Here is a 54,450-nt window from a genome sequence, read left to right as displayed (position 1 = left end):
ATCGCGATCTGCTCGACCACGTCGACGTGCTCGCAGCCGCCGTAGTAGCGGCGGCCCGGGTAGCCCTCGGCGTACTTGTTGGTGAGGACCGAGCCCTGCGCCTCCATGACCGCGACCGGCGCGAAGTTCTCCGAGGCGATCATCTCCAGCGTGGACTGCTGGCGGTGCAGCTCGGCGTCGACCGCGGCGGCGACCGCCGGGTCGAGCTCGTGCAGGGGTGTGTTCAGGACGGACATACGACTCCCTCAGCCCGCGGAGAACGCGGTGTACTCGTCGGCGGAGAGCAGGTCGCCCGGCTCGTCCGCGACCCGCACCTTGAACAGCCAGCCGCCCTCGAAGGGGGCCGAGTTCACCAGCGACGGGTCGTTCACGACGTCCTCGTTGACCTCGGTGACCTCACCGGAGACGGGGGAGTACAGGTCCGACACCGACTTGGTCGACTCCAGCTCGCCGCAGGTCTCGCCGGCGGACACGGAGTCACCGACCTCGGGAAGCTGGACGAACACGACATCGCCGAGCGCGTTGGCCGCGTGCTCCGTGATGCCGACCGTCGAGACGCCGTCCTCGGCGGCCGACAGCCACTCGTGCTCCTTGCTGTAACGCAGCTCGTTGGGGTTGCTCATGGCCTGGATTCTCCTGTACGCGCGGGAGTGCTGTGGAAGGGGGGGGACTACTGGTGAGCTGGGACGACGGGCACGAGGCGGTGCCGCGGCCCTCCGGCCAGTGTCTACTTCTGACGCTTGTAGAACGGCAGCGCCACGACCTCGTACGGCTCGTGACTGCCCCGGATGTCCACACCGACACCGGCCGTGCCCGGCGTGGAGTACATGGCGTCGACGTAGGCCATCGCGATCGGCTTGCCCAGCGTGGGGGAGGGGGCCCCGGAGGTGACCTCGCCGATCACCTTGCCCTCGGCGACGACGGCGTACCCGGCGCGGGGGACCCGGCGGCCTTCGGCGATCAGGCCGACCAGGACGCGCGGCGGCTCGTGGTTCGCGTGCTCCGCGGCCTCACGCAGGGCCGCGCGGCCCACGAAGTCGCCCTCCTTCTCGAACTTCACCACCCGTCCGAGGCCCGCGTCGAAGGGGGTGAGGGAGGTCGACAGCTCGTGCCCGTACAGCGGCATGCCCGCCTCCAGCCGCAGCGTGTCGCGGCAGGACAGCCCGCAGGGGACCAGCCCGACGCCCTCGCCCGCCTTGGTCAGTGCCTGCCACAGCTCGACCGCGTGCTCCGGCTTCACGAACAGCTCGAAGCCGTCCTCGCCGGTGTAGCCGGTCCGGGCGATCAGGGCCGGTACGCCCGCGACCGTGCCGGGCAGCCCGGCGTAGTACTTCAGGCCGTCGAGGTCGGCGTCGGTCAGGGACTTCAGGATCCCGGGCGACTCCGGTCCCTGGACGGCGATCAGCGCGTAGGCGTCCCGGTCGTCACGCACCTCGGCGTCGAAGCCGGCGGCGCGCTCGGTCAGCGCGTCCAGCACCACCTGGGCGTTGGAGGCGTTGGCGACCACCATGTACTCGGTCTCGCCCAGCCGGTAGACGATCAGGTCGTCCAGGATGCCGCCGTCGGCCCGGCAGATCATGGTGTAGCGGGCCCGGCCCGGCTTCACACCGCCGATGTTGCCCACCAGGGCGAAGTCCAGCAGGGCGGCGGCCTGCGGGCCGGTGACGGTGATCTCGCCCATGTGGGAGAGGTCGAAGAGCCCGGCCTTCGTGCGCACGGCGGTGTGCTCGTCGCGCTCGGAGCCGTAGCGCAGGGGCATGTCCCAGCCGGCGAAGTCGGTCATCGTCGCGCCGAGCGAACGATGCAGGGCATCGAGCGCGGTGTGACGGAGTTCTCCTGTACTGCTCACAGTCGGTCGTCTCCCAGGGCAATGACGGGCGAGGTCGTTCCTCCCCATCTGTCATCGGAACCTGAGAGGTTCGCCATGACCGCACGGGTCGTGACTTGCACCTTGGGTGGGGCCACCCCTGTCATACGCCAGGGGCGACCCGCTTTTCAGATGTGCCTCGCCCGCGCGGTAACGGGGCCTGAGAGATTCAAGGGAGGGACTTGCTCCTTCGGCGCCCCAGCGACAGCTGCTGCTGGGGACTCTCCCGCGCGGATTCAAACGGCCGGTATGCAGTTGGCGCGCACATCATTGCACGCATCCTTCCGGCGCGGCAGGGGGACCTTTCCCAGGGAGTGCACGAGTCCCGCCCGCCGGACATGGCGACCTGTAGCAGCCCTGTTGCAGGACAAGAACGTAAATGAGAGGCCTGCGGCATTACCTTCTCTTTACACTCGGCGGGGATGGGACTCCGTACCTGGCCCCAGGGGAGGACGATCACGGTGAACAGGACCACCGCGTACGCGACGACGGGCATCGCGCTGCCCGAGCAGCCGGCCGCACCGGCCCGGGCGGTCCGCGCTCCGGCGCCGGTCGTCCGCGACCTGCGCGACCGGGCCGGCCGGAGCCCGCACGCGCTGCTGTTCGGCCCCCGCGACCTGGTCGTGGTCACGGGCCTGCCGGGCAGCGGCAAGTCCACGCTGATGCGGCGCACCGTGCCGGACCGGCGCATCGACTCCCAGGACACCCGCGACCGCTGGGCCCGCCGCATGCCGCGCGCCCTGCCGTATGCGCTCTACCGCCCGCTCGTCCGCCTCGCCCACTACGCCGGGCTGCGGCGCGCCCTGCGCACGGGCGAGGGCGTCGTCGTGCACGACTGCGGCACGCAGGCCTGGGTCCGCCGCTGGCTCGCCCGCGAGGCCCGCCGCCGGGGCGGCGCCCTGCACCTCCTCCTCCTCGACGTCAGTCCCGAACAGGCCCTGGCCGGCCAGCGCGACCGGGGCCGCGGCGTCTCGCGGTACGCGTTCCTGCGCCACCGCGCGGCAAGCACCCGCCTCCTGCGCGCGGTGGAGCGCGGCGACCTCCCCACCGGCTGCGCCTCGGCCGTGCTGGCCGACCGGGACGCGGCGAACGGCCTCCGCAGAATCGGCTTCACGGGCTGAGCCCGCGCGGTCGTCCCCAAGCCGGCCTTCCTCCTGCCGCCCGGCGTCCGTCAGCCGTTAGCCTTTTCAGCTACAGCAGTGGTTCCAGGCAGGCGGTAGGCAGATGGACATCCCGGCGGACTTCTCCGCGGACTTCCCGGCGCAGACGCAGACCCACCCGCACGGCGGTTGGCCCGGCAACGAGCTGGAGGAGGTGCTCTCGGCCTCCCTCGGCGCGGGACCGGCGGCCGGCGGGCGGATCGTCGAGGTGCTCGGCCGGAGCTTCGTGTGGATCCCGCTGCCCAACGGCGGCGGCCCGCACAGCGGCCCCCTCGACCTGCCCGGCATCGAGATCGACGGCCAGGCGTTCGTGCCGGTGTTCAGCTCCGAGGAGCAGTTCCGCCAGGTCACCGGCGCGCACATGTCGTACACCATCGCGCCCGCCGTGGAGTTCGCCCGGGGCCTGCCGCCGCACGCGGGGATAGCCGTCAACCCGGGCGGTGTGGTGGGCATCCCCCTGCCGCCTGCCGCCGTGGCCGAGCTGTGCCGGGCCGGCCGGACTCCGCTCGACGGCCCCGCGAGCGGCGGACGGGTCCGGCTCTTCGAGCCCGACTGGCAGGACGACCCGGTGGACTTCCTGGCCGCCGCTGCCTCCGAGTTCGAGGCGACCGGCGTCGTCGTCTCTGCCCGCCGCTGCCTCGCCGTGATCGAGACGGCCGACCCCGTGATGTTCGTCGGCGTCGAACTCTCCCAGTGGGAAGGCGACCTGCGCGTCCTCCCCCTTGACGCCCTCACCCGCGCCGTCACCGCCGCCCCGGCCCCCTGGCCGGTCAACCTGGTGCTCCTCGACGTGACGGAGGACCCGGTGGGCAACTGGATGCGAGACCGGGTCCGGCCCTTTTTCCAGCGGTAGGCCGGTACCCCAGGGGCGCGGGGAACTGCGCGAGAACCCCCCACGGCCCGAGGCCGCGATACGACCCCAAGCTCCGACCTCTCGCGCGGGCTTAAGCTAGGGCACCGTCGAGGCGTTGTACGAAGGGGCGGTAAAGGTGAGCGCGAGCGGCACGGCCGCGGCCGGACAGGTCGAGCACATGCTGCGCCAGGTCACGCCCGGGCGTTACGACGCCTACGAGGCACTCCTGCGCGCGCTCGCGACCCCGCACAGCGGCCAGATCTGGATGCTCCTGTGGCACGGCCAGGCCGGCTCCCCCGACGCCCAGTACGGGAACATGGACGTCGACGGCCACGGCTACGCCCCCTGCGTGACGTCCGCCCAGGAGCTCTCCGCCAGCGGCTGGAACCGCTCGTACGAGGTGATCGACGGACTCGACGTCGCCCGCGCCCTCTACCCCGACCACTACGGCCTCTGGCTCAACCCGCACGCCCCCGGCGGCGGTGTCGGCATCCCGTGGCTCGACCTGCGCCGGATCGCCACGGGCCTGGACCGCCAGCCCGCCGGACCCCTGCGCCTGTCCGAACCCGCCATCGAGATCCCGCAGTTCTACGCCCTGCTCGCGCAGAACGCCCACCGCACCCCGGCCGTCCGCTCGCTGCGCCGCGCCTGGGTGCAGCCCGCGCTCGGGGCGCCGTACCTCGCCATCGGGCTGGACGTGTACGACACCTCGCCGCCGGCCGTGGACTCCGTGCGCGCGATGATGCAGCAGTCCCTCGGCGCCGTACCGGACGGGCTGCCCGTGTCGACCGTCGCCATGTCCGACGAGCACGACCCGGTCGCGATGTGGCTGCGCGAGAAGGCACGCCCCTTCTACGACCGCGAGGCCCACGCCACGGCGCCCGTCCAGGCCCCGGCTTCCGGCTACGGCTACCCGCCGGCCCAAGGCCGGTACTGAGAGCTTCGCCCGCCCGCATCTACCGGGCGGGACAGAGGGCGCGTCTTCGCGCGTAGATGGCGGCGAAATAATCTAGCCTGCGTCAGATGTCCAGGTCTGTCTGCGACCGATCCCCGTCGCCCCTTGTCCGGATAACGGAATCCCGCAGACAGCATCACGTTTGCGCATCCTTTCATCGTCAAGTCTGGCAGCGAAACGCTGAAGCGTTGAAGACTCCCCGCACCAGGGGAGTTTCGCCCCTGCGTACGACGGACTGATCACGCCGCTACAGCGGAATGCGCGGGCCGGCCACCGCCGGTTGAGAAGAGGGGTCCCTGCCTGATGACGGCACCATTGCACGAGCCGACCGCGGAAGCGGCTCCGAGTGCGGCCGAGGAAGCGGCAGTTGTCGGCGCCGGTGTGAAAGCCGTGCAGGGCCGTTCTCTGGGCCGGATCGCCTGGGAGCGCCTGAAACGGGACAAACTTGCCCTGGCGGGTGGCGTCATGGTGCTCGTGCTCATCGCGATCGCCCTCCTCGCACCGGTCATCACGAGCCTCGTGGGTCAGGACCCCGAGGCACACCACGAGGACCTGATCGACCCGCTGTTCGGCACCCCCACGGGAGCGCTGGGCGGCATCAGCGGTGATCACCTGCTGGGTGTCGAGCCGGTGAGCGGCCGTGACATCTTCGCCCGCATCGTCTACGGCGCCCGGATCTCACTCCTCGTGGGATTCCTGTCCGCGATCGTCGCCGTCGTGATCGGTACCGTCCTGGGCGTCCTGGCGGGCTTCTTCGGCGGCTGGGTCGACGCCGTCGTCAGCCGTGTGATGGACGGCTTGCTGGCCTTCCCGCAGCTGCTGTTCATCATCGCCCTGGTCTCCGTCATGCCGAACGAGATGCTGGGGCTGACCGGCACCGGCGTGCGTCTGTTCGTGATGATCCTGGTCATCGGCTTCTTCGGCTGGCCCTACATCGGACGCGTGGTGCGCGGCCAGACGCTCTCGCTGCGCGAGCGGGAGTACGTCGAGGCGGCCCGATCGCTCGGTGCCGGGCGGTTCTACATCCTTTTCAAGGAGCTGCTGCCCAACCTCGTCGCACCCATCATCGTGTACACGACGATGATGATCCCCACCAACATCCTCACCGAGGCGGCACTCAGCTTCCTGGGTGTGGGTGTCAAGCCCCCCACGGCCTCCTGGGGGCAGATGCTGTCGAGCGCGATCGACTACTACGACTCGGACCCCATGTACATGGTGGTCCCGGGCATGGCGATCTTCATCACCGTCCTTGCCTTCAATCTCTTCGGTGACGGCGTGCGTGACGCGCTCGACCCGAAGGGTTCCCGCTGAACTGCCGTACAAACAGCGACCCGTGACACCTGGCACGGGGTCTCTCATCTATCCGGAGGATCCGAGATCGTGACTACCCAACGCACCTCAGGGCGGCGCAAGCAGGCCATGGCCGCTGCTGCCGTGGTCGCCGCACTGCTGACCACGGCGGCGTGCGGCGGCGGCAACGACAACGAGGGGTCGAAGGACGGGGCGGCGGGCTTCGATGCCGCGAACAACAAGGTCGCCCAGGCCTCGCTCGCCAAGAAGGGCGGCACCCTGAAGTTCGCCGGTGCCCAGGACGCCGACTCGTGGGACACCACGCGCGGCTACTACGGCTTCATGTGGAACTTCTCCCGCTACTACAGCCGTCAGCTCGTCACGAGCAAGACGGAGCCGGGCAAGGCCGGCACCGAGCTGACCCCGGACCTCGCCACCGGGCTCGCCAAGATCTCGGACGACGGCAAGACCTACACGTACACCCTGCGTGACGGGGTCACGTGGGAGGACGGCAAGCCGATCACGTCCAAGGACATCAAGTACGGCATCGAGCGCGTCTGGGCGCAGGACGTGCTGTCCGGCGGCCCGGTCTACCTGAAGGACGTGCTCGACCCCAAGGGCGAGTACCAGGGCCCGTACAAGGACAAGTCCGCGGACAAGCTGGGCCTGAAGGCGATCGAGACGCCCGACGACCGGACCATCGTCTTCAAGCTGCCGCGGGCCAACTCCGACTTCGAGGAGATGCTGGCCCTGACCTCGGCGTCCCCGGTCCGCCAGGACAAGGACACCAAGTCCAAGTACGGCCTGCACCCGTTCTCCTCGGGCCCGTACAAGTTCCAGTCGTACAACCCGGGCAAGGACCTGACGCTGGTCCGCAACACCGAGTGGAAGCAGGCCTCGGACCCGATCCGCAAGGCCAACCCGGACAAGATCACGGTCAAGTTCTTCTCCAACGCCAACGACATGGACGCGCGCCTGATCGCGGGCGACTACGACCTGGACATCAACCAGACCGGTATGTCCCCGCAGGGCCGCACCACCGCCCTGAAGCAGCACAAGGGCAACCTGGACAACCCGGTCTCCGGCTACATCCGTTACGCGGTCTTCCCGCAGAGCGTGAAGCCGTTCGACAACATCGAGTGCCGCAAGGCCGTGATCTACGGCGCCGACCACGTGTCGCTGCAGACCGCCCGCGGCGGCCCCATCGCCGGTGGTGACATCGGCACCAACATGCTGCCGCCGGCCGTCCCGGGCGCCGAGGGCCAGAAGTACGACCCGTACGAGCTCGCGGGCGCCAACAAGAAGGGCAACGCGGCCAAGGCCAAGGAAGCCCTGAAGGCCTGCGGCAAGCCGAACGGCTTCAAGACCACCATCGCGGTCCGCAACAACAAGCCGGCCGAGGTGGCCACCGCCGAGTCCCTCCAGGCCTCGCTGAAGAAGGTCGGCATCACCGCCGACATCGACCAGTACGACGGCTCGCAGAGCTCCGGCATCATCGGCAGCCCCTCGAACGTGAAGAAGAAGGGCTACGGCATCATCATCATGGGCTGGGGCCCGGACTTCCCGTCCGTGCAGGGCTACGGTCTGCCGCTGTGGGACAGCAGCTACATCCTGGAGAGCGGCAACAACAACTTCGCCCTGATCAAGGACAAGACCATCGACGGTCTGTTCGACAAGTACGTCACCACGCTGGACGACGCGGGCAAGACCAAGATCGCCACGGAGATCAACCACAAGGTCATGGAGGGCGGCTACTACCTGCCCTTCGTCTTCGAGAAGTTCATCAACTGGCGTTCCAGCCGCCTGGCCAACGTCTACACGACGGACGCGTACAGCGGCATGTACGACTTCGTCAACCTCGGCCTGAAGTCCGCGAAGTAACCGGCACACCCGCCGTACGGCACGAAAGGCAGGTGAAGGCCGGCGCGGCGTGACCCAGGGCCACCGGAAGAACTCCGGTGGCCCGAGGTCCGCAGCGGGCCGAGATCTGTGCTCGCTTACCTGATCAGGCGGCTGTTCGCCGCCGTAGTGATGCTCGCGGTCATCATCATGGTGGTCTTCGGCATCTTCTTCCTCGTCCCCAAGTGGGCGGGCGTCGACATCGCCAGCAGCTTCGTGGGCAAGCAGGCCGACCCGGCGGCCGTCGAGGCCGTGCGCCAGAAGCTGGGTCTGGGCGAACCGATCTTCGTCCAGGTCTGGGAGTTCTTCAAAGGCATCTTCGTGGGCCGCACCTACGCGGCCGGCGGCGACGTCACCCACTGCGCCGCACCGTGCTTCGGTTACTCATTCCGCAGTGAACAGGCCATCTGGCCGGTACTTACCGACCGCTTCCCGGTGACCCTGGGACTCGCGCTCGGTGCGGCCGTGCTGTGGCTGCTGTTCGGTGTTGCGGCGGGTGTCCTCTCCGCGCTCAAGCGGGGCAGCATGTGGGACCGCGGTGCGATGGTGATCGCCCTCGCGGGTGTCTCCCTCCCCATCTACTTCACCGGGCTGCTCAGCCTGGCGATCTTCTCCTACGGGCTGGGCTGGATCAACGCCGAGTACGTGCCCCTCGAGGAGAGCTTCACCGGCTGGCTCGGCGGCATGATCCTCCCGTGGGTCACCCTGGCGTTCCTGTACGCCGCGATGTACGCCCGGATCACCCGCGCCACCATGCTGGAGATCCTCGGCGAGGACTACATCCGTACCGCCCGTGCCAAGGGCATGCGCGAACAGGTCGTCATCCGCAAGCACGCCATGCGCTCGACGATGACACCCATCCTGACCATGCTCGGCATGGACCTCGGCGCCCTCATCGGCGGCGCCATCCTGACCGAGACCACGTTCAGCCTGCCCGGCCTGGGCCAGGCCGTGCTCAACGCGATCAAGAACCAGGACCTGCCCATCATCCTGGGCGTCACCCTGATCACCTCCGTCGCGGTGCTCATCGCCAACCTCGTGGTGGACGTCCTGTACGCCGTGATCGACCCCCGAGTGAGGCTCGCATGACCGAACTCAGCAAGACCGGAGCGGCCGTGGGCGAGCCCACGAGTGACTCCACGGCACCGACCGCCTTCCTGGAAGTGCGCGACCTGAAGGTGCACTTCCCGACCGACGACGGCCTGGTCAAGTCCGTCGACGGGCTCAGCTTCCAGCTGGAGAAGGGCAAGACCCTCGGCATCGTGGGCGAGTCGGGCTCCGGCAAGTCGGTGACCTCGCTGGGCATCATGGGTCTGCACACCGCCGGCCAGTACGGCAAGCGCAAGGCGCGGCTCTCGGGCGAGATCTGGCTGGACGGCACCGAGCTGCTGTCCGCCGACCCCGACCACGTGCGCAAGCTGCGCGGTCGTCAGATGGCGATGATCTTCCAGGACCCGCTGTCCGCGCTGCACCCGTACTACACGATCGGCCAGCAGATCGTGGAGGCGTACCGGATCCACCACGACGTCAGCAAGAAGGTCGCCCGTCGCCGGGCGGTCGAGATGCTCGACCGCGTGGGGATCCCGCAGCCGGACAAGCGCGTCGACAGCTACCCGCACGAGTTCTCCGGCGGAATGCGCCAGCGTGCGATGATCGCGATGTCGCTCGTCAACAATCCCGAGCTGCTCATCGCGGACGAGCCGACGACCGCCCTCGACGTGACCGTCCAGGCGCAGATCCTCGACCTGATCCGGGACCTGCAGAAGGAGTTCGGCTCCGCGGTCATCATCATCACCCACGACTTGGGGGTCGTCGCCGAGCTCGCCGACGATCTCCTCGTGATGTACGGCGGACGCTGCGTCGAACGGGGCCCGGCCGAGCAGGTGTTCTACGAGCCCCGTCACCCCTACACGTGGGGTCTGCTCGGCTCGATGCCGCGCCTCGACCGTGAGCAGCAGGAGCGCCTTATCCCGGTCAAGGGTTCCCCGCCCTCCCTGATCAACGTCCCGTCCGGCTGCGCCTTCAACCCGCGCTGCCCGTACGCCGACGTCCCGAAGGACAACATCACCCGCACGGTCCGCCCCGAGCTGACCGAAGCCGGAAGCCAGCACTGGGCCGCCTGCCACATGAGCAGGGAGCAGCGGGAGCGGATCTGGATCGAAGAGATTGCGCCGAAGCTGTGAGCGAGAACTCCAAGGACACCGTTGTGACCACTCCCGCCAAGAGCGACGGCACGGAGGCGAACGCATCCGGCGCGGCGACCCTCACCAAGAACGCGGCGTCGGGCGACATCCTGCTGAAGGTCACCGGGCTGCAGAAGCACTTCCCGATCCGCAAGGGGCTGCTTCAGCGGCAGGTCGGTGCGGTGCGCGCGGTCGACGGCATAGATTTCGAGGTCAGGGCCGGTGAAACCCTCGGTGTCGTGGGCGAGTCGGGCTGCGGCAAGTCGACGATGGGCCGGTTGATCACGCGGCTGCTCGAACCCACCGCGGGAAAGGTCGAGTTCGAGGGCCAGGACATCACGCACCTCGGTGTCGGCGGCATGCGTCCGCTCCGCCGGGACGTGCAGATGATCTTCCAGGACCCGTACTCCTCGCTGAACCCGCGCCACACCATCGGCACGATCGTCGGCGCCCCCTTCAAGCTCCAGGGCGTCACGCCCGAGGGCGGCATCAAGAAGGAAGTGCAGCGGCTGCTCGAGGTCGTGGGCCTCAACCCCGAGCACTACAACCGCTACCCGCACGAGTTCTCCGGCGGTCAGCGCCAGCGCATCGGCATCGCCCGCGCGCTCGCGCTCAATCCGAAGCTCGTCGTGGCCGACGAACCGGTCTCCGCGCTCGACGTGTCGATCCAGGCCCAGGTCGTCAACCTGCTCGACGACCTCCAGCAGGAACTCGGCCTGACGTATGTGATCATCGCGCACGACCTGTCGGTCGTCCGGCACGTCTCGGACCGTATCGCGGTGATGTACCTCGGCAAGATCGTCGAGTTGGCCGACCGGGACCAGCTCTACCGGTCGCCGATGCACCCGTACACCAAGGCCCTGCTGTCGGCGGTGCCGATCCCGGACCCGCGGCGCAAGTCGGCCAAGAGCGAGCGCATCCTGCTCAAGGGCGACGTACCGTCGCCGATCTCGCCGCCGAGCGGCTGCCGCTTCCACACCCGGTGCTGGAAGGCCACGGAGATCTGCAAGACGACCGAACCGGCGCTCGTCGAGCTGACGCCCGGCCAGCGGGTCGCCTGTCATCACCCGGAGAACTTCGAGGACCAGGCCCCGCAGGACACCGTGCTGCTCACCGCGGCGAAGGAAGCCGCTGAGCTCGTTCCGGACGAGGTGCTGGAGGAGTCCGCCCAGACGTCCGCGGCCGTGGCCGAGGCCTCTTCCGAGGAGGGCACCTCCGCTGCCGATAACGGCGACGCCACCGGCTCCAAGGCCTGAGCTCCCGGCTCTCCAGCCTGTCGCCGCGCCGCGACCACGACGACCGAAGGGCCGGCAGATACTCTGCCGGCCCTTCGGTGTTCACCGGCCTTCGGGCAGATCAGCCGCACAGTCGCTTCCCGGCCGGAACCGGGACGTGCCTCCGGGATGGGGCGTAGCCCGACCGCAGGGGAAGATGTCCGGGTGCTCCAGCAACTCTTCAGCCCGTCCGTCCAGCACACGCTCGACCTCATCGGCATCTTCGTCTTCGCGATCTCCGGCGCCCTGCTGGCCGTGCGCAAGAACTTCGACGTGTTCGGCATGGCCGTCCTCGCCGAGGTCACCGCACTGGGCGGGGGGCTGTTCCGCGACCTGGTCATCGGAGCCGTACCGCCGGCCGCCTTCACGGACCTGGGGTACTTCCTCACCCCGCTGCTCGCCACGCTGCTCGTCTTCTTCCTGCACCCCCAGGTGGAGCGCATCCAGACCGCGGTGAACGTCTTCGACGCGGCCGGCCTCGGCCTGTTCTGCGTCGCCGGCACGATCAAGGCGTACGAGTACGGGCTCGGCCTGACCGCCTCCGCCGGTCTGGGGCTGACCACCGCCGTGGGCGGCGGTGTGCTGCGCGACGTCCTCGCCAACGAGGTCCCCTCCCTGCTGCGCTGGGACCGCGACCTGTACGCGGTCCCGGCGATCGTGGGCTCAGCCCTGGCGGCCCTGTGCATCCGCTACGACGCCCTGAACCCGCTCACCAGCGGTGTCGCGGTGATCACCGCCTTCGTACTGCGCCTGCTCGCGATGCGGTATCACTGGCGAGCTCCGCGGGCCTGGCACCGGCGGTCGACGGTGAGCGAGGAGGAGCAGCCCGTCCTGCCGTGACCCGGCCGATGCCCATCTGCTGGGTGAGCCAGCGGAACGCCGGGACCACCTGCGGCCGCCACAGCGCCATGTTGTGGCCGCCCGCGCTCTTCGGGATGTACACGACGTGCACGGTCGTCGGGGCCTTCGCGGCCTGCCGCATGGCCACGGCGTCCTCGTAGCCGTCGTGCGGCTGGCCGGAGAGGTACAGCGCGATCCGCGGCGGGACGGACGCCCTGCGCAGCATCAGCAGTGGGTTGTTCTCGGAGCGCAGGGCGGGGCTCTGCGCGGTCAGCGAATCGCGTTCGCCGCTCGGGTCGTTGTAGCCGGACATGCTGACGGCGGCCCGGTAGCGGTCGGGATGGGCGACGGCGAGCCTCGTCGCGCAGTGCGCCCCGGCCGAGTAGCCGGCGACGGCCCAGCCCTGCGGCGCGGACTGGGCGCGGAAGTTGTCCATGACCATCTTGGGCACGTCGACGCTCAGCCAGGTGTCGGCGTCGACCGTGCCCGTGACGTTGGCGCAGCCGGTGTCCACGGCGGCCAGCAGGTTGGTGCGGGGCGCGACCAGGATGAACGGGGCCACCCGGCCGTCGCGCATCAGCGGTTCCAGCTGCTCGTGCGCGTCCAGCGAGCCGAACCACGCCTTCGCCGAGCCGGGGTAGCCGGGCAGCAGCTCCACGACCGGGAACCGGTGGTGCCGGTAGGCCGGTTCGCCGTACTGCGGCGGCAGCCAGACGTAGACCTCGGCGTTCACCCCCGACACCCGGCCCGCGAGCTGGGTCACCCGCACCCCGCCGGCCGCGCCCATCCCGGGTCCGCCGGCGGGCTCGAAGGTCTGGTGCACCTTGGGCAGCCGTGTGAGCGCGATGCCGCCGGTGCCGTCGGCGCCCAGATCGGCCGCCTGCTCCACATGGTCGCCGGTGCCGAGCAGGTCGCCCCAGTTGTCGTACAGGTTGTCGGCGTTGTTGACCAGGGTGAAGACCAGGGCCACGGCCGTCCCCTGTGCGAACAGCAGCATCAGCGCCCGGGCCGCGAGACGCAGGACCCGGTGCCCGCGGATGCGCGACCAGAGGACCAGCGGCAGGACCAGGGCGGCGACGGACAGGACGAGCAGGGTGCAGAGGAACGGCGTTCCGGTGAGGCTCATGCCCCTACAGAGGACGGACGACGTGCGTGGGTTTACGGATGAGTCGGACACTTACCGAGAAATTGCCCGTGTCTCACCAAGGCGTGACCGGGTCGGCAGGGAAGGCGTACGACCCGGCTCGGCGACAGAAAGCTACCGCTTAGTAGTTAGTTCTTGTACTGTTCAGCCATGCCAGAAGCAGCCACCGCCCCGGCCGCCCGGGCCACGATCGGCGACAGCGAGTTCGACCGCGACACCGCGCTCACCCGCCGCGCGCCGGGCGTCTACGACATCGACCTCTCCGCCGGCTGGACGATCATCAGCGCCGTCAACGGCGGCTACCTGCTGGCCGTCCTGGGCCGCGCCCTCGCGGACGCCCTGCCGCACGCCGACCCCTTCACGATCTCGGCGCACTACCTGACCGCGTCCCAGCCCGGCCCCGCGGTCGTCCGCACGGACGTCGTCCGCACCGGCCGCACCCTGTCGACCGGCCAGGCCTCCCTCTTCCAGTACGACGACGAGGGCCGCGAGGTCGAACGCATCCGGGTGCTCGCCTCCTACGGCGACCTGGACACCCTGCCCGACGACGTCCGCACCACGGCCCGGCCGCCCGCGATCCCGCCGCTGGAGCACTGCTTCGGCCCGGAGGACGGACCCGCCCCCGTCGACGGCAGCTCGGCGATCACCGAGCGCCTGATGCTCAAGCTCGACCCGTCCACCCTCGGCTGGGCCCTCGGACAGCCCTCCGGCAAGGGTGAGATGCGGGCCTGGTTCGGACTCAAGGACGGGCGCGATCACGACCCGCTCTCCCTGCTGCTCGCGGTCGACGCCCTGCCGCCCACCGCGTTCGAGCTCGGCCTGAAGGGCTGGGTGCCGACCGTCGAGCTGACCGTGCACGTCCGGTGCCGCCCGGCGCCGGGTCCGCTGCGGGTGTCGATCACCACGCGCAACCTCGCCGGCGGCTTCCTGGAGGAGGACGCCGAGGTGTGGGACAGCGCGGACCGGCTGGTCGCGCAGTCCCGGCAGCTGGCGCGGGCCCGGCTGGGCTGAACTGCGCCTCGCTGACAGGCGGATCACAGGGCGATCCCAAGAGGGGCCCAGACGGCGTTGGTTGAGTTCGTCGCCTCGGAACTCCCTCCTCTGCCCTGGAGCTGTCTCTCATGAAGCGTGCGCGTCTCGTTCCCGCCGTGGCCCTGCTGGTGCTGTCCCCCCTGGCTCTGGCGGCCTGCGGGTCGGGTGACTCCTCGTCGTCCTCGGGCAGCGGGGGAGGGTCGGGGCAGCAGGCCTGCGGGGCGCCGTCGGGGGAGGCTTCGGGGGCTCCTTCCGGGGTGCCCCCGACGGCGCCTTCCGGTGCTCCCGAGGGGGTTCCTTCGGGTGCCCCGTCGGGCGCCGCCTCAGCGGGCGCCAAGCCCACGGGTGTGCCGTCCGGGACCCCTTCGGGGATGCCCGGCGGCGCGCCGGGAGGCGGGCGGAGCGGCCAGGGCGGTCCCGGCGGGGGCCAGGGCGGCGGCTGTGGCGGCCCGGGTGGCGGCGGACAGGCCGCGGACGGGCGGGGACAGAGTCCGCAGCCTCAGCAGCCTCAGCAGTCGCAGAAGGCGGAGAAGGAGCAGTAGGCGCTCCGAGTCGGCACAGGCGGGCCGGCCCGGGCTCACCCGGGGCACGGCGAGGGCGGCGCGTCCGGCGAACGGGCGTGCCGCCCCCGTGCGTCGTGCGAGGTGTCAATCCAGCCAATGATGGCGGCCGAGGCCGATCAGCCGCATCTGGCGGGTCGCCAGCTGCGCGACCCGCCGGGTCCGGTCCGGGCGCTCCTCCTCCGGCCCTTCCAGAGCCTCCAGGAACAGCGACGCCGTGCTCAGCATCTGGTCGACGTAGAGATGGGCGAGCATCAGCAGGTCGTCCTCGCTCCAGCCCTCCGAGACCGGGTCCTTGGCCAGTTCGTCCTTGACCTCCTGGGCGAACCGGGCCAGTTGGCCCCTTATCGCCTCCCGAACCGGCTGAACTCCGCCATGTCGTTCACGAGCGATGAAGCGGACATGGGCGGGGTACCCGTCGACGTGACGGGCGATCAAGTCGATGGTGCGCGTGATGCGTTCCTCGTGGTCGCCCGTCGTGGACACCGTCGTCCGGATCATCGGGTGCAGGCTGCCCAGCGCCTCCTCGACCAGGGCCACGCCCAGATCCGCCGTGGAGCGGAAGTGGCGGTAGAAGGCGGTCGGGGCGACACCGACGGCGCGGGTGACCTCACGCAGTCCCAGGCTGCTCAGGCTCTGCTCCTCCAGCAGCCCGAGGGCCGCGTCGAGGAGTGCCTGACGGGTCTTCTGCTTCTGGGCCTGCCGGATGCCGAGGGTGTGACTCATACCATGCAGTTAACAACTGTTCTCTGGAATTGGAAAGTCATGGGAGGCGTTAGACTGGGAAGTCAGTGAACAACTGTAACTACAACCGTTCACCGAACCCTGGGGGTTGTTTCCCGTGCTGTTCATCGTCGCCGCACTCCTGCTGCTGGGTGTCGTCCTGGGCACCGTGGCCCACGCGCCGCTCACCTTCTCCCTCGCCGTCGGCGCCGTCATCGCCGTCTGGCTCGGCATCTTCGCGCTCCGCGAGCGCGGCCGCCGGCGCCACACGCAGGTTCACTGACACCGCCCACCACCCTTTCGATCCGACTTCGGGAGTCGTGCATCATGCAGCTCACCGCTCCGGCCTCGCGCCGCACCGGTATCCGTGACACCGACGGCATGGCCGTCGCGTCCTTCATCCTCGGCCTGCTCGGCCTGCTCGTGCTCAATCTCTTCCTCGGCCCGATCGCCATCGTGCTGGCGAGTGTCGCCCTGTGGCGCGGCACCGAGCGCCGTGGCCGCGCGTTGCTGGGTCTGGGCCTGGGTGTCGCCGACCTGCTGGTCCTCGCTGCCTTCATGGAGTTCGACAGCACGATCTCGTGGAGCTTCTGAGCCGCCGTCGGACAGCCGTCCGCCGGTACGCCGCGGCCGGGCCCGGGGGCGACGGGCCGTCGCCGCGCCGGAAAGCGGTTCACGATCGGCCGGGCTTGCTCTGAGGCCGGTCCGAGGGGAGCCGTAGAATCGGGCTCACCATGGCTTACCTCGACCACGCCGCGACCACCCCGATGCTCCCGGAGGCGGCAGAGGCGCTCACCGCCCAGCTGGGTGCCACCGGCAACGCGTCGTCCCTCCACGCATCCGGCAGGCAGGCCCGCCGCACCGTCGAGGAGGCCCGCGAGACCCTCGCCGAAGCCCTCGGCGCCCGCCCCAGCGAGGTCGTCTTCACCTCGGGCGGCACGGAGGCCGACAACCTCGCCGTCAAGGGCCTCTACTGGTCACGCCGCGACGCCGACCCGGCCCGCACCCGCGTCCTCGCCAGCCCCGTCGAGCACCACGCGGTCCTCGACGCCGTGCACTGGCTCGGCGAACACGAGGGCGCCACCGTCGAGTACCTGCCGGTCGACCCCCACGGCCGCGTCCATCCCGACGCCCTGCGCGAGGCGATCGCCCGCAGCCCCGACGACGTGGCCCTCGCCACCGTCATGTGGGCGAACAACGAGATCGGGACGATCCTGCCCGTCCGTGAACTCGCCGACGCGGCAGCCGAGTTCGGGGTCCCGCTGCACTCGGACGCCGTCCAGGCCTTCGGCCAGATCCCCGTCGACTTCGCCGCCTCCGGCCTCGCCGCGATGACCGTCTCGGGCCACAAGATCGGCGGCCCCTACGGCATCGGCGCGCTGATCCTCGGCCGCGAACACACCCCCGTACCCGTCCTGCACGGCGGCGGTCAGGAGCGGCATGTGCGCTCCGGCACCCTCGACGTGCCCGCCGTCGCCTCCTTCGCCGTCGCCGGACGGCTCGCCGCCGAGCAGCGCGAGTGGTTCGCCCGTGAGATCGGCGCCCTGCGCGACGCCCTGGTCACCGCGGTCCGCTCGGCCGTGCCGGACGCGATCCTCGGCGGCGACCCGGACCCCGAGGGCCGCCTCCCGGCCAACGCGCACTTCACCTTCCCCGGCTGCGAGGGCGACTCCCTGCTGCTCCTGCTCGACGCCCAGGGCATCGAGTGCTCCACCGGCTCCGCCTGCACCGCCGGCGTCGCCCAGCCCAGCCACGTCCTCCTCGCCACCGGCACCGACCCGGACCTCGCCCGCGGCACCCTGCGCTTCTCCCTCGGCCACACCTCCACCGAGGCCGATGTCGAGGCCCTGGCGAAGGCCATCGGCCCGGCGGTGGAACGGGCCAGGGCGGCGGGACTCACTTAGGGACCCGGCGCCGACGAGCCCCGGGGCTCAGGCCGGGCTCGTACGCGCCCTGCGTATCAGGCGCATGTACTTCTCCCAGTCCCAGTGCCGCCCCGGGTCCGTGTGGTCCGTGCCCGGGACCTCCACGTGGCCGATGATGTGCTCGCGGTCGACGGGTATGTCGTAGCGGGCGCAGATCCGGGCCGTGAGCCGGGCCGAGGCCTCGTACATCTCGTCCGTGAGGTCCTGCGGGCGGTCGACGAAGCCCTCGTGCTCGATGCCGACACTGCGTTCGTTGTAGTCGCGGTTGCCCGCGTGGTACGCCACGTCAAGCTCGCGGATCATCTGCGTGACGCGCCCGTCCTGGCGGACGATGTAGTGCGTGGCGGCCTTGTGCCCCGGGTCCCGGAAGGCCTTCACCGCGCTGTCGTAGCTGCCCTGCGTGACATGGATGATCACCATGTCTATGCCGAAGTCGTCGGGTCGGTCCGCGCGGCGCCAGTTCGCGTCCGACGCCGCCACCCAGCGCGCGCCCGTGTAGTCGACCGCGCCCTCCTCGCGCGGCTTCTCGACGCCCGGAGTCCGCCACCACAGACGCGCCAGCTCGTCACGGGCGAGCACGGCGGAGCCCGCCGCGGCCACCGTGCCACCGATCAGCAGCGCGCGGCGGCCGACCTTCCGGTCGCCGTCCCTCGAAGCCTTCCGCTGTCCCATGTGATCGTCAACGGATACCCGGCGGTCCTGGTTCCCGCGCCCCCGTACCCTGGAAGGGTTATGACTGAGACCCCGCAGCGCCCCCGCCCCCTCCGCGTCCTGGCCGCCATGTCCGGCGGAGTCGACTCCGCCGTCGCCGCCGCCCGCGCGGCCGAAGCGGGCCACGACGTGACCGGCGTCCACCTCGCGCTCTCCGCCAACCCCCAATCCTTCCGGACCGGCGCGCGGGGCTGCTGCACCATCGAGGACTCCCGCGACGCCCGCCGCGCCGCCGACGTCATCGGCATCCCGTTCTACGTGTGGGACCTCGCCGACCGCTTCCGCGAGGACGTCGTCGAGGACTTCGTCGCCGAGTACGAGGCCGGCCGCACCCCCAACCCCTGCCTGCGCTGCAACGAGAAGATCAAGTTCGCCGCCCTGCTCGACAAGGCGCTCGCGCTGGGCTTCGACGCGGTCTGCACGGGCCACTACGCCCAGGTGATCGTGCGCGAGGACGGCACCCGCGAGCTGCACCGCGCCTCCGACATGGCCAAGGACCAGTCCTACGTCCTCGGCGTGCTGGACGACCGGCAGCTCGCCCACGCCCTGTTCCCGCTCGGCGACACCGTCACCACCAAGGACGAGATCCGCGCGGAGGCCGAGCGCAGGGGCCTGGCCGTGGCCAAGAAGCCCGACTCGCACGACATCTGCTTCATCGCCGACGGCGACACCCAGGGCTTCCTCGCGAACCGGCTCGGCCGCTCCGAGGGCGACATCGTCGACGAGTCCGGCGCCAAGCTCGGCACGCACGAGGGCGCGTACGGCTTCACCATCGGCCAGCGCAAGGGCCTGCGGATCGGCACCCCGGCCCCCGACGGCAAGCCGCGCTACGTCCTCGACATCTCGCCCGTGGACAACACGGTGACCGTCGGCCCGGCGTCCGCCCTGGACGTCAGCGCCCTCACCGCGATCAAGCCCCGCTGGTGCGGCGCCGCCCCCACCGGCCCCGGCAGCTACACGGCCCAGCTGCGCGCCCACGGCGGCGAGACCGAGGTGACGGCCGAGGTCGTCGACGGCTCCCTGGAGGTCACGTTCACCGAGCCCGTCCGCGGCGTCGCCCCCGGCCAGGCGATCGTGCTGTACGACGGCACGCGCGTGGTGGGCTCGGCGACGATCGCGGCGACGACCCGGGCGACGGCGGGCGTGGCCTGACCCGGTTCGCGGGGCCCGGGGCGTGCTCCACGCGCGTGTGCCCTGTGCCCCTGTGACGGGCGCCTGCCCCGTGCCCCCGTGACGCGCGACGTGCCCTCATGCCGCCCGGCTCAGTCCCGGCTGAAGAACTCCGTGAGCACCGGCGCCAGGACGTTCGGCTCGACCATGTGCGTCTGCCCCTGGAGCGTGCGGTAGGTGCCGTCGGGGACGGAGTCCGCGATCGCCCGGGCCGCCTCGCGCAGCCACTCGGGGCTCGCGTCGCCCGCCACCGCCAGGACGGGGACGCCGACCGAGCCCAGCCGGGAGCGGGGGACGGTGCCGTCGCCCATCACGGCGTCGTCGTAGGCGAGGCTCGGGGCCATCGCCTCCATCCCGGCCCACATGGGGGACTGGCGGGCGCCCTGGATCATGCCCTCGGCGAGACCCGTCAGCCGCAGGAACAGTTCGACCGCGTCCCCGCGCCGCCCCTCGCCGAGCGCCTCCGTCAGCCGCTCGGTGTACTGCGCACGTTCCCTGGCGCCCTCCTCGGACATCGCGAACGGCGTCTCGTAGACGGCCACGCGCCGCACCGGCAGCCCGCTCGCCGCCGCCTCCAGTGCCAGGGCCCCGCCCGAGGAGATGCCGTACAGCAGCGCCTCGCCGCCCACCGCCTCGATCACCGCGGCCAGGTCCTCGACCTCACGCTCCACGGCGTACGGCGCGGTGTCACCGCTGGCGCCGCGGCCCCGGCGGTCGTACACCACGGCCTGGAAACGCTCCGAGAGCGACACGGCCAGCGGCGCCAGAGTGCCGCCCGTCGACATCGCGCCGCTCACCAGGACGACCGCGGGGCCGCGTCCGGTGCTCTCGTAGGCGATGCGGGTGCCGTCGCGCGAAAGGATCTTCTTGTCCATGCTCATGCAGACTGCCGCACGGCGCGGTGTTCATGGGTGAAGCGGGCGGCGCGTCAGCCGATCAGAACACTTCCACTTCGTAGAAGCACAGGTGGTCCCTGATCTCGGCGACGTCCGGCTTGGGGTCCGGATACGCCCAGACGAGGTCCGCCGCGTCCGGCAGCGACCAGTAGGAGGCGGTGCCCTTGAACGGGCAGTACGTCTGTGTGCCGGACGGTGTCAGCAGGTCCAGGCGCACGTCCTCGGCCGGGATGTAGTACCGCTCGGGACAGCCCGTCTCGCGCAGCACCAGCGACCGGTCGCTCTCGGCCAGCACCTGCCCGCCGTGCACCACGCGCACGTGCCCGCCGCTCCGCTCGATGGTGATGCGATGTCCTCTGGTCACGATCGCCCCTCCTCGGGTAGCCGACTCCACCGGTACAGCGCAGGCTGAAGCGGAGTTCTTCCCTCGCCGCAGGAGGCCCCCATGCCCGCCACGGAACCGGCCGGAAACCGCTCCCGCCTGCTCCACCAGGTCCGGTACGCCGTGCGCCACCCGGAGCGCGTGCCCGCGCACGCCCGGCGCGCGGTGCGGGACGCCTGGCTGCGGCTGCGCCACCCCGACCACATCGCGTACTACCGGGCCGTCATGGCCTCGGACGCGGCCCGCAGCACCGAGGCGGCGGTGGGGCACAACCCCTCGCGCGAACAGTGGGCGCGGATCGGCCGCATGCAGTTCGACTACCTGGTGGGCCACGGCCTGCGGCCGCACCACCGGATGCTGGAGATCGGCTGCGGCAACCTGCGCGCCGGACGGCTGTTCATCGACCACCTCGACACCGGGCACTACTACGGCATCGACATCTCGCCGCACATCCTGCTCGCCGCCCAGGACACCCTCGTGGCCGACAAGCTCCAGCCCAAACTGCCCTACCTGGCGCTCGCCGACGACCTCACCTTCGCCTTCCTGCCGGACGGCCACTTCGACGTCGTGCACGCGCACAGCGTCTTCTCGCACTCGCCGCTGCACGTCATCGAGGAGTGCTTCGCCCACGTCGGCCGGATCCTCGCACCCGGCGGCTTCTTCGACTTCACCTTCGACCGCACCGAGGGCGAGGAGCACCAGGTCCTGCACGAGGACTTCTACTACCGGACGCGGACCCTCACCGACCTCGCAGCGAAGCACGGCCTGGACGCCCGGTTCATGGACGACTGGGAACGCCTGCCGCACCGGCAGTCCAAAATGCGGCTCACCGCGACGGCGGACCGGGCCCGTACGGTGGGTTCATGAACATCTGTGTCTTCCTGTCCGCCGCCGACCTCGACGAGCGTTACACCCGCCCGGCGCGGGAGTTCGCCACGCTGCTGGGCAAGGGCGGCCACACGCTCGTCTGGGGCGGCTCCGACGTCGGCCTCATGAAGGTGGTCGCCGACGGGGTGCAGGAGGCGGGCGGCCGGCTGGCCGGCGTCTCCGTGCAGTTCCTCGCGGCCAAGGCCCGCCCGGGCGTCGACGAGATGGTCGTCGCCAAGGACCTCGCCGAGCGCAAGAAACTGCTCCTGGAGCGGGCCGACGCCGTGGTGATCATGGTCGGCGGCACGGGCACGCTCGACGAGGCGACCGAGATCCTGGAGCTGAAGAAGCACGGGCACACCGACAAGCCGGTGGTCCTGCTCAACACCGCGGGCTTCTACGACGGCCTGAAGGAGCAGTTCCGCCGCATGGACGCCGAGGGCTTCCTGCCCCGGCCGCTCACCGACCTGGTGTTCTTCGCCGAGGAGCCGGTGGGGGCGCTGGCGTATCTGGAGGAGAGCCGGGGCATCGAGTGACCTAGCGGCCCTGTGATGGACCTCCGCAGCATCGCGACGCGGCCCTGATGCGAGCATGGCGGCATGGCTACTCATGTGATCACCGGAGCCGGCTCGGGCATCGGCGCGGCCGTGGCCCGCCGCCTGCACGCGCGCGGGGACGAGCTCGTGCTGCACGCGCGCGACGCGGGCCGCGCCAAGGAGCTGGCGGCCCAGTTCCCCGGGGCGGGGACCCTGGTCGGCGACCTCGCCGACCCGGACCGGCTCTCCTGGGCCTTCTCCCACCAGTCGCTGCCGGACCGGGTGGACTCGCTGCTGCACATCGCCGGCGTCGTCGACCTCGGCCCGGTCGGCGAGCTCACCCCGAAGACCTGGCGCCACCAGCTCAACGTCAACCTGATCGCCCCCGCCGAGCTGACCCGCCACTTCCTGCCCCAACTGCGCGCCTCCCGCGGCCATGTGCTCTTCGTCAACTCCGGGGCCGGCCTCAACGCCCACGCCGACTGGTCCGCGTACGCCGCCTCCAAGCACGGCCTGAAGGCCCTCGCCGACTCCCTGCGCCACGAGGAGCACGCGGGCGGGATCCGCGTCACCTCGGTCTACCCCGGCCGCACGGCCAGCCCCATGCAGGCCAAGGTCCACCAGCAGGAGGGCAAGGAGTACGACGCCTCGAAGTGGATCGACCCGGAGTCGGTCGCCACGACGATCGTCATGGCCCTGGATCTGCCGCGCGACGCGGAGGTCAACGACCTCACGGTGCGCCCGGGAGGCTGACCCCGGGGGAGGCGCTGCGTAGGCTTCTCCGGTGAGTGAAAACAGCCAGTTCAGGTTCGGCGCCGCCACCGGTGTGGGCTCCATGCCGGGCGGCGACGCCCGTGAGGCCGCCAAGACCGTCACCGGCACCTTCGAGGACTTCCCCTTCCTGCCCGAACTGCCCGGCCGGGGACCCGGCGCGGACATGATCGGACGGACCGCCGGGATGCTCGTCGAGCTGTACGCGCGCGTGGAGCCCAGCGGCTGGCGGCTCGGGGACCGGCCGGGGCGGGACACCAAGCGGGCCCGCTCCTGGCTCGGCGAGGACCTCGACGCCCTGGAGGAGTTCACGCAGGAGTACGAGGGGCCGCTGAAGGTCCAGGCCGTCGGCCCCTGGACCCTCGCGGGCGCCCTGGAGCTGCGCAACGGCGAGGTCGCCCTCTCCGACCCCGGAGCCTGCCGCGACCTCGCCGCCTCCCTCGCCGAGGGGCTGCGACTGCACCTCGACGAGGTGCGGCGGCGGATCCCGGGCGCGCAGCTCGTCCTCCAGCTCGACGAGCCGTCCCTCACCGCCGTGCTGCGCGGCCAGGTGAAGACCGCCAGCGGCTACCGCACCCACCGGGCCGTCGACCGGCAGCTCGTCGAGCAGACGCTGCGCGACCTCGTCGGGGTGCACGAGGCGGGGCCGGTCGTGGTCCACTCCTGCGCCCCGGACGTGCCGTTCGCCCTGCTGCGCCGGGCCGGAGCGGCCGCCGTCTCCTTCGACTTCTCGCTGCTCACCGAGCGTGACGACGACGCGATCGGGGAGGCCGTGGAGGCCGGGACCCGGCTCTTCACCGGTGTCGTCCCGGGCACCGAGGGTCCATTGTCAGACCCTGCCGGTAGCGTCATGGGTGTCAGGACGCTGTGGCGCAGGCTGGGGCTGTCTCCGGGGCTTCTCGCGGAGGCGGTCACGGTCACCCCGGCGTGCGGACTCGCGGGGGCCTCCCCGGGGTACGCGCGCACGGCCCTCGCGCACTGCGCCCGGGCGGCGAGATCCCTCGCGGACAACCCAGAGTAACGGGAGGACGACACGGTGGCCGGCGATAAGCAAGCGGAGACGACTACGGTGCCCGCCGAGGCACGGGAGAAGCACGCGCGCCTCGCGGAGCAGATCGAGGAGCACCGCTTCCGCTACTACGTGAAGGACGCTCCCGTCGTCAGCGACGCGGAGTTCGACCAGCTGCTGCGTTCCCTGGAGGCGCTGGAGGAGGAGCACCCGGAGCTGCGCACGCCGGACTCGCCGACCCAGAAGGTCTCCGGGTCCTACGAGACGGAGTTCACGGCGGTCGAGCACCGCCAGCGCATGCTCTCCCTCGACAACACGTTCAACGACGAGGAGATGGCCGCCTGGACGGAGCGCATCGCCAGGGAGCTGGGCGAGCAGGAGTACCACTTCCTGTGCGAGCTGAAGGTCGACGGCCTCGCGGTGAACCTCACCTACGAGCACGGCCGCCTCACCCGCGCGGCCACCCGCGGCGACGGCCGCACCGGCGAGGACATCACCCCGAACGTGCGGACGATCGCGGAGATCCCCGACCGCCTCAAGGGCGACCACGTCCCCGACCTCGTGGAGATCCGCGGCGAGGTCTACTTCCCGATGGAGAAGTTCCAGGAGCTCAACGCCCGCCTCGTCGAGGCCGGTGACAAGCCCTTCGCCAACCCGCGCAACGCGGCGGCGGGTTCACTGCGCCAGAAGGACCCGCGCGTCACCGCCACCCGCCCCCTGCACATGGTGGTGCACGGCATCGGCGCCCTGGAGGGCTTCACCGGCCTGACCCGCCTCTCCCAGGCCTACGACCTGCTCAAGACCTGGGGCCTGCCCACCTCCCGGCACAACAAGGTGGTCGACGGCCTGGAAGGCGTCCGGGAGTTCATCGCCTACTTCGGCGAGAACCGCCACTCCGTGGAGCACGAGATCGACGGCGTGGTCGTCAAGCTCGACCAGATCCCCCTGCAGGGCCGCCTCGGCTCCACCTCGCGCGCCCCGCGCTGGGCGATCGCCTACAAGTACGCGCCGGAGGAGGTCAACACCAAGCTCGTCAACATCCGCGTGGGCGTGGGCCGCACCGGCCGCGTCACCCCGTACGCCCAGGTCGAGCCCGTCACGGTCGCGGGCTCCGAGGTCGAGTTCGCCACGCTGCACAACCAGGACGTGGTCAAGGCCAAGGGCGTCCTCATCGGGGACACGGTCGTGCTGCGCAAGGCCGGTGACGTCATCCCGGAGATCCTCGGCCCCGTCGCCGACCTGCGCGACGGCACCGAGCGCGAGTTCGTGATGCCGAGCGAGTGCCCCGAGTGCGGCACGGCGCTGCGGCCCATGAAGGAGGGCGACGTCGACCTGCGCTGCCCCAACGCCCGTACCTGCCCGGCCCAGTTGCGCGAGCGCCTGTTCTACCTCGCCGGCCGCAAGGCCCTCGACATCGAGCACTTCGGCTACGTCGCCGCCGCCGCCCTCACCGCCCCGCTGGAGCCGGAGACGCCGCCGCTGGTCGACGAGGGCGACCTCTTCGACCTCACCATCGAGCAGCTGCTGCCCATCAAGGCGTACGTCCTCGACCCGGACAGCGGCCTGCCCAAGCGTGACCCGAAGACCGGCGAGGAGAAGATCGCCACGATCTTCGCGAACCAGCAGGGCGAGCCCCGCAAGAACGCGGTCGCCATGCTGGAGAACATCGCGGCGGCCAAGGAGCGCCCCCTGGCCCGCGTCATCACCAGCCTGTCGATCCGTCACGTCGGACCCGTCGCCGCCGAGGCACTGGCCCGCGAGTTCCGCTCGATCGAGCGGATCGACCAGGCCACGGAGGAGGAGCTGGCGGTCACCGAGGGCGTCGGCCCGACCATCGCCGCCTCCCTCAAGCAGTGGTTCGCCGAGGACTGGCACCGCGACATCATCCGCAAGTGGAAGGCCGCGGGCGTCCGCATGGAGGCCGAGAGCACCGGCGAGGACGAGGGGCCGCGCCCGCTCGAAGGCCTCACCGTCGTCGTCACCGGCACGCTCGAACACTTCACGCGGGACGGCGCCAAGGAGGCGCTGCAGAGCCGCGGAGCGAAGGTGACCGGCTCGGTTTCGAAGAAGACGTCGTTCGTCGTGGTGGGCGACAGCCCCGGATCGAAGTACGACAAGGCGATGCAGCTGAAGGTTCCGGTCCTGAACGAGGAGGGGTTCGGCGTCCTGCTGGAGCAGGGACCGGACGCGGCGGCCGAAGTCGCCCTTTCGGCCGAGGAGTAGCGGTTGAAGGCCACCCGTTCGGCGCATACCAGATGCATACGGGTGGCCGGGGCGCATTCGGGCAACCGTCTGCGACCGCTGCCCGTGGAAGCCTTCTGCGGCCTACTGTTGAGATGTGCGCCTGCCGTGCCCAGCTGCGGTCGGGGCATCTTCGTGCTCGCACAGAGCGCGGGGAAGGGTTTTCCGACGCGGGCCGCCCAGGGGTTGTCGGGCACCGGGCCGCGGGGCGTGGGGCACCGCCGGCTGTGAGAGGGACGGGAATGGAACCGACCGAGAGCGCCGCGCCGGGCTCACGGCTGCACCTGCGCCGCATGGCGGTCGCATGGCGTGCGGTCCGTGAGGCCGTGCGGTCGGCGGGGCGTCCGGGGGCGGGGGTGCGCGCCGTCGGACAGTACACCCCGGACGGGCGCGGCGGCGGAGGGCGTGCCGCGGACGGTCCCGGGGCACAGCCGACCATCGAACACACTACCGGGCCGGCCGGCGCGGATCCGGACGAGGACGGCGAGCGGCACCAGTCCTGGCCCGCGCTGCCCGCGGCTGTCGTCGCGGCGGCCGGGTTCGTCCTGGGCGCCGGCTTCTACCGGGCCTTCACCGGCGGCCACGCGCTCTTCCCGGCCGGCACGGCCGGCTGGTCGCTGGCCGTGCTCACCGGCATCATCGTCGGCCACCTCGTGATGCTGGGCCGCTCCCGCTGGTGGGGCGGCACCGGCTCGGGCGCCGCCCTCACCCTCGCCGTGCTGCTGCTCTACGGCTGGGTTCCGGCCGGCATGGTCAGCCTCACGGTCGTCGTGCTGGTCGGTACGGCCCGCCGCAACCGCTGGCGCCAGGGCGTGCTGCACGGTGCGGTCGACCTCCTCGGCATCGGCGCCGGCGCGCTCGTGCTGGGCGTCTTCGGAACCGTGCCGTCCGTCGAGTCACCGGCGGAGCCCGCCGCCTGGACCCTCGCGACCGCACCTCAGGTCGTCCTGGTCGCCGTCGCCTACCTGATGGTCACCCGCGTCCTGCTCTGGTACCTGCACGCCCCGCGCCCCGGCCTGCCCACCGTCGCCCGCACCGCCCTGGTCAGACAGGGCCTGGTCGCCGTCGCGCTGCTGGGCATCGCGCCGCTGCTCTGCGTGGTCGCCGTGGCCAAGCCCATCCTGCTGCCGTTGTTCTCCATCCCCCTGATCGCCCTGGACTCCACCCTGTGGATAGCCCGTGCCCGGGCGGAGGAGCAGCTGCGTGACCCGCTGACCGGGCTGCCCAACCGCCAGTGGCTGCTGGAGCGCATCTGGACCGCGCTGGACGACGCGGAGCGGATCGACGCCCGAGCCGCCCTGATGCTGATCGACCTGGACCGGTTCCGGTCGGTCAACGACACGCTCGGTCATCTCGCCGGTGACCGGCTGCTGTTGCAGATCGCCGACCGGCTGCGGGTGGCGCTGCCGCGCGGGGCGGAGGCCGCCCGGCTCGGCGGGGACGAGTTCGCCGTCTTACTCCCGGTCGCCGACTCCACGACCTCCGCGACCCGGGTCGCCCGCAACCTCGTGGCCGCCCTCAGCTCTCCCCTCGACCTCGACGGCCTCACCCTCGTCCTGGAGGCCAGCGCCGGGGTCGCCGTCTTCCCCGACCACGCCCTGGACGCCGAAGGGCTGCTGCGGCGGGCGGACGTGGCGATGTACCAGGCGAAGCGGGACCGCACCGGCGTCGAGGTCTACGAGTCCAAGCGCGACTCCAACACCCCAGACCGGCTCGGCCTGCTGGGCGATCTGCGCCGCGCCCTCGACGCGCACGAGGTGCATCTGCACTACCAGCCCAAGGTCCGCTTCGACGGGCAGGTCGCGGGCCTGGAGGCCCTGGTCCGCTGGGTGCACCCCGAGCGGGGCAAGGTGCCGCCGGACGAGTTCATAGCGATCGCCGAGTCCTCGGGCCTGATGCCCCACCTCACCGAGTACGTGCTGGAGACCGCGCTCGGTCAGGTCGCGCGCTGGCGGGAACAGGGCCTGTTCGTCCCGGTCGCGGTGAACGTCTCCCCGCGTGATGTGCACACCCCCGGCTTCGCCGGCTCCGTCGCCGCCCGGCTGGCCCGGCACGGCGTCCCGGCGGGAGCGCTCCAACTGGAGATCACGGAACACGTCCTCCTGGAGGATCCGCAGCGCGCCGCCGACACCCTCAACCAACTGACCGCGCACGGCGTGAAGATGTCGCTCGACGACTTCGGCACGGGCTACTCCTCGCTCGTGCACCTGCGCCGGCTGCCGGTGAGCGAGCTGAAGATCGACCGTTCGTTCGTGGCCCGGCTCGCGGTCGACGCCGAGGACGCGGAGATCGTGCGCTGCACGGTCGACCTCGCCCACTCTCTCGGCCTGCTCGTCGTCGCCGAGGGCGTCGAGGACGACGAGACCTGGGAACGCCTGCGCGACCTGGGCTGCGACGCCGTCCAGGGCTGGCTGGTCGCTGCGGCGATGCCCCCGGAGGAGACCACGGCGTGGCTCCGGGCGCGGGGGCCCCGGGGGTGGCAGCGGCCACGCGCCGCTCTGCCCGCGGCGACGGCCGACGAGTAGGGCCGTACTCCCGCTGCTTCGCTCGCCCGGCTGCACCGCTGCCGGGTGACATGGGCGGCGGGCCCGTCGGGCGCGCGGCCGCCGCCGGCCTGCCCGGCCCGGTTCTCCTCGGGCGAGCGCTCAGCTCGTGCCGGGCGGCACGAAGTGGCCGATCAGCAGCGCCAGCCGTTGCTCGTGTGCCTCCTCGGGCAGCCGGCCGCTGCGCATCAGGGTCACCAGCCCGTGCAGCCCGGCCCAGTACGTCTCCGTCAGCAACCCCGTGTCCTCGCCCTCGGCCGCGATCGGCCGGACGGCCTGCAGCAGCTCGCCGAAGGCGTCCTGGAGGGCCGCCGGCGCCTCGGGGGTGGCGAAGGGCAGGTCCACGGCGAGCGTGAAGATCACGTCGTAGAGCGCGGGCCGCCGCCGGGCGAAGGCGGTGTACGCGCGGCCCACCGCCGCCAGTGCCTCGCGGGCGCTCCCGGCCGCCGTGCGCGCCGCCCGCAGCTCGTCGGCCAGCTCCTCGCAGCCCTGCACCGCCACCGCCGCCATGATCGCGCCCTTGCCCTTGAAGTGGCTGTAGAGGACCGGCTGGCTGTACTCGATCTCGTCGGCGAGCCGGCGCGTGGTCACCGCGTCCCAGCCCTCCGCCTCCGCCAGTTCCCGCGCGGCCGTCACGATCAGCTGCTCGCGCTCTGCTCGTTCGCGCTCCCGGCGCGTCTGGATCGTCATGAGAGAAATCCTAGCACCGCTAGCGTTCCTGTCGATGCTCTGCTAGCTTCGCTCTTGTTCCTAGCGCTGCTAGAAACCGCGTGCAGGAAACGGCCTGCCGGAAATCGCCTGCTGCATTTCGAGGAGAGTCATGACCATCACCGCCTACACCCTGGCTGTCGTGCTCAACCTGTTCTGCCTGTTCCTGGGCTACCGGTTCCTGTTCCAGCCCGCCGCCGCGGCCGCCGGATACGGTGTCCCGGCCGACCCCGGCGGCGACGCCGGTGCCTACCTGACCATCAAGGGCCTGCGGGACGGCACCCTCGGGCTGGTCGGTCTGGCGCTGCTCGCCTTCGCGGGGGCCGGAGCCGAGGCCTGGTTCATGCTCGCCGTGGCCCTCATACCGCTCGGCGACACACTGATCGTGCTGCGCAACGGCGGCACGAAGGCGGTGGCGTTCGGGATCCACTTCGCCACCGCGGTCGTCATCCTGATCACCGCCGGACTGCTCTTCGCGGTCTGAGGGGGCCCCGAGAGCCTCCGGGCGGCAAACCGTTTCACGGGCACGGCCCCTCGCCCCATAGGATTGGGCCAAATCACATCCACTCACCCCAGAGGATCGCTGCATGCCTGGCATCACGCGCGAGGAGGTCGCCCACCTCGCCCGGCTGGCGCGTCTGGAGCTGAAGCCCGAAGAGCTCGACCACTTCGCGGGACAGCTGGACGACATCATCGGCGCGGTCGCCCGCGTCAGTGAGGTCGCCGACCAAGACGTACCGCCGACCTCGCACCCGCTCCCGCTGACGAACGTCATGCGCGTGGACGAGGTCCGTCCGTCGCTCACCCCCGAGCAGGCGCTCTCCGGCGCCCCGGCCCAGGAGCAGCAGCGTTTCAAGGTGCCGCAGATCCTGGGGGAGGACTAACAGCCATGACGGACATCATCAAGCTCACGGCCGCCGAGACCGCCGCGAAGATCGCCTCCGGCGAGCTCACCGCGGTCCAGGTCGCCGAGGCCCACCTCGCCCGCATCGAGGCCGTCGACGAGAAGGTTCACGCCTTCCTGCACGTCGACCGCGAGGGCGCCCTCGCCCAGGCCCGTGCCGTGGACGAGAAGCGCGAGCGCGGCGAGAAGCTCGGCCCGCTGGCCGGCGTGCCCCTGGCGCTGAAGGACATCTTCACCACCGAGGGCGTGCCCACGACCGTCGGTTCGAAGATCCTCGAAGGCTGGATCCCGCCGTACGACGCGACCGTCACTCAGCGGCTCAAGGCCGCCGACGTCGTCATCCTCGGCAAGACCAACATGGACGAGTTCGCCATGGGGTCCTCCACCGAGAACAGCGCCTACGGCCCGACCGGCAACCCGTGGGACCTCACCAAGATCCCCGGCGGCTCCGGAGGCGGTTCGTCCGCAGCGCTGGCCTCCTTCCAGGCCCCGCTCGCCATCGGCACGGACACCGGCGGCTCCATCCGCCAGCCCGCCGCTGTCACCGGCACGGTCGGTGTCAAGCCGACGTACGGCGCGGTCTCCCGTTACGGGATGGTCGCCTTCTCCAGCTCCCTGGACCAGGGCGGGCCCTGCGCCCGCACGGTCCTGGACGCGGCCCTGCTGCACGAGGTCATCGCCGGGCACGACCCGCTCGACTCCACCTCCATCGACGAGCCCGTCCCGGCGGTCGTCGAGGCCGCCCGCAACGGCAGCGTCGAGGGCATGCGCGTCGGCGTGGTCAAGCAGTTCCGCGGCGAGGGCTACCAGGCCGGTGTCATCCAGCGGTTCGACGAGTCGGTCGCGCTGCTCAAGGAGCTGGGCGCCGAGATCGTCGAGCTGGACTGCCCGTCCTTCGACCTGGCGCTGTCGGCGTACTACCTGATCGCGCCCTCGGAGTGCTCCTCGAACCTGGCCCGCTTCGACGGCCTGCGCTACGGCCTGCGGACCGGCGACGACGGCACGAACTCCGCCGAGGCGGTCACCTCGCTCACCCGCGAGGCCGGTTTCGGCCCCGAGGTCAAGCGCCGCATCATGCTCGGCACGTACGCCCTGTCGAGCGGCTACTACGACGCCTACTACGGCAGCGCCCAGAAGGTCCGCACGCTGATCAAGCAGGACTTCGACAAGGCGTTCGAGCAGGTCGACGTGATCGTCTCCCCGACGACCCCGACCACCGCCTTCGCGATCGGCGAGCGCGCCGACGACCCGATGGCGATGTACCTCGCCGACCTGTGCACCATCCCGACCAACCTGGCGGGCAACGCGGCCATGTCGCTGCCGTGCGGTCTCGCCCCGGAGGACAACCTCCCGGTCGGCCTGCAGATCATCGCCCCCGTCATGAAGGACGACCGCCTGTACAAGGTGGGAGCAGCCGTCGAGGCCGCCTTCGTGGAAAAGTGGGGCCACCCGCTGATCGAGGAGGCTCCGTCGCTGTGAGCGCACTGTCCAAGGCCAAGGGCTTCAAGAAGTCCAAGTCCGGTCTGTACGTCTCGATGGCCACGTCGGCGTTCGGCGCCGTCGGTGTCTACAAGCAGATCAAGAAGGCTCGCGGAGACAACGACACGCTGCGGCTGCTCGACGCCGTCGTGACCGGCGCCGCGGTCGTCACCAACCTGGCCATTCTCTACCGCGAGCTGAAGCGGCTGGGCGACGACGACGTCCTGCTGGGCTGAGAGGGAACCTTCACCGTGACCACCACGACCGACCTGGTGTCGTACGAGGACGCACTCGCGTCGTACGACCCCGTCATGGGCCTCGAGGTCCATGTCGAACTCGGCACCAAGACCAAGATGTTCTGCGGCTGCTCGACCGCCCTCGGCCAGGAGGCCAACACGCAGACCTGCCCGGTCTGCCTCGGCCTGCCCGGCGCGCTCCCGGTCGTCAACGCGACCGGCGTCGAGTCCGCCATCAAGATCGGCCTCGCGCTGAACTGCGAGATCGCCGAGTGGTGCCGCTTCGCCCGGAAGAACTACTTCTATCCGGACATGCCGAAGAACTTCCAGACCTCCCAGTACGACGAGCCGATCGCCTTCAACGGCTATCTCGACGTGCAGCTGGAGGACGGCGAGACCTTCCGCGTGGAGATCGAGCGCGCCCACATGGAGGAGGACACCGGCAAGTCGACGCACGTCGGCGGTGCCACCGGCCGTATCCACGGCGCGTCCCACTCCCTGCTGGACTACAACCGCGCCGGCATCCCGCTCATCGAGATCGTCACCAAGCCGATCGAGGGCGCGGGCGAGCGTGCCCCCGAGGTCGCGCGGGCCTACGTCCGTGAGCTGCGCGAGCTCATCAAGGCGCTCGGCGTCTCCGAGGCCCGGATGGAGATGGGCCAGATGCGCTGCGACGTGAACCTGTCGCTGCGCCCGAACGGCACCGAGAAGTTCGGCACCCGCTCGGAGACGAAGAACGTCAACTCGCTGCGGTCCGTGGAGCGCGCGGCCCGCTTCGAGATCCAGCGGCACGCGGCCGTGCTGTCGTCCGGCGGCACGATCATCCAGGAGACCCGGCACTTCCACGAGGACACGGGGTCGACGACCTCGGGCCGTGTGAAGGAGGAGGCCGAGGACTACCGGTACTTCCCGGAGCCCGACCTCGTCCCGGTGGCCCCGTCCCGCGCGTGGGTCGAGGAGATCCGGGCCGGGCTGCCCGAGCTGCCGCTGGTCCGCCGCAACCGGCTCCGCGAGGAGTGGGGCGTCTCGGCCACCGACATGCAGGCCATCCTCAACGCCGGTGCGCTGGAGCCCATCGTCGCCACGATCGAGGCCGGGGCGGACGCCGCCTCCGCCCGCAAGTGGTGGATGGGCGAGCTGGCCCGCAGCGCCAACGAGTCGGGCAAGGCCCTCGACGAGCTGGCGATCACGCCGGCACAGGTGGCCCGGGTCACCGAGCTCGTCACGAAGGGCGACCTGAACGACAAGCTGGCCCGGCAGGTCATCGAGGGCGTCCTCGCGGGCGAGGGCACCCCGGACGAGGTCGTCGACAAGCGCGGTCTGAAGGTCGTCTCCGACGAGGGCGCGCTGACGGCCGCCGTCGACGAGGCCATCGCCGGCAACCCGGGCGTCGCGGACAAGATCCGCGGCGGCAAGGTGGCCGCGGCCGGCGCCCTGGTCGGCGCGGTCATGAAGGCGACCAGGGGTCAGGCCGACGCGGCACGCGTCAAGGAACTGATCCTTCAGAAGCTGGGCGTCAGCGAGGGCTGACCGCCCGTGGACCCGACGAGGGGGACGCACCGGACTCGGTGCGTCCCCCTCGTCATTCACTCAGAGGCGGCGGCCGACGACCCGGACGAAGCCCAGCGTCTCGCCCCGGTCGAGGCGCAGCATCTCGGCGCACCGGCCGGCCATCCGGACGTGCCACTCGTCCGTGTGCTCCTCGGCCACGACCTCGCACCAGCGCAGCCAGTCGCGCCAGCCGTCCTCCAGCCAGTCCGCGGTCTCGACCTCCACGGCCCCGCTGCGGGTCCAGTGGCGTCGCCACCACGCCGCGGTGTGGAAGCACCAGAAGTCGGGCTCCCAGTACGGCTTGAGGTGCTCCGGCGGCTCGACGCCGTCGATCTCCTCGCGCAGCGCCGGTACGACGACGCCGATCCGCCCGCCCGGCTTCAGCAGCCGGGTCAGCGTGGGCAGGTAGAGGTCGTTGGTGCCGAAGTACTGGTACGCGTCGATGCTCACGATCGCGTCGAAGCTGCCCTCGCCGAACGGCAGGTCGTGCGCCTCGGCGAACACGGGCAGGACACGGTCGCCGACGCCCGCCTCGGCGATGCGCCCGGCGTTCTCGTCGGGCTTGATCCACAGGTCCGCGGCGGTGACCTGGGCGCCGTACTCCCTGGCGAGGAAGATCGACGTCATGGCACGGCCGCAGCCCAGGTCGAGCACGCGGGAGCCGGGGCTCAGGGTGTCGAGCCCCAGGGCGGGGGCCAGCCACTCCAGCAGCCACAGCGCGTGCGGGCCCATCTGGTTGTCGATGGTCCAGCGGGCGTCGTAGCCGTTGCTGCGGGGGTAGCCGGGGTGGCTCACACGGTCAGCGAGGGGGTCGTTCGAGGTCCGGGAAGTGATGTCCGACATCGGTGAACGGGCTCCTTGAGTCCTTGAGGAAGAACGGGGATGCGGAGGAGCTCGGTCGGACCGTCAAACAATGCACCTGCTTCGGCCGGGCGGCGGGAGGCCGCGGGCGTTTCCTCGGACCGGCCGACGCTAACAGCCCGCCCGTCGGACCCGCACCCGGTTTTCCCGCCCGGCGCGCTACCGTCACGGCCATGAGTGGACGTCCTGATTCCGACACCGACCCCGAGAGCGCGGACTCGGAGGCGGCCGCCGGGCAGGACGGGACCGACGACCCGGCCGAGACCGAGGAAGACGCCCGCCGGGCCCGGTGGACCGCGGCGGGCACCGGCGCCGCGCTGACCCTGGCCGGTCTCGCCGCGGCACTGCTCCGCCTCACCCGCCCCGCTCCGGCACTCGTCCCGGCCGCCTACGCCGGCGGGGCCGCCATATGCGCTGCCGCCGCCCTGCTGGGCTCCCGCGGCCGCACCCGGCGCGCCCTGTGGCTGCTGGTCGCGGGTGTCATGGTGATGGCGCTGGGTGACCAGTTCGACTGAGACCGGCCGCTGTGAATAAGCCCACGAAACCGACAAATGATCTCGTCGGTTTGTAAGAGTGGCAGCGCATTGCTCATGCGTTCTTTGCTGGCTGTTCAGTTCACGTACGACTGTTCCCGGCCAAAGATCCACTCAAGGCAACACTCCGGGAGCACGTTCCGTGGCAGCCCTCGCCCGCTGGTGCGTCCAGCGCCGTCTGCTCAGCGTCCTGCTGTGGCTCCTCGCGTTCGCGGGGGTCGCCGCGGGCGCCGCCGTCGCCGGCACCACGTACTCGAACGACTACCAGGTCCCCGGCACCGAGTCGGGCCGCGCCACCGAGCTGCTGCACGAGGGCTTCCCGCGGCTCGGCGGTGACAGCGACACCGTCGTCTGGCACACCACGTCCGGCAGCGTCCGCGCCGCCGACGTCGAGCAGACGATGACCCGCACCCTGGACCGGATCGAGAACCTCCCCGGCGTGGCCTCGGTCACCAGCCCATACGACGGGCCGGGCACGGGCCGCATCAGCGCGGACGGCCGCACGGCGTACGCCTCGGTCACCTTCGACGACCAGGCCGAGGACATCGCCAAGGGCGAGGCACAGGCCGTCGTCGACACCGCGAAGAGCGCCGAGACCGAGGGGCTCCAGGTGGAGCTGGGCGGCAGCGCCGTCGCGCTCACCGAGTCCTCCGGCGGGCACGTCGCCGAGATCGTCGGCGTGATCGTCGCCGCGGTGGTGCTGTTCCTCGCGTTCGGCTCGCTCGCCGCGTCCCTGCTGCCCATCGCCACCGCCCTGGTCGGCGTCGGCACCGCCTACGCCGGGATCGTGCTGCTCGGGCACGCCATGACGGTCGCCGACTTCGCCCCCATGCTGGGCATGCTCGTCGGGCTCGGCGTCGGCATCGACTACGCGCTGTTCATCGTCACCCGGCACCGGCGCGGTCTGAAACGCGGGCTGTCCGTCACCGAGGCCGCCACGAACGCCGTCGCGACCACGGGACGGGCGGTCGTCTTCGCGGGTGCCACCGTTTGCATCGCCCTGCTGGGCATGCTGATCCTCCGGCTGAGCTTCCTCAACGGCGTCGCCATAGCGGCCAGCCTCACCGTGATCCTCACCGTCGCCGCCTCCGTGACCCTGCTGCCCGCCCTGCTGTCCTTCATAGGCATGCGCGCGCTCAGCCGCCGCGAGCGCCGCCGCCTCGCGGAGCAGGGCCCCGAACCCGAGGTGCCCACCGGCTTCGCGGCTCGCTGGTCGGCCTTCGTGGAACGCCACCCCAAGGTGCTCGGCGCGGTCGCCCTGGTCGTCATGGCCGTCCTCGCGCTGCCCACCCTCTCCCTGCACCTGGGCACCTCCGACCAGGGCAACGGCCCGAAGACGGCGACCACCCGCCAGGCCTACGACCTGCTCGCCGACGGATTCGGCCCCGGCGTCAACGGCCCGCTCACCCTCGTCACCAAGGTCGACGGCGCCGACGACAAGCTCGCCCTCGGCAACCTCGACGGCACCCTCCGCGCCACCGACGGCGTCGCCTCGGTGACCCCGGTGACCTTCGACTCCGGCGGCCGCACCGCGTACCTCACCGTCGTACCGGAGTCCTCCCCGCAGTCGAAGCAGACCAGCGACCTCGTCGACCGGCTGCGCGAAGAGGTGCTGCCGCGCGCCGAGTCGGGCACCGCGCTCGATGTCCAGGTGGGCGGCATGACGGCCGGCTACGACGACTTCGCCGACGTCATCGTCTCCAAGCTGCCCGTCTTCGTCGGGGTCGTCATCGGCCTGGGCTGTCTCCTGCTCCTGCTCGCCTTCCGCTCGATCGGCATCCCCCTCAAGGCCGCCGCGATGAACGTCGCCGCCGTGGCCTCCGCCTTCGGGGTGGTGGTCGCGATCTTCCAATGGGGCTGGGGCAGCGAACTGCTCGGCCTCGGCAGCGCCGGGCCCATCGAACCCTTCCTGCCCGTGATCATGGTGTCGGTGCTCTTCGGCCTCTCCATGGACTACCAGGTCTTCCTGGTCAGCCGGATGTACGAGGAGTGGCTCGAGACCGGTGACAACCGGCGGGCCGTGCGCGTCGGCCTCGCCGAGACCAGCCGGGTGATCAACTCGGCGGCCGTCATCATGATCTCCGTCTTCCTCGCCTTCGTGCTCAGCGGCGACCGGGTGATCGCCATGTTCGGCATCGCCCTGGCCGCCGCCGTCGCCCTGGACGCCTTCGTCCTGCGCACGCTCCTCGTCCCGGCCCTGATGCACCTGCTCGGCGGCGCCAACTGGTGGCTGCCCCGCTGGCTGGACAAGCGCATGCCGCGCATCAGCATCGAGCCGCCCGAGAGCCGCGCCGCCCATGAGAGGCTGGCCGCCGCGACGGACGCCGAGGTGGCGGACGTCCTGGCGGAGGAGGAGCGGCAGCGGGATGTACGCGATATCCCTGGGTGACGACGCCGAGCTGAAACCCCTGGAGCCGTGGCACGCCGCGGAGTTCCTGGCGCACCTGGAGCGGGGACGGGACTTCATCGGGCAGTACATCCCGTTCGGGACGACCGAGACGGACCTGCCCTCGGCCCGCGCGAAGCTCCAGCGCTACGCCGACATGCGCGCCGCCGACACCGGCTCCCTGCACGGCCTGTGGCTGGAGGGATCCCTGGTGGGCGGGGTGCTGTTCCTGAACTTCGACGCGGCGACCGGCAACTGCGAGGTCGGCTGCTGGCTGGAGCCCGCCGCCACGGGCCGGGGTCTGGTCACGCGCGCGATGCGGGTCCTCATCGACTGGGCCGTCGAGCAGCGCGGCATCCACCGCGTCGAATGGGTCGCCGCCTCCGGCAATCAGGCGAGTCTGAACGTGGCGCGCCGACTCGGAATGACCCGCGACGGTGTACGACGCGAGGCCCACCCCTATGGTGGCGTACGGCACGATCTCGAAGTCTGGTCCGTGCTGGCGCCCGACTGGCGCGCCGCACGCGCGCGTGCGGCTCACAACGATCATTAAGAGACTTCTCAGACAGCGAACCTACGGTGCGAGACATGGCAACGAACGCAGTGGACGAGACCGAGGCCACCAAGGCCACGACCGATGAGAAGGCGGTGGACACCACCGAGTCCGACGAGGCGCCCCGGACCGAGGTCACGGCCGCGGCCGACGACGCGCCGGCCAAGGAGGAGAGCCCCTCGGGCGTCGGCCAGGGCGCCGCTGCCGTGGTCTCCGCCGCGCTGGGCGTCGTCTCGCTCACCGGCAGCTGGATCGGCACCGTCGCCTCCGCGCGCCAGAACCTCATCGGTCAGCTGGAGACCGCGCAGAACGCGGGCGTGGCCCAGCAGATCCAGGCGGTCTACGGCGACGCCTGGCAGACCACCGCCCTGTGGGGCGGCCTGTTCGCGCTGATCGCGCTGGTCGTCGGCGTCGTCACGCTGGCCCGGCCCGCCTTCGGCACGCCGGGCAGGGTCCAGGCCCCCTGGATCAAGTCCGTCGCCTGGGCGGGAGTGGCGCTCGGCGTCATCGGCCTGTTCCTGGCCGTCCTCAAGTACACCGGCATCCTGCTGGGACTGCCGTCCGCGAGCTGAGCGCCCGAGAGCTGAGAGCCCGCAGGTCCTGAGGGGTCTTAGGCGGTTCCGTGAGCACCTTACGGAGTCCCTGAGGCCCCTCGGCCGCGTCTAAGGCACCGTGCGCCGCCGAAGATGCGGAACTCTCCCGATGTGGCGGCCCCGCCTGGGGGACGAGAGTGAGGTCATCACGGAGAAACCCTCCGTGACCGGCCTCTCCTCGAAGGACACACCATGTACGAGTACGAGCTCCAGCAGCTGCGCACCTCCGACCTCATCCGCCGGGCCGACCACGCCCGCCTGGTCCGCGAGGCCGCCCGGGCCCGCCGCGCGGCCCGCCACGAAGGAGGCGGGGACTCCGCCGAGCACGAGAGCCATAGCCGCCGCTTCCGCCGGATCCGGTCCGCCCGGACGGCGTGAACACCGGGGCGGGACCGGTCGCCGCCGTGGCCGTCAGGGGAGCAGCGGCCGTCGTTCGCACAGGAACGGCGGCCGCTGCTCCGGCCGTTCGACGGAAAACCGGTCCCACGCCCTCGGACCCGCATGCGATGCTCGGGCCTGTGGAAACCCAGTCCGTCAGCCCCGTCTTCGTCGGCCGTGCCGAGGAACTGGGCACGCTGTACGACGCCCTCGCACGCGCCTGCGAGGGCGAGCCGCAGGCGCTGCTCATCGGCGGGGAGGCCGGGGTCGGCAAGACCCGCCTCGTCGAGGAGTTCGCCGCCGCCGCCCGTCGGCGCGGGGCGGTGGTCGCACTCGGCGGGTGCGTGGAGATCGGCGCCGACGGGCTGCCCTTCGCCCCCTTCTCCACCGCGCTGCGCGCCCTGCGCCGCGAACTCCCCGGCGAGCTGGCCGCCGCTTCCGCCGGCCAGGAGGAGGAACTGGCCCGGCTGCTGCCCGAGCTGGGCGAGTCGCGGGCCGGGCGGCACGACGAGGACGGCATGGCGCGCCTCTTCGAGCTCACTGCACGCCTGCTGGAGCGGGTGGCCGCCGAGCACACCGTCGTCCTGGCCCTGGAGGACCTGCACTGGGCCGACGCCTCCACCCGCCATCTGCTGTCCTACCTCGTCCGCACCCTGCGCACCGGACGCCTCGTCGTCCTCGCCACCTACCGCTCCGACGACATCCACCGCCGCCACCCGCTCAGGCCCCTGCTCGCCGAACTCGACCGGCTCCGCACGATCCGCCGCCTCGAACTCGCCCGCTTCAACCGCGACGAGGTCGGCCGCCAGGTCGCCGGCATCCTCGCCCACGAACCCGAGCCGGACCAGGTCGACGCGATCTTCCAGCGCTCCGACGGCAACGCCTTCTTCGTCGAGGAGCTCGCCGTCGCCGACCACGAGGGCTGCCGGACGGGCCTGACCGACTCCCTGCGCGACCTGCTGCTCGTCCGTGTGGAGGGGCTGCCGGAGTCCGCCCAGCAGGTCGCCCGGATCGTCGCCGAGGGCGGCTCCACCGTCGAGTACCGGCTGCTGGCCGCCGTCGCCCGGCTCGCCGAGGACGACCTCATCGAGGCACTGCGGGCCGCCGTGAACGCGAGCATCCTCGCCCCCGCACCAGGCGGCGACGGCTACCGCTTCCGCCACTCCCTGGTCCGCGAGGCCGTCAGCGACGACCTGCTTCCCGGCGAACGCTCCCGCCTCAACCGCCGCTACGCCGAAGCCCTGGAGACCGACCCCTCCCTGGTCCCCGCCGACCAGCGGGCGACCCGCCTGGCCAGCTACTGGTACCACGCCCACGACGCCGCCAAGGCCCTGCCCGCCGTCCTCGAAGCCTCCGTCGAGGCCCGCCGCCGCCACGCCTACTCCGAGCAACTCCGGCTCCTGGAGAGGGCGATGGAACTGTGGGACTCCGCTCCCGAGGCCGTACGCGCCACCCTGCGCCCCGTCGACTACACCGAGGTCTATCCCCCCTGCGGCTGCGACCCCGCCACCACGGCGCTGCGCCACCTGGACCTGCTGGCCGAGGCGGCCGTGGCCGGACGGCTCTGCGGGGAGCGCGAACGCGCCCTGAAGATCACCAAGCGGGCCCTGCGCCTGCTGGAGGACGAGGACGATCCCCTGCGAACCGCCTGGTTCTGGATCCAGCGTTCCCGGCTGGTCCAGCGGCTCGCCCGGGGCGACGGCTGGCAGGAGATCGCCACCGCGCAGGAGCTGGTCCGCGGCCTGCCGCCGTCCGAGGTGCACGCCGAGGTGCTGGCCACGGCCGCGCACTGGTCGATGCTCCGTGAACCCGGCCCGGAGACCCTGACGGCCGCCGAGCGGGCCGTCGAGTACGCGCGCATGGTGGGCGCCGACGAGATCGAGTCCAACGCCCGCCTCACTCTCGGCGGGCTCATGGTCGAGGCCGGGCAGATCGAAGCCGGGCTGGCCCACATGTACGAGGTCCGGGACGAAGTGGTGGCCCGTGGCCTCGCGGTCGTCGTGGGCCGCAGCCATGTGAACCTGCCCTCCACCCTGGAGGGCATCGGCCGCTCCGAGGAGGCCGTGACCGTCCTTCGCGAGGGCCTGCGGCTCACCTCCACGATGGGACTGACCGAGTCCGAGGGCTGGGTGTGGGGCAACCTCGCCGAGTCGCTCATCTCCCTCGGCCGCTGGGACGAGGCCGCCGAGGCGGCCGTCAGCGCCCAGCGGCTGGGGCAGACGGCCGGGCCGTACGGGTCGGGCGCCAACAGCCGGGCGTTTCTCGCCCTGGCCCGCGGTGAGGTGCCCGAGGCCGCCCGCCACCTCGCCGAGGCCCGCGCCTCCTACGGCCCGCACGACCCCATGCCGCAGCACGACCTGCCGATCTCCTGCCTCACCGTCGCCGTCGCCGCCGCCGAGGGCCGCCTGGCCGACGCCCGCGCCGAACTGGCCCGCACCCTCGCCTCCGGCTTCCCGCTCGGCACCCAGCGCTACGCCTGGCCGCTGCTGCTCCAGGCGGCCACCGCCGAGGCCGACGCCCGGGCGCTGCCCGCCGCCCGCGACGGCCGCGAGCAGGTCCCGGACGCCATCCTCTCCGCCGTCAAGCGCCTCACCACCCACGCCCCCGTCTGGCTCGCCCATGAGCGGTGGGTCCGCGCCGAACTCCATCGCGCCGAGGGCCGGAGCACCCCGGCCACCTGGTCGGACGTGGTCACCGCCTTCGAACCCCTGGGACGGCCCTACGACCTCGCCCGCGTCCGGTACCGCCTGGCCGAGTCCCTGCTGACGGGCGCCGGCGAGGACGAGCGCGAGCGAGCCACGGAACTGCTGCGGCTCGCCCACACCGTCGCCCGCCACCTCGGTGCCCGGCCGCTCGAGGACGCCGCCACCGCGCTCGCCCGGCGCGCCCGCCTCCCGCTCATGCCCGCCATGGAACCCGGCCCCGCGCCGGCCGACCCCGCCGACGCCCTCGGCCTCACCACCCGGGAACGGGACGTCCTGCGCCTGGTCGCCGCGGGGCAGACCAACCGCCGCATCGCGGAGGAGCTGTTCATCTCACCCAAGACCGCGAGCGTGCACGTCTCGAACATCCTGGGGAAGCTCGGCGTCTCCGGGCGGGGCGAGGCGGCGGCGGTGGCGCACCGGCTGGGGCTGTTCCCGGCCGAGATGGTCATGCCCGGTCCCACGGGCTGAGGCATACGCTGTGAGGGACGTCGCGGATCCCGCGGCCCAGGGAGGCACCGTTGTTCAACGTGTTCGAGGAACTGTTCTCGCCCGGGCGCAAGCACACCCGCGACGAACAGAACCGCCTGGAACTGACCCGTGAGGACGTCGGGGACGGCGATCCCGGACGCGGACCGATAGATCTCGCGTCCGGGAAGGTCGTCGTACGCCCGTCGCAGGAGCACGAGGACGGCGAGGGGGAGTAGCCCCTCGGCCCAGGGTTACGTCACCCGCAGTTCCAGGATCCGGTCGTCGCCGTCCTTCGGGCTGCCCCGGCCGTCCGTGTTGCTGGTGACGAGCCAGAGCCTGTCGCCGCCCGCCGCGACGACCGTGCGCAGCCGCCCGTACTCGCCCTCCAGGAACGCCTGCGGCTCCGCCGAGGCCGCCGTGCCGTTCAGCGGGACGCGCCACAGCCGTTTGCCGCGCAGGCCCGCCATCCAGACCGACCCCTCGGCGTAGGCGATGCCGCTGGGCGAGGCCTCGGCCGTGGTCCACTGGTCGACCGGGTTGTGGAACCCCCCGTCGCCGGACCGGCCCTCGGCCTCCGGCCAGCCGTAGTTGTCGCCCGGTTTGATCGCGTTGAGCTCGTCCCAGGTGTCCTGGCCGAACTCCGAGGCGAACAGCCGCTGCTTGCCGTCCCAGGCGAGGCCCTGCACATTGCGGTGGCCGTAGGAGTACACCGGCGAGTTCGGGAACGGGTTGCCCGGCGCCGGCTCGCCCTCCGGGGTCAGGCGCAGGATCTTGCCACCGACGGAGTCCTTGTCCTGGGACAGGCCCGTGTCGCCGCTCTCGCCGGTCCCCACGTACAGCATCTTGTCCGGGCCGAACGCGATGCGCCCTCCGTTGTGGATGAAGCCCTTGGGGATGCCCTTGAAGACCGTGTCGGGAGCGCCGAGCTGCTCGCCGGAGGGCTTCTGTCCGTCGTAGATCATGCGGACGATGCGGTTGTCGGACGCCGACGTGAAGTACGCGTAGACCATGCGGTCCGAGGCGTAGTCGGGGGACAGGGCTATTCCGAGCAGGCCGCCCTCGCCGGCAGCCGAGACCCCCGGCACCTCGCCCACTTCGGTCTTCTTGCCGGTCTTCTCGTCGACCCGGACGATCGTCCCGTCGTCCCGGGAGGCGACGAGCAGGCCGCCGCCCGGCAGCGGAGCGAGGCCCCAGGGGGAGTCCAGGCCCTCGGCGACGGTGCGCACCACCTTCACCGAGCCCCGGGCGGGAGGTGTCTCCTCGGCCGCCTGCCGCGGCGGTGCGGACGACCCCGGTGCCGTCCGGCTCGGGAAGGCGCTGTCGTCCTTGCCGGACGGGCCTCCTCCGTCGGAGGAGCAACCGGCCGTCAGCAGGAGCGCGGCGGCGGCCAGCACGGCCGGGACGGCTCGACGTTGCACGATCATGGTCCCTTCGACGGGGCAGGTCCTTCTCCCTGTCATACACCGCTCGCGGCGTGAGGGTTCCCGATCACGGAACGCCGTAGCGGGAACGCGGGGTTTGCCCGAAACGCACCGGGGCGCAAACCCGCCCCTCAGTCCCACGACCCCTGGGCGGGCGGCAGCGCGGCTATCTCCCTGAGGTCGTCCGGGGTCAGGCGCACCTCCGTCGCCGCCGTGTTCTCCGTGACCCAGCGCTCCTGCTTCGTGCCGGGGACCGGGACCACGTGCGGGCCCTGGGCCAGCACCCACGCGAGGGCGACCTGGGCGGGCGTGACGCCCGCGCCGTGCCGGCGGGCCACGCGGCGCAGACCCACGACGAACGGCTGGTTCGCGGCCATCATCTCGGCCGTGAAGCGGGGGTGCCGGGCGCGCGGGTCGTCCGCCTCGAAGCCCGCGCCGGGGCGCAGCCTGCCGGTCAGGAAGCCGTTGCCCAGCGGCATCGCGGCGAGGAAACCGACGCCCCGCGTCCGGCACCACGGCAGCAGGGCCTCCAGCGCCTCCGGCGACCACACCGACAGCTCCGCCTCCACCGCGCTCACCGGGAAGACCTGCTGCACCCGCTCCAGCTGCCGGATCGTTCCGTCATGCAGCCGGGCCCCGGCCCGGCGACCGGCCCGCGCGCCCACCGCACACAGGCCCAACGCCCGTACCTTCCCGGCCCGGACGAGCTCCGCCATCGCGCCCCAGGTCTCCTCGACCGGCACCTCGGGGTCGGCCCGGTGCAGCTGGTAGAGGTCGATGACGTCGGTCTGCAGCCGCCGCAGCGACGCATCGCAGGCCCGCTTCACATACCCGGGGCGGCCGTTGGCGACGATGTGCTGGTCGCCCACGAGCAGCCCGACCTTCGTCGACACGAACGCGTCGGACCGCCGCTCCTTCAACGCCCGCCCCACCAGCAGCTCGTTGGTGAAGGGGCCGTACATGTCGGCCGTGTCCAGCAGGGACGCACCCAGGTCGAGCGCCCGGTGCACCGCCCTGAGCGACTCGTCGCCCCGCCGCCGCGACGCACTGTAGGCCCAGCTCATCGGCATGCACCCGAGTCCGACGGCCCCCACCGCGAGCGCCGCCGCGCCGATCGTCCTGCGCTCCACCTGGTCGTGACCCTCCCTGTTCGAGCCACCCCAACCTAACCTCTGCCGTCACACGCTCCTGACATAGCCTCCAGAGCATGACTGCTGACGTGTGGCTGCCCATCCCGCCGGACGAGATCGACGGACTCCCCGAGGGCCCGGACTACCGCTTCTGGAACGGCGAGGAGGACTTCCCCGCGGACCCGGCCGACTGCGCCTTCTACGTCGTCCCCTACATGAAGCCCAGCCCGCTGTGCGTACGGCCCATGGGGCGGATGAGCAACATCCGGGTCGTGCAGACCCTCTCCGCCGGGATCGACCACGTGGAGCCGGGGCTCGGGCAGCTGCCCGCGGGTGTGCGGCTGTGCAATGCGCGAGGGGTGCACGAGGCCAGCACCGCCGAGCTCACCCTCGCGCTGATCCTGGCCTCGCTGCGCGGGATCCCCGACTTCGTCCGCGCGCAGGACCGGGGGGAGTGGCTCGGCGGGTTCCGGCCCGCGCTCGCCGACAAGAACGTCCTCATCGTGGGATACGGCTCGATCGGCGAGGCCATCGAGGACCGGCTCGTTCCGTTCGAGGTGGCGCGGGTGGCGCGCGTCGCGCGCTCCGAGCGCACCACGGCGCGCGGTCCGGTGCATCCGCTCACCGACCTTCCCGCGCTGCTGCCGGAAGCGGACGTCGTGATCCTGTCCACCCCCCTCACCGAAGCCACCCGCGGCCTGGCCGGAGCCGACTTCCTGTCCCGGATGAAGGACGGCGCGCTGCTCGTCAACGTCGCCCGCGGCCCCGTCGTCGACACCAAGGCCCTGCTCGCCGAACTGGAGACCGGCCGCATCACCGCCGCCCTCGACGTCACCGACCCGGAGCCGCCGGCGCGCGAACACCCCCTGTGGCGTGCGCCGGGGGTACTCATCAGCCCCCACGTCGGCGGACCCACCTCCGCGTTCCTTCCGCGCGCCAAGCGGCTCCTGGTGGACCAGTTGAACCGCTATGTGAACCGGGAGCCGCTCCGCAACGTGATCCTCACGACGGGTGCATCAACCGACTGAGAGACCTTCGAGCACCGTCCGCAATCCCCCGGGTGCGGTGGGTACTCATATATCTGTTGATCGTCACGGAGCGTAGAGAACCTATGTCCCTGAGTGACGAGACTGGTGTATCGTCCCGACAGGGGCTGCGCCGGGGACCGTTCGGCGCCGGGGACGGACACTTCAGACTGTGAGGGGGGCGACAGGCGATGCACGGCCTTTGGACGAGCGATCCGACGGGACGGGGCTGCCGGCGGCGACCCTGGCGGACGGCCGCGAGCAGACGCGGTCAGCACGCCGATCACGTCGGCCACCACACCCACCACAGCGAACACCACACCGACCACCGTCACCATCACCGCAGGTCCGGCAGGAGCAGAAGGCATGCCCAGCCGGTCCACCGGAGCCCGCGGGACCCGGGAGTCGCGCGGACCGGGAGGGCCCGGTGAGCGCGCCCCCCACCCCCACGCTGGACGGAGCGCTGCGGGCACAGCCTCCTTCCCCGGGCGCGCTGCTGCCTCGCACGCCGGTCACCGGCCGCCGGCCGGGCCTGGCCCTCCAACTCGTCCTCGCCCTGGCCTGCGCGGGATACGCGGTCGGTGCCGCGTTCGGCTGGGGTTCATACGAAGTGGCCCTGTTCATGGGCGACTTCGGGCTGAGCGCCGCGGCCGCCACCGCCGCCGTCTCGTGCTTCCTCTACGCCCGCAGCCGCCGCCCCCGCTTCCGACCCGCCTGGCTGCTGTTCGGCCTCTCCTCGGTCATGGCGTCCCTGGGCAACCTGGTCTGGGGGTGGTACGAGGTGGTCCTGGGCCTGCCCGTGCCCAGTCCCAGCTACGCCGACCTGTTCTTCCTCTGCTTCGCGCCGCCCGCGATCGTCGGCCTGCTCGTGCTCGCCAAGCGGCCGGTGACCAAGGCCGGCTGGGTCTGCCTCGGGCTGGACGCCTGGCTCATCGGCGGCTCGCTGCTGACGCTGGCCTGGAGCCTCGCCCTCGCCCAGGCCGCGAAATCGGAAGGGCCCGGCGTGGCGCACATCGCGCTGTCGCTGGCGTACCCGCTGCTCGACATCGCCCTGGTGAGCATGGTCCTCGCCCTGCATTTCAGGCGGTCCGCGGTCAACCGCTCCGCGGTGAACACCGCGATCGGCGCCCTGGCGCTGACCGTGATGTGCGACGCCCTGTTCACCTCACCGCTCATGCACCACGACTACCGCTCAGGACAGCTGCTCGACGCGGGCTGGTTCGCGGGCTCGCTGCTCCTGGCGTACGCCCCGTGGGCGGGGTCCCGCGCGGAGGGCGACCGGCACGGCTCCGACCGGCACGGCGCCGCCGGGCACACCCGCGTGGTGCACGAGCACGTGCCGGGGCAGCGCGGCGGCACCCACCACCACGCGCCCCTGCCCGGCGCCGAGCACAGCCGGTATCCGGCCACCCGGCCCATCGCCGGCTCCCTCGCCGCCCTCACGCCGTATCTCGCGGCCGCCGTGTGCACCCTGGGGATCCTCTACAACGTCCTCAACGGCCGCAGCGTCGACCGCGTGGTCCTGCTGACCGGAGGCACCGTGGTGCTCGCGCTCGTCGTGCGCCAGGGCATCATGCTGCTCGACAACATCACCCTCACCCAGGAACTGGCGCAGAAGGAGAACCACTTCCGCTCCCTGGTGCAGGGCTCCAGCGACGTCATCATGATCGCCGCACCCAGTGGCGTCCTGAGGTACGTCTCCCCGGCCGCCGCCGGTGTGTACGGCCGCCCGGCGGAGGAGCTGGTGGGTACGGAACTGGCCAACCTCATCCACCCCGAGGACCTGGGCTGCGTCGTGCACGAGGTGCGCAGATTCCTCGCCGCCGACCCGGTCGAGGAACCCACCACGCGCATCGAGTGCCGCTTCCGCTCGGGCGGTGGGGGCACCTCCCGGTCGAGCGAAGCCGAGAGTGGGGGAGGCTGGCTGAACGTCGAGTCGACCGTCAACCGTCACCACGGCGGCCTCATCTTCAACAGTCGCGACGTGACCGAAAGGGTGCGCCTGCAGGCCCAGTTGCAGCACAACGCCGAGCACGACCCGCTCACGGACCTGCCCAACCGCGCCCTGTTCACCAAGCGCGTCCAGCACGCCCTCTCGGGCCGCCGCGCCTCCGACCGGGGCGTGGCCCTGCGCAACACGGCCGTGCTGTTCATCGACCTCGACGGCTTCAAGGCCGTCAACGACACGATCGGGCACCAGGCCGGGGACGAGCTGCTGGTCCAGGCCGCCCGCAGGCTCCAGGAATCCGTCCGGCACGGCGACACCGCGTCCCGGCTCGGCGGAGACGAGTTCGCGGCCCTGATCGCCGGGGACAACACCCGCGACCGGGACGCCCGCGAGCGGCACATACTGGAGCTCGCCGACCGCCTCAGGACGACGCTGTCCCAGCCCTACCTCATCGACGGCAACGATGTCCGTGTCAACGCCTCCATCGGCGTCGCCTTCGCTGAATCCGGTCTCGGCGCCGGTGAACTGCTGCGCAACGCCGACCTGGCCATGTACCGCGCCAAGGCCGGCGGCAAGGGCCGCGTCGAGCTGTACAAGCCGCAGATGCAGCAGGACGTCGTCCGCAAGGCCGAGCTCGCCACCCGTCTGCGGGCCGCGCTGCACGACGGGGAGTTCGCCCTGCTGCACCAGCCGGTGGTGTCCCTGGCGGACGGCCGGATCACGTCGGTGTCCGCACAGGCGCGCTGGCGCTCCTCGCAGGGGGTGCTCTTCACCCCGGCGGAGTTCCTGCGCGTGGCCGACGACGGCGACAGGACCGCCGAGCTGGGCCGGTGGATGATCGAGGAGGCCGTCGAGCAGGCCGCCGAGCGGCACGCGACCGGACTGTCCGTGCCGGTCGTCGTGCGGATGAGCGCCCGCCGGCTGCTGGACCGGTCGATGCCGCTCGGCTCGATCGAGGCGCTGCTCACGCGGCACGGGCTGCCGCCGGGGTCGCTGATCATCGAGCTGTCGGACGCCGACCCGAGGGTCTCCCTGGACGAGCTGGAGCGGCGTCTGGGCGCCCTGCGGCGGGTCGGCGTACGGATCGCGCTCGACGGCTTCGGCAGCGGCTACGCGGCGATCACGGCCCTTCGGCGGCTCCCCGTCGACGTGCTGAAGCTCGACCGCGGTCTGGTCGAGGGCGTCGTCGAGTCCGCGCGGCTGCACAAGATCACCAGCGGGCTGCTGCGCATCGCGGGCGACCTCGGGCTGAAGTCCGTGGCCGAAGGGGTGGATCTGCCCGAGCAGGTCACCGCCCTGCGGGCGATGGGCTGCACGCACGGGCAGGGCATGGCGTTCTCCGGGCCGCTCGACGAGCACCGGCTGCGCCGGGCGCTCGCCGCAGGCCACTGTCCGGTGCCGAACGGTCCGGCCGAACCGGCGTTCGCGGGGGGCGCCCCGCGGGTGTACAGCTCGGGCGTGTCCGCCGTCATCGGAGGCGGCACGGCTCTGCGCTCACATAATGAGACTCCCGTCCCACCTACTTGACAGTGAGTGCGTGCCGGGGAGAGGGTCAGTGCCATGCGCACCCGAATTCTCGTACTTGGAAAGCGCGTCGGCTGACGCTGAGCCTCGACCGCTCAGTGACCCCACCCGGCGCGCTCCCCTCGCTTGCCTTATGGCACGAGGGGTTTTTTGTTGCACAGGCGCCTTTCGTGCAACAGCCGAAGACCGTACAAACCTCGCATAAACCCTCAGCATCTGAGAAGAGAATGCCGATGACCGAGCAGGCCACCGGGGCCCACCACCCGCAGCCCCGGCCCCGATCCGGAGGACACTCCGCCCCCGAGCAGGTGACGGGCGCGCAGTCCCTCATCCGCTCTCTCGAGGAGGTCGGCGCCGACACGGTATTCGGCATTCCCGGCGGTGCGATCCTCCCGGCCTACGACCCGCTGATGGACTCGACCCGGGTGCGCCACGTCCTGGTCCGCCACGAGCAGGGCGCCGGTCACGCCGCCACCGGCTACGCGCAGGCCACCGGCAGGGTCGGTGTCTGCATGGCCACCTCCGGCCCCGGCGCCACCAACCTGGTCACCCCGATCGCCGACGCGCACATGGACTCCGTGCCGCTGGTCGCGATCACCGGCCAGGTGGCGTCGAAGGCGATCGGCACGGACGCCTTCCAGGAGGCGGACATCGTCGGCATCACCATGCCGATCACCAAGCACAACTTCCTCGTCACCAAGGCCGAGGACATCCCGCGGGTCATCGCCCAGGCGTTCCACATCGCCTCCACCGGCCGCCCCGGCCCGGTCCTGGTCGACATCGCCAAGGACGCCCTCCAGGCGAAGACCACCTTCTCCTGGCCGCCCGCCATGGACCTGCCCGGCTACCGCCCGGTGACCAAGCCGCACGCCAAGCAGATCCGTGAGGCCGCCAAGCTGATCACCCAGGCCAAGCGGCCCGTGCTGTACGTCGGCGGCGGTGTGCTCAAGGCCAAGGCCACCGCCGAGCTGAAGGTCCTCGCCGAGCTCACCGGCGCCCCCGTCACCACCACGCTGATGGCGCTCGGGGCGTTCCCCGACAAGCACCCGCAGCACCTGGGCATGCCCGGCATGCACGGCTCGGTCGCCGCCGTCACCGGACTGCAGAAGGCCGACCTGATCGTCGCCCTCGGCGCCCGCTTCGACGACCGCGTCACCGGCAAGCTGGACAGCTTCGCCCCGTTCGCCAAGATCGTCCACGCGGACATCGACCCGGCCGAGATCGGCAAGAACCGCGCCGCCGACGTGCCGATCGTCGGTGACGCCCGTGAGGTCATCGCCGATCTGATCCTGGCGGTCCAGAAGGAGCACAGCGAGGGCCACCAGGGCGACTACAGCGCCTGGTGGAAGGACCTGAGCCGCTGGCGCGACACCTACCCGCTCGGCTACGACCAGCCCGACGACGGCTCGCTCTCCCCGCAGCAGGTCATCGAGCGCATCGGACAGCTCGCCCCCGAGGGCACGATCTTCGCGGCGGGCGTCGGCCAGCACCAGATGTGGTCGGCCCACTTCATCGAGTACGACAAGCCGGGCACCTGGCTCAACTCCGGCGGCGCCGGAACGATGGGCTACGCCGTCCCGGCCGCCATGGGCGCCAAGGCCGGAGCGCCCGAGCGCGCCGTCTGGGCCATCGACGGCGACGGCTGCTTCCAGATGACCAACCAGGAACTGACCACCTGCGCCCTGAACAACATCCCGATCAAGGTCGCCGTCATCAACAACGGCGCCCTCGGGATGGTCCGCCAGTGGCAGACCCTCTTCTACAACCAGCGGTACTCCAACACGGTCCTGCACTCGGGCCCGGACGACGTCAACCCCGAGGCCCGCGGCACCCGAGTCCCCGACTTCGTGAAGCTGTCGGAGGCCATGGGCTGCTACGCCATCCGCTGCGAGTCCCCGGACGACCTCGACAAGGTCATCGAAGAGGCGAACTCGATCAACGACCGCCCGGTCGTCGTCGACTTCATCGTCCACGAGGACGCGATGGTCTGGCCGATGGTCGCCGCCGGCACCTCCAACGACGAGATCATGGCCGCCCGGGACGTCCGCCCCGACTTCGGCGACAACGAAGACGACTGAGAGCCACCCAGGACTTTCAAGCAGAGGAAGCAGATCATGTCCAAGCACACGCTCTCCGTCCTGGTGGAGAACACCCCCGGCATCCTCGCCCGGATCGCCGCCCTGTTCTCCCGCCGCGGCTTCAACATCGACTCGCTCGCGGTGGGCGTCACCGAGCACCCCGACATCTCCCGCATCACCATCGTCGTCGGCGTGGAGGACCTGCCGCTGGAGCAGGTCACCAAGCAGCTCAACAAACTCGTCAACGTGCTGAAGATCGTCGAGCTGGAGCCGTCGCAGGCCGTGCAGCGCGAACTCGTTCTGGTGAAGGTGCGCGCCGACAACGAGACGCGTTCCCAGATCGTCGAGATCGTCCAGCTGTTCCGCGCCAAGACCGTCGACGTCTCCCCGGAGGCCGTCACCATCGAGGCCACCGGATCCGGCGAGAAGCTGTCCGCCATGCTCAAGATGCTGGAGCCGTACGGCATCAAGGAGCTCGTCCAGTCCGGCACGATCGCGATCGGCCGCGGTGCCCGTTCCATCACGGACCGGTCGCTGCGCGCCCTGGACCGGTCGGCCTGAGAGCCGAAACGGGCGGTCGGCGCGCCGTCGGCCGCCCGTATTCCGAGACCCTCAAGCTTCCCTTCCGCCCCCCGTCATACGGTGGGACGCAACACCTGCACTCCCGAGGAGAGAACCCAAAGTGGCCGAGCTGTTCTACGACGCCGACGCCGACCTGTCCATCATCCAGGGCCGCAAGGTCGCGGTCATCGGGTACGGCAGCCAGGGCCACGCCCACGCGCTGTCGCTCCGTGACTCGGGTGTCGACGTCCGCGTCGGTCTGCACGAGGGCTCCAAGTCCAAGGCCAAGGCCGAGGAGCAGGGCCTGCGCGTGGTGAGCCCGTCGGAGGCCGCCGCCGAGGCCGACGTCATCATGATCCTGGTGCCGGACCCGATCCAGGCGCAGGTCTACGAGGAGCACATCGCCCCCAACCTGAGCGACGGCGACGCCCTGTTCTTCGGCCACGGCCTGAACATCCGCTACGGCTTCATCAAGCCCCCGGCCGGCGTCGACGTCTGCATGGTCGCCCCGAAGGGCCCGGGCCACCTGGTGCGCCGCCAGTACGAGGAAGGCCGCGGCGTTCCCTGCATCGCCGCCGTCGAGCAGGACGCCACGGGCAACGGCTTCGCGCTGGCCCTGTCCTACGCCAAGGGCATCGGCGGCACCCGCGCCGGCGTCATCAAGACCACCTTCACCGAGGAGACCGAGACCGACCTGTTCGGTGAGCAGGCCGTGCTCTGCGGTGGTACCGCCGCGCTGGTCAAGGCGGGCTTCGAGACGCTGACCGAGGCCGGCTACCAGCCGGAGATCGCCTACTTCGAGTGCCTGCACGAGCTGAAGCTGATCGTGGACCTCATGTACGAGGGCGGCCTGGAGAAGATGCGCTGGTCGATCTCCGAGACCGCCGAGTGGGGCGACTACGTCACCGGCCCGCGCATCATCACCGAGGCCACCAAGGCCGAGATGAAGAAGGTCCTCGCCGAGATCCAGGACGGCACCTTCGCGACGCAGTGGATGGACGAGTACCACGGCGGTCTGAAGAAGTACAACGAGTACAAGAAGCAGGACTCCGAGCACCTGCTGGAGACCACCGGCAAGGAGCTGCGCAAGCTCATGAGCTGGGTCGACGAGGAGGCGTAAGCCGCCCGCCCGAGGGGCCGGAGCGAACCCGCTCCGGCCCCTTCGGCGAACCCCGGGTAACGTCGGTGGTACGGCGTTGTCCAACCCGTCCCGCCACGGACGGGTGATCCTTCCGCAGCGGCACAGGACGACGCCCCATGCGCCACTAGACTGCTGCACACATACGCGTCAGGCCCACAGCGTCGTGCGTCTCCAACGCGGCAAGCACCCCTCCACCGCCTGCGGCCGTCGGGACGGCCGTCCGCAGCACTGGACTTGTGAGGACTCACGTGAGCTCGAAACCCGTCGTACTCATCGCTGAAGAGCTGTCGCCCGCCACCGTCGACGCCCTGGGCCCGGACTTCGAGATCCGGCACTGCAACGGCGCGGACCGGGCCGAGCTGCTCCCGGCCATCGCCGACGTCGACGCGATCCTGGTCCGCTCGGCCACCAAGGTCGACGCCGAGGCGATCGCCGCCGCGAACAAGCTGAAGGTCGTCGCACGAGCCGGCGTCGGCCTGGACAACGTGGACGTCTCCGCCGCCACCAAGGCCGGCGTGATGGTCGTCAACGCTCCCACCTCGAACATCGTGACCGCCGCCGAGCTGGCCTGCGGTCTCCTCGTCGCCACCGCCCGCCACATCCCGCAGGCCAACGCCGCGCTGAAGAACGGCGAGTGGAAGCGCAGCAAGTACACGGGCGTCGAGCTCGCCGAGAAGACCCTCGGTGTCGTGGGTCTGGGCCGTATCGGTGCGCTGGTCGCCCAGCGCATGTCCGGGTTCGGCATGAAGGTCGTCGCCTACGACCCCTACATCCAGCCCGCCCGCGCCGCCCAGATGGGCGTGAAGGTGCTGTCGCTGGACGAGCTGCTCGAGGTCTCCGACTTCATCACCGTGCACCTCCCCAAGACCCCCGAGACCGTCGGCCTCATCGGCGACGAGGCGCTGCGCAAGGTCAAGCCGAGCGTGCGCATCGTCAACGCCGCGCGCGGCGGGATCGTCGACGAGGAGGCGCTGTACTCCGCCCTCAAGGAGGGCCGGGTCGCCGGTGCCGGTCTCGACGTGTACGCGAAGGAGCCCTGCACGGACTCCCCGCTGTTCGAGTTCGACCAGGTCGTCTGCACCCCGCACCTCGGTGCCTCCACCGACGAGGCGCAGGAGAAGGCCGGCATCGCCGTCGCCCGCTCGGTGCGCCTCGCCCTCGCCGGTGAGCTCGTGCCGGACGCGGTGAACGTGCAGGGCGGCGTCATCGCCGAGGACGTCAAGCCGGGTCTGCCGCTCGCCGAGCGCCTGGGCCGGATCTTCACCGCCCTCGCCGGTGAGGTCGCGGTCCGCCTCGACGTCGAGGTGTACGGCGAGATCACCCAGCACGACGTGAAGGTGCTGGAGCTGTCCGCGCTCAAGGGTGTCTTCGAGGACGTCGTCGACGAGACGGTCTCCTACGTCAACGCGCCGCTCTTCGCGCAGGAGCGCGGCGTC

Annotated in this window: 49 protein-coding genes, 1 pseudogene and 2 riboswitches; of the genes and pseudogenes, 38 read left to right on the top strand and 12 right to left on the bottom strand. The window is 71.3% G+C overall.

Going from position 1 to position 54,450, the window contains the following annotated elements; translation table 11 throughout:
* The 3 genes and pseudogenes from ABT116_RS06470 to gcvT all read right to left on the bottom strand — a co-directional run.
* Nucleotides 1–236, bottom strand: a pseudogene (locus tag ABT116_RS06470) (serine hydroxymethyltransferase); the annotation flags it as partial.
* Nucleotides 237–245: 9 nt separating this feature from the next.
* Complete coding sequence (gcvH, locus tag ABT116_RS06465; RefSeq protein WP_351628677.1) at nucleotides 246–623, bottom strand: glycine cleavage system protein GcvH; 378 nt, start codon at nucleotides 621–623, stop codon at nucleotides 246–248.
* A gap of 104 nt (nucleotides 624–727) precedes the next feature.
* Complete coding sequence (gene gcvT / locus ABT116_RS06460) at nucleotides 728–1,897, bottom strand: glycine cleavage system aminomethyltransferase GcvT (protein WP_502983826.1); 1,170 nt, start codon at nucleotides 1,895–1,897, stop codon at nucleotides 728–730.
* A riboswitch (glycine riboswitch) is annotated at nucleotides 1,888–2,005 on the bottom strand. It overlaps the preceding gene by 10 nt.
* A riboswitch (glycine riboswitch) is annotated at nucleotides 2,006–2,106 on the bottom strand.
* A 222-nt stretch (nucleotides 2,107–2,328) separates the two neighbouring features.
* Here gcvT and ABT116_RS06455 point away from each other — a divergent pair.
* From ABT116_RS06455 to ABT116_RS06415, 9 genes are all read left to right on the top strand, one after another.
* Nucleotides 2,329–2,988, top strand: a complete 660-nt coding sequence (locus ABT116_RS06455) for an AAA family ATPase (RefSeq protein WP_351628672.1) — start codon at nucleotides 2,329–2,331, stop codon at nucleotides 2,986–2,988.
* Nucleotides 2,989–3,091: 103 nt separating this feature from the next.
* Complete coding sequence (locus tag ABT116_RS06450; RefSeq protein WP_351628669.1) at nucleotides 3,092–3,880, top strand: enhanced serine sensitivity protein SseB; 789 nt, start codon at nucleotides 3,092–3,094, stop codon at nucleotides 3,878–3,880.
* Between the two features lie 136 nt (nucleotides 3,881–4,016).
* Entirely contained in the window at nucleotides 4,017–4,817 is an 801-nt protein-coding gene (locus ABT116_RS06445; RefSeq protein WP_351628668.1) for an enhanced serine sensitivity protein SseB C-terminal domain-containing protein, read from the top strand.
* A 321-nt stretch (nucleotides 4,818–5,138) separates the two neighbouring features.
* Nucleotides 5,139–6,146: an ABC transporter permease gene (locus ABT116_RS06440; RefSeq protein ID WP_351628666.1), complete on the top strand. Its 1,008-nt coding sequence runs from the start codon at nucleotides 5,139–5,141 to the stop codon at nucleotides 6,144–6,146.
* A 69-nt stretch (nucleotides 6,147–6,215) separates the two neighbouring features.
* Entirely contained in the window at nucleotides 6,216–8,006 is a 1,791-nt protein-coding gene (locus ABT116_RS06435) for an ABC transporter substrate-binding protein (RefSeq protein WP_351628665.1), read from the top strand.
* A gap of 108 nt (nucleotides 8,007–8,114) precedes the next feature.
* Nucleotides 8,115–9,113, top strand: coding sequence for an ABC transporter permease (locus ABT116_RS06430; protein WP_351628662.1), 999 nt, complete (start codon nucleotides 8,115–8,117; stop codon nucleotides 9,111–9,113).
* Nucleotides 9,110–10,207, top strand: coding sequence for an ABC transporter ATP-binding protein (locus ABT116_RS06425; protein ID WP_351628659.1), 1,098 nt, complete (start codon nucleotides 9,110–9,112; stop codon nucleotides 10,205–10,207). The genes ABT116_RS06430 and ABT116_RS06425 overlap by 4 nt, the downstream gene beginning before the upstream one ends.
* A 23-nt stretch (nucleotides 10,208–10,230) precedes the next feature.
* Entirely contained in the window at nucleotides 10,231–11,463 is a 1,233-nt protein-coding gene (locus tag ABT116_RS06420; protein ID WP_351628651.1) for an ABC transporter ATP-binding protein, read from the top strand.
* Between the two features lie 183 nt (nucleotides 11,464–11,646).
* Nucleotides 11,647–12,321: a trimeric intracellular cation channel family protein gene (locus ABT116_RS06415; RefSeq protein WP_351628649.1), complete on the top strand. Its 675-nt coding sequence runs from the start codon at nucleotides 11,647–11,649 to the stop codon at nucleotides 12,319–12,321.
* On the opposite strand, the gene ABT116_RS06410 is transcribed toward ABT116_RS06415, so the two are convergent.
* Complete coding sequence (locus tag ABT116_RS06410) at nucleotides 12,212–13,447, bottom strand: alpha/beta hydrolase (protein WP_351628646.1); 1,236 nt, start codon at nucleotides 13,445–13,447, stop codon at nucleotides 12,212–12,214. The two genes, ABT116_RS06415 and ABT116_RS06410, sit on opposite strands and share 110 nt — an antisense overlap.
* 168 nt (nucleotides 13,448–13,615) lie before the next feature.
* Between ABT116_RS06410 and ABT116_RS06405 the strand changes: the two genes are divergently transcribed.
* Entirely contained in the window at nucleotides 13,616–14,476 is an 861-nt protein-coding gene (locus ABT116_RS06405; protein ID WP_351628643.1) for a thioesterase family protein, read from the top strand.
* 668 nt (nucleotides 14,477–15,144) lie between these two features.
* Here the strand turns inward: ABT116_RS06405 and ABT116_RS06400 are convergent.
* Nucleotides 15,145–15,783, bottom strand: a complete 639-nt coding sequence (locus ABT116_RS06400) for a TetR family transcriptional regulator (RefSeq protein ID WP_351628640.1) — start codon at nucleotides 15,781–15,783, stop codon at nucleotides 15,145–15,147.
* A gap of 115 nt (nucleotides 15,784–15,898) precedes the next feature.
* Here ABT116_RS06400 and ABT116_RS06395 point away from each other — a divergent pair, with 115 nt between their 5' ends.
* The 3 genes from ABT116_RS06395 to ABT116_RS06385 all read left to right on the top strand — a co-directional run bounded on the left by ABT116_RS06395 (nucleotide 15,899) and on the right by ABT116_RS06385 (nucleotide 17,684).
* Nucleotides 15,899–16,063 carry a hypothetical protein gene (locus tag ABT116_RS06395; protein WP_351628633.1) on the top strand — a complete coding sequence of 55 codons (165 nt, stop codon included), beginning with the start codon at nucleotides 15,899–15,901 and terminating at the stop codon, nucleotides 16,061–16,063.
* Between the two features lie 44 nt (nucleotides 16,064–16,107).
* A complete protein-coding gene (locus tag ABT116_RS06390) occupies nucleotides 16,108–16,374 on the top strand; it encodes a hypothetical protein (RefSeq protein WP_031103607.1) in 267 nt (88 codons plus the stop codon).
* A gap of 140 nt (nucleotides 16,375–16,514) precedes the next feature.
* The gene (locus ABT116_RS06385) at nucleotides 16,515–17,684 is read left to right on the top strand and encodes a cysteine desulfurase family protein (protein ID WP_351628630.1); all 1,170 of its coding nucleotides are present in this window, start codon (nucleotides 16,515–16,517) and stop codon (nucleotides 17,682–17,684) included.
* Between the two features lie 27 nt (nucleotides 17,685–17,711).
* Here the strand turns inward: ABT116_RS06385 and ABT116_RS06380 are convergent, their stop codons facing one another.
* Complete coding sequence (locus ABT116_RS06380; RefSeq protein ID WP_351628627.1) at nucleotides 17,712–18,377, bottom strand: N-acetylmuramoyl-L-alanine amidase; 666 nt, start codon at nucleotides 18,375–18,377, stop codon at nucleotides 17,712–17,714.
* Nucleotides 18,378–18,437: 60 nt separating this feature from the next.
* On the opposite strand from ABT116_RS06380, the gene mnmA reads away from it, so the two are divergent.
* Nucleotides 18,438–19,568, top strand: a complete 1,131-nt coding sequence (gene mnmA / locus ABT116_RS06375) for a tRNA 2-thiouridine(34) synthase MnmA (protein WP_351628625.1) — start codon at nucleotides 18,438–18,440, stop codon at nucleotides 19,566–19,568.
* 110 nt (nucleotides 19,569–19,678) lie between these two features.
* On the opposite strand, the gene ABT116_RS06370 is transcribed toward mnmA, so the two are convergent.
* Both ABT116_RS06370 and ABT116_RS06365 read right to left on the bottom strand, forming a co-directional pair.
* Nucleotides 19,679–20,461 (bottom strand): alpha/beta fold hydrolase, encoded by a 783-nt coding sequence (locus tag ABT116_RS06370; RefSeq protein ID WP_351628622.1) that lies wholly within the window; start codon nucleotides 20,459–20,461, stop codon nucleotides 19,679–19,681.
* A gap of 61 nt (nucleotides 20,462–20,522) precedes the next feature.
* Nucleotides 20,523–20,846, bottom strand: coding sequence for a DUF427 domain-containing protein (locus tag ABT116_RS06365; protein ID WP_351628619.1), 324 nt, complete (start codon nucleotides 20,844–20,846; stop codon nucleotides 20,523–20,525).
* Nucleotides 20,847–20,927: 81 nt separating this feature from the next.
* Here ABT116_RS06365 and ABT116_RS06360 point away from each other — a divergent pair, with 81 nt between their 5' ends.
* The 6 genes from ABT116_RS06360 to ABT116_RS06335 all read left to right on the top strand — a co-directional run bounded on the left by ABT116_RS06360 (nucleotide 20,928) and on the right by ABT116_RS06335 (nucleotide 28,813).
* Nucleotides 20,928–21,731 carry a class I SAM-dependent DNA methyltransferase gene (locus tag ABT116_RS06360; RefSeq protein ID WP_351628616.1) on the top strand — a complete coding sequence of 268 codons (804 nt, stop codon included), beginning with the start codon at nucleotides 20,928–20,930 and terminating at the stop codon, nucleotides 21,729–21,731.
* Nucleotides 21,728–22,267 (top strand): LOG family protein, encoded by a 540-nt coding sequence (locus tag ABT116_RS06355; protein ID WP_033313276.1) that lies wholly within the window; start codon nucleotides 21,728–21,730, stop codon nucleotides 22,265–22,267. Before ABT116_RS06360 ends, ABT116_RS06355 begins: the two co-directional genes overlap by 4 nt.
* A gap of 63 nt (nucleotides 22,268–22,330) precedes the next feature.
* The gene (locus ABT116_RS06350; protein WP_351628613.1) at nucleotides 22,331–23,020 is read left to right on the top strand and encodes an SDR family oxidoreductase; all 690 of its coding nucleotides are present in this window, start codon (nucleotides 22,331–22,333) and stop codon (nucleotides 23,018–23,020) included.
* A gap of 31 nt (nucleotides 23,021–23,051) precedes the next feature.
* Nucleotides 23,052–24,059: a methionine synthase gene (locus ABT116_RS06345; RefSeq protein WP_351628611.1), complete on the top strand. Its 1,008-nt coding sequence runs from the start codon at nucleotides 23,052–23,054 to the stop codon at nucleotides 24,057–24,059.
* A gap of 15 nt (nucleotides 24,060–24,074) precedes the next feature.
* A complete protein-coding gene (gene ligA, locus ABT116_RS06340; protein ID WP_351628609.1) occupies nucleotides 24,075–26,270 on the top strand; it encodes an NAD-dependent DNA ligase LigA in 2,196 nt (731 codons plus the stop codon).
* Nucleotides 26,271–26,530: 260 nt separating this feature from the next.
* Nucleotides 26,531–28,813 carry a putative bifunctional diguanylate cyclase/phosphodiesterase gene (locus ABT116_RS06335; protein ID WP_351628607.1) on the top strand — a complete coding sequence of 761 codons (2,283 nt, stop codon included), beginning with the start codon at nucleotides 26,531–26,533 and terminating at the stop codon, nucleotides 28,811–28,813.
* Between the two features lie 120 nt (nucleotides 28,814–28,933).
* On the opposite strand, the gene ABT116_RS06330 is transcribed toward ABT116_RS06335, so the two are convergent.
* Complete coding sequence (locus tag ABT116_RS06330; protein WP_351628605.1) at nucleotides 28,934–29,521, bottom strand: TetR/AcrR family transcriptional regulator; 588 nt, start codon at nucleotides 29,519–29,521, stop codon at nucleotides 28,934–28,936.
* Between the two features lie 130 nt (nucleotides 29,522–29,651).
* Here ABT116_RS06330 and ABT116_RS06325 point away from each other — a divergent pair, with 130 nt between their 5' ends.
* From ABT116_RS06325 to gatB, 5 genes are all read left to right on the top strand, one after another.
* Nucleotides 29,652–30,023 (top strand): DUF4267 domain-containing protein, encoded by a 372-nt coding sequence (locus ABT116_RS06325; protein WP_351628602.1) that lies wholly within the window; start codon nucleotides 29,652–29,654, stop codon nucleotides 30,021–30,023.
* Nucleotides 30,024–30,126: 103 nt separating this feature from the next.
* A complete protein-coding gene (gene gatC, locus ABT116_RS06320; protein WP_095936815.1) occupies nucleotides 30,127–30,423 on the top strand; it encodes an Asp-tRNA(Asn)/Glu-tRNA(Gln) amidotransferase subunit GatC in 297 nt (98 codons plus the stop codon).
* 5 nt (nucleotides 30,424–30,428) lie between these two features.
* The gene (gatA, locus tag ABT116_RS06315) at nucleotides 30,429–31,922 is read left to right on the top strand and encodes an Asp-tRNA(Asn)/Glu-tRNA(Gln) amidotransferase subunit GatA (RefSeq protein WP_351628599.1); all 1,494 of its coding nucleotides are present in this window, start codon (nucleotides 30,429–30,431) and stop codon (nucleotides 31,920–31,922) included.
* Nucleotides 31,919–32,158, top strand: coding sequence for a hypothetical protein (locus ABT116_RS06310; protein WP_019329755.1), 240 nt, complete (start codon nucleotides 31,919–31,921; stop codon nucleotides 32,156–32,158). Before gatA ends, ABT116_RS06310 begins: the two co-directional genes overlap by 4 nt.
* Before the next feature lie 15 nt (nucleotides 32,159–32,173).
* Nucleotides 32,174–33,688 carry an Asp-tRNA(Asn)/Glu-tRNA(Gln) amidotransferase subunit GatB gene (gene gatB / locus ABT116_RS06305; protein WP_351628596.1) on the top strand — a complete coding sequence of 505 codons (1,515 nt, stop codon included), beginning with the start codon at nucleotides 32,174–32,176 and terminating at the stop codon, nucleotides 33,686–33,688.
* A gap of 60 nt (nucleotides 33,689–33,748) precedes the next feature.
* Here the strand turns inward: gatB and ABT116_RS06300 are convergent, their stop codons facing one another.
* Nucleotides 33,749–34,552 (bottom strand): SAM-dependent methyltransferase, encoded by an 804-nt coding sequence (locus ABT116_RS06300; protein ID WP_351628594.1) that lies wholly within the window; start codon nucleotides 34,550–34,552, stop codon nucleotides 33,749–33,751.
* A gap of 191 nt (nucleotides 34,553–34,743) precedes the next feature.
* On the opposite strand from ABT116_RS06300, the gene ABT116_RS06295 reads away from it, so the two are divergent.
* From ABT116_RS06295 to ABT116_RS06265, 7 genes are all read left to right on the top strand, one after another.
* Nucleotides 34,744–35,085: a hypothetical protein gene (locus ABT116_RS06295; RefSeq protein ID WP_351628592.1), complete on the top strand. Its 342-nt coding sequence runs from the start codon at nucleotides 34,744–34,746 to the stop codon at nucleotides 35,083–35,085.
* Between the two features lie 160 nt (nucleotides 35,086–35,245).
* Entirely contained in the window at nucleotides 35,246–37,492 is a 2,247-nt protein-coding gene (locus ABT116_RS06290; RefSeq protein WP_351628589.1) for an MMPL family transporter, read from the top strand.
* A complete protein-coding gene (locus ABT116_RS06285) occupies nucleotides 37,470–38,042 on the top strand; it encodes a GNAT family N-acetyltransferase (protein WP_351628587.1) in 573 nt (190 codons plus the stop codon). Before ABT116_RS06290 ends, ABT116_RS06285 begins: the two co-directional genes overlap by 23 nt.
* A gap of 35 nt (nucleotides 38,043–38,077) precedes the next feature.
* Nucleotides 38,078–38,614: a hypothetical protein gene (locus tag ABT116_RS06280; RefSeq protein ID WP_351628584.1), complete on the top strand. Its 537-nt coding sequence runs from the start codon at nucleotides 38,078–38,080 to the stop codon at nucleotides 38,612–38,614.
* A gap of 213 nt (nucleotides 38,615–38,827) precedes the next feature.
* Entirely contained in the window at nucleotides 38,828–39,013 is a 186-nt protein-coding gene (locus tag ABT116_RS06275) for a hypothetical protein (protein WP_351628581.1), read from the top strand.
* A gap of 128 nt (nucleotides 39,014–39,141) precedes the next feature.
* On the top strand, nucleotides 39,142–42,186 hold the full coding sequence (locus tag ABT116_RS06270; protein WP_351628579.1) for a helix-turn-helix transcriptional regulator: 3,045 nt from the start codon (nucleotides 39,142–39,144) through the stop codon (nucleotides 42,184–42,186).
* A gap of 50 nt (nucleotides 42,187–42,236) precedes the next feature.
* On the top strand, nucleotides 42,237–42,422 hold the full coding sequence (locus ABT116_RS06265; protein ID WP_351628577.1) for a DUF6191 domain-containing protein: 186 nt from the start codon (nucleotides 42,237–42,239) through the stop codon (nucleotides 42,420–42,422).
* A 15-nt stretch (nucleotides 42,423–42,437) separates the two neighbouring features.
* Here the strand turns inward: ABT116_RS06265 and ABT116_RS06260 are convergent, their stop codons facing one another.
* Nucleotides 42,438–43,610: a PQQ-dependent sugar dehydrogenase gene (locus ABT116_RS06260; protein WP_351628574.1), complete on the bottom strand. Its 1,173-nt coding sequence runs from the start codon at nucleotides 43,608–43,610 to the stop codon at nucleotides 42,438–42,440.
* A gap of 128 nt (nucleotides 43,611–43,738) precedes the next feature.
* Nucleotides 43,739–44,737 (bottom strand): aldo/keto reductase, encoded by a 999-nt coding sequence (locus tag ABT116_RS06255; RefSeq protein ID WP_351628572.1) that lies wholly within the window; start codon nucleotides 44,735–44,737, stop codon nucleotides 43,739–43,741.
* Between the two features lie 77 nt (nucleotides 44,738–44,814).
* On the opposite strand from ABT116_RS06255, the gene ABT116_RS06250 reads away from it, so the two are divergent.
* The 6 genes from ABT116_RS06250 to serA all read left to right on the top strand — a co-directional run.
* Nucleotides 44,815–45,765, top strand: coding sequence for a 2-hydroxyacid dehydrogenase (locus ABT116_RS06250; protein WP_351628569.1), 951 nt, complete (start codon nucleotides 44,815–44,817; stop codon nucleotides 45,763–45,765).
* Nucleotides 45,766–46,189: 424 nt separating this feature from the next.
* Nucleotides 46,190–49,237, top strand: coding sequence for a putative bifunctional diguanylate cyclase/phosphodiesterase (locus ABT116_RS06245; protein WP_351628566.1), 3,048 nt, complete (start codon nucleotides 46,190–46,192; stop codon nucleotides 49,235–49,237).
* Between the two features lie 224 nt (nucleotides 49,238–49,461).
* Nucleotides 49,462–51,312 carry an acetolactate synthase large subunit gene (locus ABT116_RS06240; protein ID WP_351628563.1) on the top strand — a complete coding sequence of 617 codons (1,851 nt, stop codon included), beginning with the start codon at nucleotides 49,462–49,464 and terminating at the stop codon, nucleotides 51,310–51,312.
* 36 nt (nucleotides 51,313–51,348) lie between these two features.
* Entirely contained in the window at nucleotides 51,349–51,873 is a 525-nt protein-coding gene (ilvN, locus tag ABT116_RS06235) for an acetolactate synthase small subunit (RefSeq protein ID WP_010048631.1), read from the top strand.
* Between the two features lie 121 nt (nucleotides 51,874–51,994).
* Complete coding sequence (gene ilvC / locus ABT116_RS06230) at nucleotides 51,995–52,993, top strand: ketol-acid reductoisomerase (RefSeq protein WP_351628560.1); 999 nt, start codon at nucleotides 51,995–51,997, stop codon at nucleotides 52,991–52,993.
* A 269-nt stretch (nucleotides 52,994–53,262) separates the two neighbouring features.
* Nucleotides 53,263–54,450 (top strand): phosphoglycerate dehydrogenase (gene serA / locus ABT116_RS06225; RefSeq protein WP_351628557.1); only part of this gene is annotated, 1,188 nt, incomplete at its 3' end.

It is taken from the genome of Streptomyces sp. NPDC002130 (genome assembly GCF_040296465.1).
GTDB lineage: Bacteria > Actinomycetota > Actinomycetes > Streptomycetales > Streptomycetaceae > Streptomyces.
Note: the sequence above shows the minus strand (reverse complement) of the source record. Positions and strands in the feature narration are given on the sequence as shown.

What these genes read in the sequence shown, in the direction of transcription:
- gcvH (WP_351628677.1), bottom strand. Translation starts at nt 623, where the DNA reads ATGAGCAACCCCAACGAGCTGCGTTACAGCAAGGAGCACGAGTGGCTG.
- gcvT (WP_502983826.1), bottom strand. Translation starts at nt 1,897, where the DNA reads ATGGGGAGGAACGACCTCGCCCGTCATTGCCCTGGGAGACGACCGACT.
- ABT116_RS06450 (WP_351628669.1), top strand. Translation starts at nt 3,092, where the DNA reads ATGGACATCCCGGCGGACTTCTCCGCGGACTTCCCGGCGCAGACGCAG.
- ABT116_RS06440 (WP_351628666.1), top strand. Translation starts at nt 5,139, where the DNA reads ATGACGGCACCATTGCACGAGCCGACCGCGGAAGCGGCTCCGAGTGCG.
- ABT116_RS06425 (WP_351628659.1), top strand. Translation starts at nt 9,110, where the DNA reads ATGACCGAACTCAGCAAGACCGGAGCGGCCGTGGGCGAGCCCACGAGT.
- ABT116_RS06410 (WP_351628646.1), bottom strand. Translation starts at nt 13,447, where the DNA reads ATGAGCCTCACCGGAACGCCGTTCCTCTGCACCCTGCTCGTCCTGTCC.
- ABT116_RS06405 (WP_351628643.1), top strand. Translation starts at nt 13,616, where the DNA reads ATGCCAGAAGCAGCCACCGCCCCGGCCGCCCGGGCCACGATCGGCGAC.
- ABT116_RS06400 (WP_351628640.1), bottom strand. Translation starts at nt 15,783, where the DNA reads ATGAGTCACACCCTCGGCATCCGGCAGGCCCAGAAGCAGAAGACCCGT.
- ABT116_RS06390 (WP_031103607.1), top strand. Translation starts at nt 16,108, where the DNA reads ATGCAGCTCACCGCTCCGGCCTCGCGCCGCACCGGTATCCGTGACACC.
- ABT116_RS06385 (WP_351628630.1), top strand. Translation starts at nt 16,515, where the DNA reads ATGGCTTACCTCGACCACGCCGCGACCACCCCGATGCTCCCGGAGGCG.
- ABT116_RS06380 (WP_351628627.1), bottom strand. Translation starts at nt 18,377, where the DNA reads ATGGGACAGCGGAAGGCTTCGAGGGACGGCGACCGGAAGGTCGGCCGC.
- mnmA (WP_351628625.1), top strand. Translation starts at nt 18,438, where the DNA reads ATGACTGAGACCCCGCAGCGCCCCCGCCCCCTCCGCGTCCTGGCCGCC.
- ABT116_RS06370 (WP_351628622.1), bottom strand. Translation starts at nt 20,461, where the DNA reads ATGGACAAGAAGATCCTTTCGCGCGACGGCACCCGCATCGCCTACGAG.
- ABT116_RS06360 (WP_351628616.1), top strand. Translation starts at nt 20,928, where the DNA reads ATGCCCGCCACGGAACCGGCCGGAAACCGCTCCCGCCTGCTCCACCAG.
- ABT116_RS06355 (WP_033313276.1), top strand. Translation starts at nt 21,728, where the DNA reads ATGAACATCTGTGTCTTCCTGTCCGCCGCCGACCTCGACGAGCGTTAC.
- ABT116_RS06350 (WP_351628613.1), top strand. Translation starts at nt 22,331, where the DNA reads ATGGCTACTCATGTGATCACCGGAGCCGGCTCGGGCATCGGCGCGGCC.
- ABT116_RS06335 (WP_351628607.1), top strand. Translation starts at nt 26,531, where the DNA reads ATGGAACCGACCGAGAGCGCCGCGCCGGGCTCACGGCTGCACCTGCGC.
- ABT116_RS06330 (WP_351628605.1), bottom strand. Translation starts at nt 29,521, where the DNA reads ATGACGATCCAGACGCGCCGGGAGCGCGAACGAGCAGAGCGCGAGCAG.
- ABT116_RS06325 (WP_351628602.1), top strand. Translation starts at nt 29,652, where the DNA reads ATGACCATCACCGCCTACACCCTGGCTGTCGTGCTCAACCTGTTCTGC.
- gatC (WP_095936815.1), top strand. Translation starts at nt 30,127, where the DNA reads ATGCCTGGCATCACGCGCGAGGAGGTCGCCCACCTCGCCCGGCTGGCG.
- gatA (WP_351628599.1), top strand. Translation starts at nt 30,429, where the DNA reads ATGACGGACATCATCAAGCTCACGGCCGCCGAGACCGCCGCGAAGATC.
- ABT116_RS06300 (WP_351628594.1), bottom strand. Translation starts at nt 34,552, where the DNA reads ATGTCGGACATCACTTCCCGGACCTCGAACGACCCCCTCGCTGACCGT.
- ABT116_RS06295 (WP_351628592.1), top strand. Translation starts at nt 34,744, where the DNA reads ATGAGTGGACGTCCTGATTCCGACACCGACCCCGAGAGCGCGGACTCG.
- ABT116_RS06285 (WP_351628587.1), top strand. Translation starts at nt 37,470, where the DNA reads ATGTACGCGATATCCCTGGGTGACGACGCCGAGCTGAAACCCCTGGAG.
- ABT116_RS06280 (WP_351628584.1), top strand. Translation starts at nt 38,078, where the DNA reads ATGGCAACGAACGCAGTGGACGAGACCGAGGCCACCAAGGCCACGACC.
- ABT116_RS06275 (WP_351628581.1), top strand. Translation starts at nt 38,828, where the DNA reads ATGTACGAGTACGAGCTCCAGCAGCTGCGCACCTCCGACCTCATCCGC.
- ABT116_RS06270 (WP_351628579.1), top strand. Translation starts at nt 39,142, where the DNA reads ATGCTCGGGCCTGTGGAAACCCAGTCCGTCAGCCCCGTCTTCGTCGGC.
- ABT116_RS06260 (WP_351628574.1), bottom strand. Translation starts at nt 43,610, where the DNA reads ATGATCGTGCAACGTCGAGCCGTCCCGGCCGTGCTGGCCGCCGCCGCG.
- ABT116_RS06250 (WP_351628569.1), top strand. Translation starts at nt 44,815, where the DNA reads ATGACTGCTGACGTGTGGCTGCCCATCCCGCCGGACGAGATCGACGGA.
- ABT116_RS06240 (WP_351628563.1), top strand. Translation starts at nt 49,462, where the DNA reads ATGCCGATGACCGAGCAGGCCACCGGGGCCCACCACCCGCAGCCCCGG.
- ilvN (WP_010048631.1), top strand. Translation starts at nt 51,349, where the DNA reads ATGTCCAAGCACACGCTCTCCGTCCTGGTGGAGAACACCCCCGGCATC.